43 protein-coding genes and 1 pseudogene (2 of these 44 running past the window's edge) are annotated in these 57,671 nt (G+C 68.7%); 21 read left to right on the forward strand and 23 right to left on the reverse strand.

The features are described from left to right. On the forward strand, positions 1 to 377 hold the 3' end of the coding sequence (locus OG210_RS32215) for a SpoIIE family protein phosphatase (RefSeq protein ID WP_371540046.1). Its footprint begins 1,720 nt before the window's first position; only the last 377 of its 2,097 coding nucleotides appear in the window; its start codon lies off the left edge, out of view; the stop codon is at positions 375 to 377. 60 nt (positions 378 to 437) lie between these two features. Here the strand turns inward: OG210_RS32215 and OG210_RS32220 are convergent, their stop codons facing one another. From OG210_RS32220 to OG210_RS32235, 4 genes are all read right to left on the reverse strand, one after another. Further along, complete coding sequence (locus tag OG210_RS32220) at positions 438 to 1,421, reverse strand: aliphatic sulfonate ABC transporter substrate-binding protein (RefSeq protein WP_371540048.1); 984 nt, start codon at positions 1,419 to 1,421, stop codon at positions 438 to 440. Between the two features lie 88 nt (positions 1,422 to 1,509). Continuing rightward, positions 1,510 to 2,289, reverse strand: a complete 780-nt coding sequence (locus OG210_RS32225) for an ABC transporter ATP-binding protein (RefSeq protein WP_328323091.1) — start codon at positions 2,287 to 2,289, stop codon at positions 1,510 to 1,512. Then, positions 2,286 to 3,098, reverse strand: a complete 813-nt coding sequence (locus OG210_RS32230) for an ABC transporter permease (RefSeq protein ID WP_328323089.1) — start codon at positions 3,096 to 3,098, stop codon at positions 2,286 to 2,288. The genes OG210_RS32225 and OG210_RS32230 overlap by 4 nt, the downstream gene beginning before the upstream one ends. A 19-nt stretch (positions 3,099 to 3,117) precedes the next feature. Beyond that, complete coding sequence (locus OG210_RS32235; protein WP_371540051.1) at positions 3,118 to 4,311, reverse strand: ROK family protein; 1,194 nt, start codon at positions 4,309 to 4,311, stop codon at positions 3,118 to 3,120. 405 nt (positions 4,312 to 4,716) lie between these two features. On the opposite strand from OG210_RS32235, the gene OG210_RS32240 reads away from it, so the two are divergent. Together OG210_RS32240 and OG210_RS32245 are read left to right on the forward strand one after the other, a co-directional pair. After that, complete coding sequence (locus OG210_RS32240) at positions 4,717 to 6,267, forward strand: sulfatase-like hydrolase/transferase (RefSeq protein ID WP_328335266.1); 1,551 nt, start codon at positions 4,717 to 4,719, stop codon at positions 6,265 to 6,267. Next, complete coding sequence (locus tag OG210_RS32245; RefSeq protein WP_328323085.1) at positions 6,267 to 7,619, forward strand: family 43 glycosylhydrolase; 1,353 nt, start codon at positions 6,267 to 6,269, stop codon at positions 7,617 to 7,619. Before OG210_RS32240 ends, OG210_RS32245 begins: the two co-directional genes overlap by 1 nt. Before the next feature lie 297 nt (positions 7,620 to 7,916). Here the strand turns inward: OG210_RS32245 and OG210_RS32250 are convergent, their stop codons facing one another. The 11 genes from OG210_RS32250 to OG210_RS32300 all read right to left on the reverse strand — a co-directional run bounded on the left by OG210_RS32250 (position 7,917) and on the right by OG210_RS32300 (position 21,267). Next, positions 7,917 to 8,534 (reverse strand): transglycosylase SLT domain-containing protein, encoded by a 618-nt coding sequence (locus tag OG210_RS32250; RefSeq protein WP_371540053.1) that lies wholly within the window; start codon positions 8,532 to 8,534, stop codon positions 7,917 to 7,919. 686 nt (positions 8,535 to 9,220) lie between these two features. Beyond that, positions 9,221 to 11,959 (reverse strand): bifunctional YncE family protein/alkaline phosphatase family protein, encoded by a 2,739-nt coding sequence (locus OG210_RS32255; RefSeq protein WP_328323082.1) that lies wholly within the window; start codon positions 11,957 to 11,959, stop codon positions 9,221 to 9,223. Beyond that, positions 11,960 to 13,321, reverse strand: coding sequence for an ABC transporter permease (locus tag OG210_RS32260; RefSeq protein WP_328323080.1), 1,362 nt, complete (start codon positions 13,319 to 13,321; stop codon positions 11,960 to 11,962). Then, positions 13,318 to 14,259 (reverse strand): ABC transporter ATP-binding protein, encoded by a 942-nt coding sequence (locus tag OG210_RS32265; protein WP_328323079.1) that lies wholly within the window; start codon positions 14,257 to 14,259, stop codon positions 13,318 to 13,320. Before OG210_RS32265 ends, OG210_RS32260 begins: the two co-directional genes overlap by 4 nt. 234 nt (positions 14,260 to 14,493) lie before the next feature. Then, complete coding sequence (locus OG210_RS32270; RefSeq protein WP_328323077.1) at positions 14,494 to 15,030, reverse strand: GNAT family N-acetyltransferase; 537 nt, start codon at positions 15,028 to 15,030, stop codon at positions 14,494 to 14,496. 125 nt (positions 15,031 to 15,155) lie between these two features. Continuing rightward, positions 15,156 to 15,674 (reverse strand): hypothetical protein, encoded by a 519-nt coding sequence (locus OG210_RS32275; RefSeq protein ID WP_371540057.1) that lies wholly within the window; start codon positions 15,672 to 15,674, stop codon positions 15,156 to 15,158. Positions 15,675 to 15,855: 181 nt separating this feature from the next. After that, positions 15,856 to 16,260 (reverse strand): pantetheine-phosphate adenylyltransferase, encoded by a 405-nt coding sequence (gene coaD, locus OG210_RS32280; protein WP_328323073.1) that lies wholly within the window; start codon positions 16,258 to 16,260, stop codon positions 15,856 to 15,858. Positions 16,261 to 16,325: 65 nt separating this feature from the next. Next, a complete protein-coding gene (locus OG210_RS32285) occupies positions 16,326 to 16,880 on the reverse strand; it encodes an isochorismatase family cysteine hydrolase (RefSeq protein WP_328335264.1) in 555 nt (184 codons plus the stop codon). A gap of 108 nt (positions 16,881 to 16,988) precedes the next feature. After that, positions 16,989 to 18,323 carry an MFS transporter gene (locus OG210_RS32290; protein ID WP_328335263.1) on the reverse strand — a complete coding sequence of 445 codons (1,335 nt, stop codon included), beginning with the start codon at positions 18,321 to 18,323 and terminating at the stop codon, positions 16,989 to 16,991. A gap of 67 nt (positions 18,324 to 18,390) precedes the next feature. Further along, positions 18,391 to 18,837 (reverse strand): MarR family winged helix-turn-helix transcriptional regulator, encoded by a 447-nt coding sequence (locus tag OG210_RS32295; protein ID WP_371540059.1) that lies wholly within the window; start codon positions 18,835 to 18,837, stop codon positions 18,391 to 18,393. Positions 18,838 to 18,921: 84 nt separating this feature from the next. Then, the gene (locus OG210_RS32300; RefSeq protein ID WP_328323069.1) at positions 18,922 to 21,267 is read right to left on the reverse strand and encodes a glycoside hydrolase family 95-like protein; all 2,346 of its coding nucleotides are present in this window, start codon (positions 21,265 to 21,267) and stop codon (positions 18,922 to 18,924) included. Positions 21,268 to 21,503: 236 nt separating this feature from the next. Here OG210_RS32300 and OG210_RS32305 point away from each other — a divergent pair, with 236 nt between their 5' ends. Next, on the forward strand, positions 21,504 to 22,847 hold the full coding sequence (locus tag OG210_RS32305) for a glycoside hydrolase family 27 protein (RefSeq protein WP_328323067.1): 1,344 nt from the start codon (positions 21,504 to 21,506) through the stop codon (positions 22,845 to 22,847). Positions 22,848 to 23,011: 164 nt separating this feature from the next. Here the strand turns inward: OG210_RS32305 and OG210_RS32310 are convergent, their stop codons facing one another. The 4 genes and pseudogenes from OG210_RS32310 to OG210_RS32325 form a co-directional block, all read right to left on the reverse strand. Continuing rightward, complete coding sequence (locus OG210_RS32310) at positions 23,012 to 24,019, reverse strand: LuxR C-terminal-related transcriptional regulator (protein WP_328323065.1); 1,008 nt, start codon at positions 24,017 to 24,019, stop codon at positions 23,012 to 23,014. 155 nt (positions 24,020 to 24,174) lie between these two features. Further along, entirely contained in the window at positions 24,175 to 25,218 is a 1,044-nt protein-coding gene (locus OG210_RS32315) for a beta-propeller fold lactonase family protein (protein ID WP_328323063.1), read from the reverse strand. 266 nt (positions 25,219 to 25,484) lie between these two features. Further along, positions 25,485 to 26,096 carry a flavodoxin family protein gene (locus tag OG210_RS32320; protein ID WP_371540062.1) on the reverse strand — a complete coding sequence of 204 codons (612 nt, stop codon included), beginning with the start codon at positions 26,094 to 26,096 and terminating at the stop codon, positions 25,485 to 25,487. Between the two features lie 58 nt (positions 26,097 to 26,154). Continuing rightward, positions 26,155 to 27,150 (reverse strand): annotated as a pseudogene (locus tag OG210_RS32325) (aldo/keto reductase); the annotation flags it as partial. A gap of 99 nt (positions 27,151 to 27,249) precedes the next feature. On the opposite strand from OG210_RS32325, the gene OG210_RS32330 reads away from it, so the two are divergent. Beyond that, positions 27,250 to 27,993 (forward strand): TetR/AcrR family transcriptional regulator, encoded by a 744-nt coding sequence (locus OG210_RS32330; protein WP_328323057.1) that lies wholly within the window; start codon positions 27,250 to 27,252, stop codon positions 27,991 to 27,993. A gap of 201 nt (positions 27,994 to 28,194) precedes the next feature. Here the strand turns inward: OG210_RS32330 and OG210_RS32335 are convergent, their stop codons facing one another. Beyond that, a complete protein-coding gene (locus OG210_RS32335) occupies positions 28,195 to 30,669 on the reverse strand; it encodes a PQQ-dependent sugar dehydrogenase (protein WP_371540064.1) in 2,475 nt (824 codons plus the stop codon). Positions 30,670 to 31,377: 708 nt separating this feature from the next. Here OG210_RS32335 and OG210_RS32340 point away from each other — a divergent pair. Beyond that, positions 31,378 to 32,367 carry a TIM barrel protein gene (locus OG210_RS32340; protein ID WP_371540067.1) on the forward strand — a complete coding sequence of 330 codons (990 nt, stop codon included), beginning with the start codon at positions 31,378 to 31,380 and terminating at the stop codon, positions 32,365 to 32,367. A 130-nt stretch (positions 32,368 to 32,497) separates the two neighbouring features. Next, positions 32,498 to 33,667 (forward strand): ROK family transcriptional regulator, encoded by a 1,170-nt coding sequence (locus OG210_RS32345; protein ID WP_328323051.1) that lies wholly within the window; start codon positions 32,498 to 32,500, stop codon positions 33,665 to 33,667. Positions 33,668 to 33,807: 140 nt separating this feature from the next. Here OG210_RS32345 and OG210_RS32350 read toward each other — a convergent pair whose 3' ends face one another. The 3 genes from OG210_RS32350 to OG210_RS32360 all read right to left on the reverse strand — a co-directional run bounded on the left by OG210_RS32350 (position 33,808) and on the right by OG210_RS32360 (position 39,706). Beyond that, positions 33,808 to 34,044: a LuxR C-terminal-related transcriptional regulator gene (locus OG210_RS32350; RefSeq protein ID WP_328323049.1), complete on the reverse strand. Its 237-nt coding sequence runs from the start codon at positions 34,042 to 34,044 to the stop codon at positions 33,808 to 33,810. 336 nt (positions 34,045 to 34,380) lie between these two features. Further along, positions 34,381 to 38,367, reverse strand: coding sequence for a ThuA domain-containing protein (locus OG210_RS32355; protein ID WP_371540069.1), 3,987 nt, complete (start codon positions 38,365 to 38,367; stop codon positions 34,381 to 34,383). 346 nt (positions 38,368 to 38,713) lie between these two features. Beyond that, positions 38,714 to 39,706, reverse strand: a complete 993-nt coding sequence (locus OG210_RS32360) for a multicopper oxidase domain-containing protein (RefSeq protein WP_371540072.1) — start codon at positions 39,704 to 39,706, stop codon at positions 38,714 to 38,716. 794 nt (positions 39,707 to 40,500) lie between these two features. Here OG210_RS32360 and OG210_RS32365 point away from each other — a divergent pair. The 14 genes from OG210_RS32365 to OG210_RS32430 form a co-directional block, all read left to right on the forward strand. Continuing rightward, positions 40,501 to 42,018, forward strand: coding sequence for an OmpL47-type beta-barrel domain-containing protein (locus OG210_RS32365; protein ID WP_371540074.1), 1,518 nt, complete (start codon positions 40,501 to 40,503; stop codon positions 42,016 to 42,018). Between the two features lie 399 nt (positions 42,019 to 42,417). After that, entirely contained in the window at positions 42,418 to 43,599 is a 1,182-nt protein-coding gene (locus OG210_RS32370) for an ROK family protein (RefSeq protein ID WP_328323046.1), read from the forward strand. Positions 43,600 to 43,687: 88 nt separating this feature from the next. After that, on the forward strand, positions 43,688 to 44,890 hold the full coding sequence (locus OG210_RS32375) for a Gfo/Idh/MocA family oxidoreductase (protein WP_328323045.1): 1,203 nt from the start codon (positions 43,688 to 43,690) through the stop codon (positions 44,888 to 44,890). A 903-nt stretch (positions 44,891 to 45,793) separates the two neighbouring features. Then, positions 45,794 to 47,305 (forward strand): sugar ABC transporter ATP-binding protein, encoded by a 1,512-nt coding sequence (locus OG210_RS32380; RefSeq protein ID WP_328323044.1) that lies wholly within the window; start codon positions 45,794 to 45,796, stop codon positions 47,303 to 47,305. Further along, the gene (locus OG210_RS32385) at positions 47,302 to 48,360 is read left to right on the forward strand and encodes an ABC transporter permease (protein WP_328323042.1); all 1,059 of its coding nucleotides are present in this window, start codon (positions 47,302 to 47,304) and stop codon (positions 48,358 to 48,360) included. Before OG210_RS32380 ends, OG210_RS32385 begins: the two co-directional genes overlap by 4 nt. Positions 48,361 to 48,481: 121 nt before the next feature. Further along, entirely contained in the window at positions 48,482 to 49,546 is a 1,065-nt protein-coding gene (locus OG210_RS32390; RefSeq protein ID WP_328323040.1) for a substrate-binding domain-containing protein, read from the forward strand. A 41-nt stretch (positions 49,547 to 49,587) separates the two neighbouring features. Beyond that, positions 49,588 to 50,391, forward strand: a complete 804-nt coding sequence (locus OG210_RS32395) for a ThuA domain-containing protein (protein WP_371540078.1) — start codon at positions 49,588 to 49,590, stop codon at positions 50,389 to 50,391. 201 nt (positions 50,392 to 50,592) lie between these two features. Continuing rightward, complete coding sequence (locus OG210_RS32400) at positions 50,593 to 51,759, forward strand: inositol-3-phosphate synthase (RefSeq protein WP_328323036.1); 1,167 nt, start codon at positions 50,593 to 50,595, stop codon at positions 51,757 to 51,759. 95 nt (positions 51,760 to 51,854) lie between these two features. After that, positions 51,855 to 52,781, forward strand: coding sequence for an SCO3242 family prenyltransferase (locus tag OG210_RS32405; RefSeq protein WP_328323034.1), 927 nt, complete (start codon positions 51,855 to 51,857; stop codon positions 52,779 to 52,781). Continuing rightward, complete coding sequence (locus OG210_RS32410) at positions 52,778 to 53,677, forward strand: sugar phosphate isomerase/epimerase family protein (RefSeq protein WP_328323031.1); 900 nt, start codon at positions 52,778 to 52,780, stop codon at positions 53,675 to 53,677. Before OG210_RS32405 ends, OG210_RS32410 begins: the two co-directional genes overlap by 4 nt. Next, entirely contained in the window at positions 53,674 to 54,366 is a 693-nt protein-coding gene (locus tag OG210_RS32415; protein ID WP_328323029.1) for an EboA domain-containing protein, read from the forward strand. Before OG210_RS32410 ends, OG210_RS32415 begins: the two co-directional genes overlap by 4 nt. Further along, complete coding sequence (locus tag OG210_RS32420) at positions 54,366 to 55,268, forward strand: TatD family hydrolase (protein ID WP_328323027.1); 903 nt, start codon at positions 54,366 to 54,368, stop codon at positions 55,266 to 55,268. The genes OG210_RS32415 and OG210_RS32420 overlap by 1 nt, the downstream gene beginning before the upstream one ends. A 2-nt stretch (positions 55,269 to 55,270) precedes the next feature. Further along, on the forward strand, positions 55,271 to 56,437 hold the full coding sequence (eboE, locus tag OG210_RS32425; protein ID WP_371540082.1) for a metabolite traffic protein EboE: 1,167 nt from the start codon (positions 55,271 to 55,273) through the stop codon (positions 56,435 to 56,437). Continuing rightward, positions 56,434 to 57,671, forward strand: partial view of an alkaline phosphatase family protein gene (locus OG210_RS32430; protein ID WP_328323023.1) — the 5' portion only. 160 nt of this gene lie beyond the right edge of the window; only the first 1,238 of its 1,398 coding nucleotides appear in the window; its start codon is at positions 56,434 to 56,436; the stop codon falls past the right edge of the window. Before eboE ends, OG210_RS32430 begins: the two co-directional genes overlap by 4 nt.

The following is a 57,671-nucleotide window of genomic DNA, read 5'->3' on the forward strand; positions in this document are numbered from 1 at the left end:
CGCACACCCACCAGTGCCACATAGCGAACGCCGGCCACCTCCCGCCTGCTCTCGTCCATCCCGGGCAACCGCCCGAACTGCTCGACCTGCCCACCGGCGCTCCCCTCGGTGTCGGCGGCATTCCCTTCGACACCACCACGTTCGACCTGGATCCCAGCGACCGGCTGCACCTTTATACCGACGGCCTCGTCGAAACCCGCCAACACTCCATCGACGAGCGCCTGGACACCCTGCTCCGCGCCCTCGACCAACCACGCTGGGCCCTTCAGGACACCTGCCGATGGCTCCTGCACGCCCTGCGGCATCCCGACGACCACGACGACGTAGCCCTCCTCATCGCCGAAGCCACGACATACTCCCCAGCGCACGCTGCCTGAACGCGGCGGTCCTGGGAGACGGGTGTGCCCCGCGCGGGGAGACCGATTCGTGGTCGAGGACTACTTGCCGTAGCTCTGCCCGTAGAGATCGCCCTCGTAGTAGTCACTGGGGTCCGGGTTGTCATCCAGCTGCTTGTTGCGGACGAAGAACTCGCCCAGCTTCTTCAGCCACTGGTTCACCTCGCCGCTCTTGGTCTTCGCGGCCAGGTCCGCGGTGGAGAGGGTCTCCACATGAGAGGCGTCGGACTTGGCCTGGGCTACGGTGACCTGGAGCATCCTGGCGGCGAGTGCGACGGACTCTTCCGGGTGTTGCTTGCGCCAGTCGTTGGCTTGCTGCAGCACCTTGATCACCTTGCTGTTCTTCGCCTCGGGCACCTTGGTACCGGCGACGAACGCGGTGGGGAAGGCGTCCCCGGTGTCCTTGGTACTCGCTATCTCTTCGAGGCCCGGAACCTTCTTCTTGATGGTGTCGATGGCGGGGTAGAAGAAGCCGGCGCCGTCGATCTTCCCCGAGGAGAAGGCGGAGACGATGGTGGACGGGTCCATGTTGACCTTGTCGATGTCCTTCGCGGTCATCCCGGCCTTCGCCAGGGCGATGTTGAGGACCATGTCGCCGGAGGTGCCCTCGGGTACGCCGACCCGCTTGCCCTTGAGGTCCTTCATGGACTTCAAGCCGGGCTGCCCGATGACCCGGTCCGCGTGCGTGAGGGTGTCGATGGCGATGACCTTGGCCTTGCCGGAGGCCGGCAGCCACATCGCGCCGGGACCGATGTATCCGTAGTCGAGGTCGCCGGCGCTGAGCGCCTGGACCTGCACGGGACCGTTGTTGAACGACTTCACGTGTGCGGTCAGGCCCGCCTTCTTCCACAGCCCCTGCTTGTCGGCGATCGCCAGCAGGCTGGCCCCGTTGTAGTCGCCGATGTAGCCGAACCGAACCGTGCTGTTGTCCTCGGAAGCGCTGTCGGAGCAGGCGCTGAGCGACAGCGAGAGCATGAACGCGAGGGGCAGTGCCGTGACGGCGTGCCTGATCGGCTTTCTGGGCATGCGGAAACTTCCTCTCGGGGCGGTGCGCGGGTCGATTCTGCGAAGTTCCTGCAACGAGGGCTCGGGGCGAGGGCCCTGGGATGACGAATCAGGCCGCCAGGGGCGGGGCTTCCTGGTGGTACACGGCAGTCCACACCCTGTTGCGGATGTGCAGGAACTCGGGCGAGAGCCGGATTTCCTCGGTACGGGGATAGGGCAGATCCACGTCGATGACGCGATGGATGCGGCCGGGCCTGGCGGCCATGACGACGACCCGGCTGGCGAGGTAGACGGCTTCGTCCACGTCATGGGTGATGAACAGCACGGTGCGCTTCTCCTGGCTCCAGGTTTCCAGCAGCTGGTCCTGCAGCTGCACCCGGGTCAGGGCGTCGAGCGCCCCGAACGGCTCGTCCATCAGCAGCACTTGGGGATCGACCGCGTAGGCACGGGCGATGGCGCAGCGCTGTTTCATTCCTCCGGAGAGGGTCTTGGGCAGGGCCTCGGCGAACTCGTTCAGACCGACGAGGCTGATGGCCTGCTCGGTGCGCCGGTGCCGCTCGGCGGCGGGCACCGAGGCGATCTTGAGCCCGAACTCCACGTTCTGCCGCACGGTCAGCCAGGGGAAGAGGGCGTACTGCTGGAAGATCACCCCCCGGTCGGGGCCGGGTCCTGACACTGGTGTGCCGTCGACCAGGACACTGCCCGAGTCGGGCTCCTGCAGCCCTGCGGCCATGCTCAACAGGGTGGACTTGCCGCAGCCGGACGGGCCCACGACCGTGACGAACTCCTGGTCCGCGATGTCCAGGCTCACTCCGCCGAGCGCGGTGAAGGACGCGCCCTTCAGCGGGAAGGTCTTCACCACGTCACGGAAGGTGATCTTGCTGTTCATCGTCGCTCCTGCCAGCCGGTGAGGCGTCGCTCGGCCAGCAGCAGCAGCCGGTCCATGACGAGCCCGAGTACGCCGATCGTGATCAGGGACACGAAGACCGCGTCCATGTCGAACCAGGTGGACGCCTTCTGCATCCGGTAGCCCAAACCCTCCTGAGCGCCGATGAGTTCGGCGGCGACCACGGTGGCCCAGGACGCGCCGAGGCCGATCCGCATGCCGACCAGGATGAACGGGGTGGAGGCAGGGACGACCACCTTGGCGAAGATGGTGCGGTCCGATGCGCCGAGCACCCGGGCCGCGTTGATGAGTGTCCTGTCGACGTCGATGACGCCCTGGAAGGAGGAGAGGACGCAGGACATGAACGAGGCCAGGAAGATCACGGCGATCTTCGGCACCTCGCCGATCCCCAGCAGTACGACCGCCAGCGGAATGAGCGCGAGCGGCGGGATGGTGCGGAAGAACTGGATGTACGGCTCGATCAGGGCGCGCGCGGTGGGGTACCAGCCCATGAGGAAGCCGATCGGGATGGCCACAGCCACGCCGAGGGCGTAGCCGAGGAAGACCCGGCGCAGGCTGGCGAACGTGTCGGATGCCAGAGTGCCGTCGGAGATCATGGTGCCGGCCTTCTCGGCCACCCCCGTCGGCGCGGGCAGGTTCTCGACCAGGCCCAGGGCGGCCACGACCGCCCAGACGGCGATGCCTGCCGCCACTGCGACGACGTTGAGGAGCAGGGTTCGGTGCCGGGAACGGCGCGGTCGCCGCTGCCGCCCTTCGGCGGCGGATTTCTCGACCGGAGCGATCACAGCCATGGGTTCCTCGCTGGTGGCTTCACGCGTTCTCCTCGGGGACGGGCTGCGGGTAGTGGGAGAGCAGGGGGGATTCATGAAGAACGAGGGCGATGCCGCCCAGCGCGCTGCCCGCGTCGCCGAGCGTCGCGCGCCGTACGTCCACGTGTGGGCGGGCCATCGGCATCAGGTGCTGCCGCAGGGCCCGTTCGACCGGTTCGAGCAGCGCGGGGCCGGCTTCCGCCAGCTCGCCGCCGACGACGATGACACCCGGGCCGACGGCATGGCAGACCGCGGCCAGCACCCAGCCGACGTCGTTGCCGACGCGCTCCAGCACCTCCAGGGCGGACGGTTCGCCGGCAGCGGCGGCGTCGAGGAACCCAGCGAGGCCATCGGCCAGGCCGCCGCCTTCGCGGTAGCGGTGCAGCACCGCGTCGAGCGAGGCACGGGTCTCCAGACAGCCGGTCCCGCCGCAGTCGCACGGTCTGCCGGCCGGGTCCACGGTGATGTGCCCGAGCTCACCGGACAGGCCGTGGCGGCCGCGGTGCAGCGCGCCGCCCACGACCAGTCCGCCACCGACGCCGTGTGACAACCGCAGATAGAGCACGTCGCTGCTGTCCGCCGCCGCACCCCACACCGCCTCGGCGAGCGCCGCGAGCCGGGTGTTGTTGTCCAGGAGCACAGGCACACCGAACTGCTTGCGCAGGAGGTCCGGCAGGCCGTCGATGCCCTGCGCACGGGCGTTTCCGCTGCCGGGGTCGGTGATCGGTCCGACTACGCCGACGCCGATCGCGCTGAGTGCGTCGAGCTGGACGGTGGCCGACGTGGCGAGAAGACGTCCGGCGATATCGATCCGCTCGGGCCAGGACAGGTCTGCGGCATGCGCCTCGCTCGCCGAACCGACGACCTCATGGGCGAAGTTGACGGCCGCGACGTGCACGGAGCGGCGCGCGAAGTCGATGCCGACCGCCTCGCCGGCTGCCGGATTGAGGCTGAGCTTCTCGACCGGCCGACCGCGCTTGCGTACCTCGACGTGGGGTGTGCCGGTGACCACGGAGCCATTGCCCACCAGCCCGGCGAGGATGTCGTGGAGCGTGGTGCGGGACAGCCCGCTGCGGTCGCCCAACTCGGCGCGGCTCAGTGGGCCGTGCCTGCGGAGCAGACCGAGAACCGCTTGCTCATGGCTGCGGCGGAGGCGCGTCAGCGGACCGTCGTGTTCGTGCATGCAGGACAGCATGTGAGTGCCGGGTATTTTCGTCAATAACTCGAAACAAATTGTTCATGTGAACGCTCCGTGTCAACAGCCCCTGCAGCGGGCCGGCTCCGGCCTGCCGAATGTACGGTGCAGTCGTACCCGGCACCCCGCCCGCCGGCCCTTCAGTAACGCGGAACGGTGGATGCGTACCTTGGCGGGGCGCCTCCGTACTATTTGCGTCCACCCTCTTGACTTAAATCATCGCCGGGCCGGAACATGCGTCGCACGGCACCGTCGAGCACGCACCGGAAGCCGCATCGGCCACCCCGAAGCGGCATCTGCCGAGGCGTCATGGCGGCGTGCCCGAAATGCCGACGTCCGATGCGTCCGTCCGTCCCGGCCGATTGCGAGGCCCACCGACCCGAAAGGCCCTCCGTGCGCCGCAACATGCTCTTCCTGATGACCGACCAACACCGGGTGGACACCCTGGGCGCGTACGGCAATCCGCACACGCACACCCCGAACCTCGACCGGCTCGCGGACGAGGGAACGCGGTTCGACAGCTTCTACACCCCTACCGCGATCTGCACCCCGGCGCGCGCCAGCCTGCTCACCGGGGCGGCTCCGTTCCGGCACAAGCTGCTGGCCAACTACGAACGCAACGTCGGCTATCTGGAGGATCTCTCCGACGGACAGTTCACCTTCTCCGAGCAACTGCGCTCCGAGGGCTACAACCTCGGCCTGCTCGGCAAGTGGCACGGCGGCGTACGGCGCACCGCCGCCGACTACGGCTTCGAGGGCCCTGACCTGGCCGGCTGGCACAACCCGGTGGACCACCCCGACTACCTCGCGTACCTGGCGGAGAACGGCCTGCCCCCGTACCGCATCACGGATCCGGTGCGGGGCACCACGCCCAACGGCAGCCCCGGGAACCTCCTTGCCGCCCGCCTCCACCAGCCGGTCGAAGCCACCTTCGAGTACTACCTCGCCACGCGCGCCATCGAGATGCTCCACCGCTTCGCCGCGCAGGAGGACCACGGTGACGGCGCGCCGTTCTTCCTGGCCACTCACTTCTTCGGCCCGCATCTGCCGTACATCCTCCCGGACGCGTACTACGACATGTACGACCCCGGGCTGGTCGAACTGCCCGCCTCCGTGAGTGAGACCTTCGCGGCGAAACCGACCGTCCAGCAGAACTACAGCAAGCTGTGGGCCTTCGACACCATGACGCTGGAGGAGTCGCGGAAGCTGATCGCCGTCTACTGGGGCTACGTCACACTCGTCGACGAGCAGATCGGACGCATCCTCGACGCCATGCGCGAACTGGGGCTCGACGACCGGACGGCGGTCTTCTTCACCGCCGACCACGGCGAGTTCACCGGCGCCCACCGGCTGCACGACAAGGGGCCGGCCATGTACGAGGACATCTACCGCATCCCCGGGCTGCTGAAGGTCCCGGGCGCCCCGCAGGGCCAGGTGCGCGAGGAGTTCGTCTCCCTCACCGACTGCACCGCCACCATCCTCGACCTGGCGGGCAGCGCGACGGAGCCGGCGGTGGACAGCCGCAGCCTGCTGCCCCTCGTCCGCGGTGAGCACCCACGGTGGGACGAGCACCATCTCGCCGAATTCCATGGTCACCACTTCCCGTACCCGCAGCGGATGTTGCGCACCAGAAGCCACAAGCTGGTGGTCAACCCCGAGTCACGCAACGAGCTGTACGACCTCGATGCCGATCCCGACGAGCTGCACAACCGCTACGACCACCCCGAACTGCGCAGCATACGTACGGAACTGATGCGGCGTCTGTACGACCTGCTCCGCGAGCGCGGCGACAATTTCTACCACTGGATGACGCCGATGTACGACGTGGAGACGGACTACGACACCACGCTCTCCGCCTTCGAATCCGACGGGCACGAAGCGCACTCCGGGCCGGACGGCCATGAACCGCACGCAGACAGCACGCCGCAGCCCTTGACGACGAAGGAGACAGCCTGATGAAGAGATCCGAGAACGGAATGCACATCGGCCGACGGTCCATGCTGGCCGGCATAGCCGGATCCATGGGAGTGGCCGCGCTGCCCACGGCCACTGCCGAGGCGCTGCCCACGGGTGCCGCCGAGGCGCTGCCCGCGCACACGCAGGCGCACCCGACGACTCACTCCCCGTCGAACTGGCCCGATCCCAAGCCGTACGGACTCGCGGATGCCCGTCAGGACTTGTGGCCGCGCGAGGACAACTCCTTTGTCCTTCCCCTCGAACTACGCCCCAGAGACAAGGAGTTGGGCCGCGTCTGGATGCGCGACACCTATGTCAACTGCTTCGTCGTCGACGGCCGCCCGCTCTACGTCGCCACCGGCACCACCCGGGTGCCCGGCCTCGCAGTGGCCGGCCCCTGGAACGACGGCATCTTCGTGTGGACGGCACGGTCCCTGCACGGCCCCTGGCGACTGGCCGACACCAGCGGCATCCGGCCCGGCGCCGAGCGCGGAAAGGTGTGGTCACCCGAGTTCGTCGGGGAGAACCGCCCCGGCCGCACGGTCGTCGCGCCGTGGCAGGAGTACTGGTACGACGACCAGTTCGGCAAGCGCGGTGAGGCGTGGGCGCCCGAACTGCACTACTTCCGCGGCAAGTGGTACATCGTCGCGTGCATGGGCGACCACTCCCAGAAGGTCGGCTCATTCCTGCTGGTGAGTGATGGCGGGGTCGCGGGCCCGTACCGCCTCGCCGAAGGCAACCTCGAAAAGCCCTTCGGTGACTCGTTCATCGGCGGACCCTCGTTCATCAAGCCCGGCGCGTACTACCACATCGACGGCGGCCTCTTCTCGGAAGGAGCCGACGCGTGGCTGGTGCTGCACAACAACCTCTACGCCAAGTTCCGCGACGACATGGAGGACATCGTCCCGACGACGGACCTCCCGGCCTTCCAGCAGAAGCCGTACACACCAGAGCCGTACCTTGAGGGCGCGTACGTCTTCAAGTACGCCCGCAAGTACTACCTGGTGCAGTCCGCGTGGGACCGTACCTCGATCGATGCCTACGGCAGCCCCCGCTACAGCTACGAGGGGGCGGGCACCGGCCGGACGCAGTACCAGTACGACGCGGTCGTCGCCGTCGCCGACCGATTCGAAGGACCGTACTCGGAGCGCTGGACCGCGGGCGTGGGCGCCGGACACAACAACTTCTTCACGGACCGCGACGGAGACCTGTGGGCGACCTTCTTCCGCAACCCGGCCGTCGGCTACTGGGCCGATCCGTCCCGCACAGGTGATGCCGCGGTGGCCGGCGTCGTACGCCTGGAGTGGACCGGCCCGGAGGGCAACCGTCTCTACGTACGGCGCCAGAGCTAGGACTTGGCCGGCCGGTCAGGTGCGGAGTCGGATCGAGTGCGCGCGGCATCGACGCCGTCGAGTACGAGGATGCGCACAACGACCGGCGGGCGAGGGGCCTTTCCCCGCGTCCACAGGGCACGGCGGCGGTCGGAGCCGGCGGCTACGAGCGTGTCGGGGCAGAAAGAGGCGAGGGCTGGGACGGGTTCACTCGTGAACCTGTTCCAGCCCTCGCCAGGACCTGAGTCCTGCTGCTCCCGGGGGAGTCAGCCGTCCCACGGACCCAGGTGGTCGTGGGGTTTGTGGTCAATTCCGCTATTAGTAGGCGGAGTTGACGTTGTCCATCGAGCCGTATCGGTCGGCGGCGTAGTTGGCCGCGGCGACGATGTTGGCGACGGGGTCGGTGAGGCTGTTCTTGGTGCCCTTGACGTGGTAGGTGTCGAAGGTGGGCTGGATGACCTGGAGGAGTCCCTTGGAGGGGATGCCGTTCTGGGCGTTGATGTCCCAGTTGTTCTGGGCGTGGGGGTTGCCGCTGGACTCGCGCATGATGTTGCGGTGCAGGCCTTCGTAGCTGCCGGGTATGTGCTTGGCCTTCATGATGGCGAGCGACTCGCGGATCCAGCCGTCGAGGTTGTTGCTGTACTTGCTGCTCTTGACGATCGCGGTGACGGCGTCGTCGTGCTTGCCCTTGGGGGTCTTCTTCGCCGCGGTGTGCTGGGCGGCCTTCGCGGCGTGCGCGGCCTTCTCGGCGTGGGCGGCCTGCTTGGCGACCTGGGTGGTGGTGACGGCGGCGGCGGACACGGCCGTGGGGGCGGGCTCGGCGGCGTGTGCGGAGTGGGGGACCAGGGTCAGTGCGATGGCGGCGGCGCCGGCGCCGGCGATGCCGGCGACGGAGGTCTTGCGGAAGGTGTGGGTGCGGCGGGTGGTGGCAGTCATGGTTGTACCTCTCCAGGTGGGGACGTCGCGTGGGGAGGCCGACTGGGGGGTCGGCGACACGGGTGAGGCGCTGGGGCCTTGGTGCGTGTCGTGGGGCCGGTGTCTGGATGGCGGGCGGTGTTGCTCTGCCCGGTCCGGCGCTCGGCTCCCCGGTATGTCCAACACCTTGCGAGAGGGGCCTGGCTGTTGGCAATTATGTGACCTACGACCCCAGATAGTGACAAAACGGACAGGGGTGGGGTGGGGCCCGTAACGAAGGGGGAAACCGTGTCGCGGGTCTACTAGGTGGCGTCCTGTGTGATGTGGGCCCTATGCCCGGGCTCACAAATCACCGGCCTCGGCGCCTCTGATTCCTACTCCGCGTCACAGTCCGTACACAGCGAAACTCGCCTATGTCGCCCGCCGGGCGGACGCGGCGGTGCCGGCGGGCCTGGTGGCCGCCCTGGTCCCCGGCGGGTGCCCGGATTTCGGGGCTGGAGCGGTTGCGCGGGCCGTCTGCGCGGATGACGGGCATGGTCTTCGCCTGGCCGCTGGAGCGGGTGGAGGAGATCGGTGTGTCCGGGCTGGGCTGGTCGAAGGCCCTGTGCTGGGGGCTACACAGGGCGGAAGGGGCCTCTCACCGGCAGTGACGCCGGCCAGAGGCCCCCTTGATGTGATCGGCTGAGACAGCTGTGTGATGGGCCGGGTCAGCCGTCGGACTCCGCCGACGGGATGTAGGCGCCGGGCACGTCGTTCGGTGCGTAGATCTTGCTGTCCCCGGGGTACGCCTTGTTCCAGTTGTGTGTCTGGTACCACGTGTAGCGGTTCATCTGTTCGGGGTTGGCGAAGTCCGGTATCGCGTTGGGACCGGTCAGGCGCTGCTTGGACTTCCAGCTGTCCCACTTCGCCGCGAGCGGCTTCTTGTCCGTCGGGACCTTCGACGACGGTACGGGCGCTGCTTTGGGGTTCTGTGACGCGGGTGTGTCCACGCCGCAGGAGGGCGCGGTTGCACCGTCGGTCAGCGAGGTCCGGTTGGGCAGTGCTGTGAACGGTTTGTCGTCGGGTTTGGCGGTGAATGCCCCGGACATGGGGGTGGCCGCGCTGTCGAGCTGGTTCATCGGGTGGATCCCGAGGATCTGCTCGATGGTGCGGATCATCGTGATCTGTGAGTAGTAGTGGTTGTCGACGGTGCTGTGCTGGGCCCAGGGGCTGATGATCTGGATCGGGGCACGGTGGCCGTCGACGTGGTCGAGGCCTGCCTGGGAGTCGTCCTCGACGACGAAGATCGCCGAGTCCTTCCAGTACGGGCTGTGTGAGATCTGGTCGACCATCTTGCCGACCGCGAGGTCGTTGTCGGCGACCTGGGCGGGCGCGCTCGCCGGGCCACCGGTGTGGTCATTGGAGAGCCAGAACATGTTCAGGGCGGCCGGACCGTTCTTCTTGAAGTCCTGCTGCCAGATCTGCTCCTTGTAGATGTCGGGGACACTGGTGTCGAACTTCGGGAAGCCGGGCACCGACACATCGTTCAGCGACGGGATCGCGGAACCGGTCTGTATGGGGTAGGCGGTCTTCTGCCCGGTGGTGTCCATGTTCTTGGCGTCGCAGTACAGGTTCTGCCAGGACGCGCCGGACGGCTTGCTCTCGAGTGTCTGGAACTCGCCGTAGTCCTTGACGGACTTGCCGGCCGCCTGCGCACCGGTCCAGATGAAGCCGGACTTCTGGTGGCCGAGAGCGTCGTCCTCGGTGTCGTAGCTGCGCAGGTACTCACCGGCGGAGGACTCGGTGTACTCCGGGTTGTCGGCCTGCATCAGCCAGTTGTGGCCCTCGGCGGAGTTCGTGCCGATGTCGTAGGTGTTGTCGTACAGCCCGAACTGCTGGGCCAGGGCGTGCTGGTTCGGCGTCACGTTCTCGCCGAACTGCGTCAGCGACGGATCGCCGTTGCCCTGCGGGATGTCACCGAAGACCTGGTCGTAGGTCCGGTTCTCCTTGACGATCAGGAACACGTGCTTGATCGTCGAGGGGTCGCCGATCCGTGCGGGCACCGGTACCGGCTTCTTGTGGCCCTTGCCCCTGGCTGTCTCGACCGAGTTCTTGGTCCAGCCGTTCTGCTTGAAGACCTTGGCCGTCTGGGACTTGATGGTCCTGTCGTCCGGCAGTGTGAACTGCGTCAGGCTCGATGTCGTGTCGTGGGTGCCGTGTCCGTTGGCGGCGGTGGGGCGGCGGGCGTCGATACCACGGGTGTTGGAGACGATGACGTTCTTGCCGACGGTGGTGATCTCCGAGGGGAAGTAGTCCGTCGGGAGCAGGCCGACGTACTTGGCCGGCTGCTGCGGGGAGGTGTAGCGGTAGACGGCGACCGCGTTGGCGCGGCCGAGAGTCACCAGCAGGCGGCCGTCGTCGGTGAGTGTCACCGCGTTGGGCTCGTAGCCGACCGACGCCTCCGGCCACGGCCGGGTGTCGATGGTCTGGACGACGTTGTTCTTCTTGGTGTCGATGACCGACACGTTGTTGTCGGCGGTGTTGGTGACGAACACCGTGCCGTTCTTCGCGTACACCGCGGTCGGGTGCAGGCCGACGTCGATGCTCGACGGGGCGGCCTGGGGGTTCGCCAGGTCGATGACGCTGACCGTGCCGGTGGTGGAGGCACCGGTCCTGGGGTTGGCCGGCACCTGGGTGCCGTAGGAGTTGATCGTGGTGTCGCCGGGCTTGGCCGGACGCCCGCCCTCGTTACTGACGTAGAGCTTGCCGCCGGCCTCGGCCATGCCGCGCGGGGCGTTACCCACGGACCAGCTCTGCTTGACGGCCCCGGTCGCCGCGTCGATGGCGACCACCCGGTTCTGGCCGTTGACCGCGCCGTACACGGTGGAGCCGTCGGCCGAGAACACGGCCGCGGCCGCCAGCGCGTGCTTGGGGCCCTCGGCCGGAATGGAGACGGTCACCGGGTCGGAGAGGGTGCCGTCCGTGTTGACGGTGTACTTGGTGTAGCCGTCGGTCTGGCCCAGCCACAGCTGCTTGCCGTCGGGTGAGTAGACCGGGCCCTCCTGGCCGACGCTGTTGCCCTGCCCGGGCTTGCCCTTGACGCGCTGTGTCACGTCGCCGGTCTTGAGGTCGACGATGACCAGCGCGATGTTGCCATCGGTGACGGTGGCCGCGAGATGCGCGCCGTCCGGGCTGACCGAGGACGACATGATCTTGCCGTCGTTGATGACGGTGCGGTGGCCGTACGGGGCAATGTACTGGTCGCTGGAGATGACCTGGCCGTTGGCGGTGGTCTGGCCGACCTGCTGGGTGTCGAACCCGTGCGTCTGGGCAACGGCGGTGCCCGTGACGGCGAGAGCGACGCCGATGCCCACCACCGTCACCAGAGAGGTCCGGCGGCCGACGCGTCTGCCGAAAACGCTGATCTGCTTCTTCTCGTTACCCCGGCGCTGCCGTGTGACCTGCATTTAGTTTCCCTTCGAGGTGGTGTCGAGGAGTTCGACGTTGCCGTCGAACTGCCACAGCGGGTTGGGTGCGTCCCCGGTCGGGGTCCGCACCAGGAAGTAGCCGTTCACTTCCTTCGGCCCGTCGCCGTCGGCCACGTACCGCCCGTCTGCGGTGACGTCGAGTTGGTAGATGGCCGTCCCGGTGGTCGTGACGCCGGGGAGGTGCCAGGAGACGACGCAGTGCCAGTCGTTGCCCGGCCCCTGGGCATTCCTGTCGACGCCGCCCTTGCTGCACGCCGTTGTGGCCTGCAACTGCGCCTCGGTGACGGCGGGACGGTGGAGCTGCTGGGTCTGTATGCGATAGAGGTGGGCGAATGCCGTGGCAACCGAGCGCTGTACCTTCTCCTGACTGATCCCGGAGCCCGTGGCCCCCGTCGTCCCGACGACGGCCCCGAACGTCACGGCTGTGAGGGAGAGCAGCGGCAGAACTCCAGCGGTGACCGCACGGCGTCCCGAGCCCTCGTCAGCCGGACTGGTGAAGTCCCGTCGCAGGAAGACCAGATACGCCAGACCTGTCGCGGTCATCGCCCACACCAGGCTGACCGCGATGCCGATCAGGATCGGGGCGAGCTGGGCGGAACTCGTGAACAAGCCGTTCCAGGCGATGAAGGCGTACCCGGGCAGGGCGAGCCGCATGGCGACGGGCAGCGGCAGCATCTGGGCGAGCTGCATCGCGAGCGCGACCAGTGCGGGCAGCAGCAGCCCCATCGGGGACCGTCCCAGCACGACGGACCCCAGCAGTCCGACACCAGCGAGGGCGAGTGTCGGGGCAAGTACGCACGCCCAGGCGAGCAGAACCTTGACGGCGGCGTCTCCCGACGTCAGCAAGTGGCCGTCGAGGCCGACCAGCGGCTGGTTGCCGACGGCCAGGACCCCACCGGCCGCGCTGGACACTGCCAGCCCGACGACGAGCAGGAGGATGACGGTGAGACTGGCCAGGGCCTTCGCCGCGAAGATCCGTCGAGGCGACCGCACCGCCACGAGCAGGTGACGCCACGTGCCGAGCCGGTCCTCACAGGCGAAGACGTCACCGGCGACCAGCGAGGTCAGCAGCGGCAGCGCCCAGGTGCCCGCGAAGCCGAGCACCACCAGCGGTCCCGCCCAGCCCGTTGCGTTCATCCAGCGCCCGAAGAGGGTGTCGACAGGCAGGGTGCTCTGCCGGCTCACCACCGCGACGAAAAGCGCCGGTACGACCCAGCAGACGAGTACCAGCAAGCGGATCCGCCATTGTGAGACCAGCTTGACCAGTTCGAAGCGGTAGCCGCGCACCACCGAGACGCGATGGACGGCTTGCGCGTGGCCGGTGGTCAGGGTCGCGGTCATCGTCTGGGCTCCTGCTGTTCGGTGAGGGCCAGGAACGCGGCCTCGAGCGGTGACATCACGGGGGCAAGCTCACGCAGCGCGATTCCCGCGTGCACGACCCGCACCACCAGCTCGTCGAGAGCGGATACCGGCGCGCGTACGACGAGCACCGCCGCCGCGTTCGGTGTCCCGGACTCCTCGACGACGCGGACCCCGTCCGTGCCGGCCGCCAGCCGGCGTGCAGCCTGCACGTCGGAGGTGAGCAGCCGGTAGTCGAGTTCACGGTCCTCGGCGGCCAGCTTGCTCAGCGGGCCGGAGAAGACTGCCTTTCCGGCAGCGACGATGGTGACCTCGGAGCACAGGGCCTCGAGGTCATCCATGCGGTGGCTCGAGAGCACGACGCTGGTTCCGTCTGCCGCCAGGCGGCGGAGAACACCGTGTACGTGATTCTTGCCGGCCGGGTCGAGACCGTTGGACGGCTCGTCGAGCACGAGCAGCCGGGGCTTGGTGAGCAGGGCGGCGGCGAGCCCGAGCCGCTGGCGCATGCCCAGGGAGAAGCCGCGGGCCCTGTCGTCGGCGACATCGGTCAGCCCGACTTGGTCGAGTACGTCATCGATCCCCGCCGTCCGCGCGTCGTGACCGCGGAGCGCGCCCAGCGCGGCAAGGTTCTGCCTGGCAGTCAGCGAGGGGTAGAGAGCAGGCCCGTCCACAAAACCGGCAACGCCCTCGGGAGCGGCGTGCGCCCGCCCGACCGGCACACCAAGGATCTCAAGACTGCCGCTGTCGGCGACCGCCAGGCCCAGCAACAGGCCCAGCAATGTCGTCTTGCCGGCGCCGTTGGGTCCTACCAGGCCGTGAATCTGACCCTGCCCCACATCCAGAACGATGTCGTCGAGTGCGATGACGTCGCCAAAACACTTGGTGATCCCGCGCGCCCGGATTGCGAGGAGTTCGTCCATGAGTTCCTTCTTCCAAAGCCTGAAAGGAACCTAAGAGGGGCACAAGAAGCGGACAGGGACAGCTCCTTGACGTTCAGGAAACAGCCGGCAACCGGACGTGGGCATGACGAGACGGCGGCAAGTCGGGTGCGCGGGAAGCAGCAGGCACCGGGCCGGCCTCTGGGCGGATGTTCGCTTGAGCCGGCGAGGCTGAGCGTTCTGGTTGGCCGGCAGGTGAGAGCGTCAGTATCCGGTTTACGGCCGGTCGACGCGGTAGAGGTAGTGGGTCCGGTCGTCGAGGGGGTTGTCCGGCTCCAGGTTTCCGACCCCGACCCGGTGCAGCCCTGCCCGCTCGAGCGCCCGCCACGAAGGGCGGTTGGCCGCCACCACCGGGACGAGAACGCACGGGGCGGCCGGGTACTCGGCCCAGGTTCGCACGATGACGGAGTCGATCACCGCCGTCCCGATGCCCTGGCCGGTCCGGCGGGCATCACCGATCAGGTAGTCGATGGTCATCGCGCCGTCAGGTACAGGGACGATGGCCGCCAGCTCGGCCAGGTACTCGGGGTAGTCGCGCAGGCGTGACCGTTGTACGAGACCGACCGGACGGCCTTCGAGGAATGCGAGGAGGTCCTCCGAGGGCTCCTCGCCCCGGGCGACGGGGCCGAAGTCGCGCGCCACCGCCTCCGCGGTGGTCTCGTGATTCCACCACCGCTTCACATGGGGCTGCTGGAGCCACCTCCGCAGCAGCGGGAAGTCCTGCTCCTCGACCTGACGCCATGTGATCTCCATGAGACCGCTCCCGGAATTCAACGATTCCTCGCAGGCTACGTGCTGCGCGGACCAGCCCGAAGGATCACGCCGGCCCAAGCGCTCAATCCGCCGAGTGGGGTGCTCGGTCACACCGGGCACGTTCGTCAGCTGTGTTCGGCGGCCATGGAGTCGAAGGTCTCCCGCATCATCCGATCGATGACTCCGGGCCGTCCGGTCAGGGAATCGAAGAGGTCGGCGAGCAGCCACAACACGAAGCCGTGCACCAGGGCCTCCTCCGGCGGGATCTGTCCGAACCGGTCGCGCCACTGCACGGTGTCCATGCCCATCGCAGCGGCCATGAGGACGCCGGTGACCATCGGCACCTGAGCCGGGTCGGCCAACTTGAAGGTGGGGAGTCTGCGGATCACAGCGGGGATCAGATCACTGAGCGGATCAAGCCGGTCCTGGCCGCCTGATTGTTCGGCGATCAGGTATCCGGTCAGCACGCCCACCAGGAAGACCGTGCCCCGTGACACCTCCTCACGCCCGTATGCGTCCACCGCGGCCTCGACCCGCTGCTGTGCCTCCTGGCGGTCCTCGGCGGAAGTCCGTTTCTCCAGGACCCGGTATGAGTCCCAGGCCGCACGGACCGCCTCATCCACGACTACGCCCTCACTGGTCATGGAACAACCGTAGGCGATACAACGCGCTGCCCGGGATCCTCGTCGCACGGGGCGCCTTCCGGCCAGTCGTAGACGGCTTCGGTGGTGGTGCAGCGCATCGGGAGATCAGGGCCATCCAGCGGGCACCTTGCCGGGTCTCAGCGGCAGCGTCGACGGCGTCTGCCCTGTCAGCTCATGGCGGTCAGCTCATGGCGGTGACGAGGGTGGAGGAGATGTGGGCCAGGGCGGGGTCGGCAGCGATGAAGAACGTTTCGACTCCGGCCAGTTCGTTGTTCATGCGGGCCATCGGCATTTCGTAGTCCAGGTCGTGAACGTCGCGGACTCCGCGGATGACGACGTCGATTCCGGCGCGGTGGCAGTAGTCGACCAGCAGTCCGCCTGTGTGGGAGTCGACCGTGACGTTGCTCAAGTCGGTTGCTGCCGCCCGGAGCCGGTCCAGCCGTTCCGTGATGGGGAAGCGGCCAGTTTTGTTCGAATTGGACATCACGCACACGACGACCTCGTCGAACAGGAGGGCGGCACGCCGGAGTACGTCCTGGTGCCCTTGAGTGACCGGGTCGAAGGATCCTGGGAAGAGGGCTCGCATGATCGGAAAGAGTAGCAAGCGGCCGCCCCCGGTAGTGAGGTGCCGGGTTGGCGTGGATGGGGTGCTCAGGCGGTGTCGAGGGTGCGCGCCCAGGCGTCGGTGGTGATGACATCGCATCGGTGGGTGAGAACTTCGGTGAGGAGGACGTCGTGCAGGCCCGGGTTGGGGTCGGCGCAGGCGTCGGACAGGACGGTGACCCGGTAGTCCAGGTCGACGGCCTGCAGGGTGGTGGACAGGACGATCCCGGCGGTGGAGATGCCGGCCAGGACGAGGTGGCCGATGTCCTGGGCGGCAAGGATCTGGTGGAGGTTGTTGCCGGCGAAGGCGCTGATCCGGTTCTTGTGGAGGACGATCTCGCCGTCGGCGGGGGCAACGTCCGGGTGGAGGGCGGCCCCCGGGTCGCCGGCCGTGAAGAGGTGTGGGGGGAGCGAGCCGAAGATCTTGTTGCGGGGGTGAGCGTCGATGTGGCCGTCGCGCAGCTGCAGGCTGACGTGGATGACCGGGATGGCGGCGGCGCGCGCCGACTTGAGCGCGAACGCGGCCCGGGACAGGAAGGGCCCGGGCATCTGGGACAGGTGAGCCTGCTGGAAGTCCATGAGCACAAGCGCGGTACGGGACATGGTTATGCCCTTCATTCTGGGTCGGTGGGTCGGTGGGCCGGTGGTTCTTGTGAGGTCGGCTGGGAGTGAGGGGTGGGAGCCGGAGGGGGGCGGGGAAGCTCCGCGGAACTAGGGGGCGGGCGGGGCCACGCGGCCGAGCGTGCGGTCGGCGACGGTTGTCAGGAGGTAGAGCACACCGGCGCCGAGCATGATCCACGCGAGGTGGTGCATGCCCGCGGTGTCGGCGCCGTGTCCGAATGACGCGCCGGTCGCCGAGGAGGCGACCATCGAACCGACGTAGGCGAAGGTGCGCAGCAGCCCGGCGGAGGAGGCTGTGCGCTCGGGATCGGCCTGGAAGTAGACGGAGTTCTGCAGGGCCAGGGTGTTCAGTCCCTGCGGCAGGCCGAAGATCAGGGCGACCAGCACCAGCGTCCAGACGGGGCTGTCCCCGGCGAGGGTCAGCATCACCAGACAAGCGGCGATCTGACCGGCCGCGCCGAGCAGCAGCTTTCCGCGCACACTCCTGCGCCGCCCGGAGATGACCGAGACGCCGATCGCCGTCAGGAACATGGGGATCTGTACCAGCCCGGCATGGAAGGCGGACAGCCCGTAGCCCTCCTGGGTCCACTGGGTGAAGCCGTAGAGGAAGGCGTACGCGACGACGTAGGCGACCAGGGCGCGTCCGTAGGTGGCGAGGAGCGGTGTGTTGCCGCCCAGGACCCGCACGTCGATGAACGCCGTGGTGGCACGCAGCTCCCGCAGGACGAAGGCGGCTCCCGCGAGCGCGACGATCACCAGCAGGTACCAGTTCTGCAGGCGCAGGTTCATCAGGAACAGCAGCAGAGAGATGAGCATGGCGGCGAACAGACCCATGCCCGGGAGGTCGAGCTGAGCGGTCAGGCGCCCGCGCTGCCGCGGCTCGGCGGGTGCGGCGGGCTTCGGCAGCCGCCACAGGCCCAGCAGCACAGCCGTGGCGGCCACCGGCACATTGAGCGCGAACGTGGCGCGCCAGCCGCCCGTCCCGATCAGCAGACCGCCCAGCAGCGGACCGATGACGGAAATGGTCTGGTTCGCCACCGCCAAGGCGGTCAGTACACCGGCGGGACTGTCCTGCCCGGTGCGCTTGGCCTCGCTGCGCAGCAGTGCCATCGCGGAGGGGTAGCCGGCGCAGGTGCCGAATCCGAGCAGGACCCGCGACGCGATCAGCACGCCCAGGTTCGGTGCCAGGGCGCCGATGACGCCGGCGACACCGACGAGGCTCGTGGCCAGGAGGAACAGCCTGCGCGGCCCGAAGAGGTCGACGAGGCGGCCCACGACGGGCTGCCCGAGCGCCGTGGCCAGGTAGAGGGCGGAGACCAGCCATGCGGTCTGCGTGGCCGGGGCGCCCAGGGCCCGGCCGATGGGGACGAGTGCGACGGCGATGATGGTGGAGTTGATCGGATTGAGGATCGAGCCCAGCATCATCGGCGGCAGCAGCCGCCGGTCGAATCCCGGCCTGGGGGCCGTCGTGCCTATCCGGTCCGTCCGGGCGTCAGTCACGGGTCAGGCGTTCCAGTACGGCCATGGCGGTGATCACCGTCCGGCGTTCTTCCTCTGTGCACCTGTCCTGAAACCGGGTGGCGAGCCACTCCCCGCGAGCCTGCCGTCCCTGCTCCACCCGGCCGTGGCCCATGTCGGTCAGTTTGACCAGCTGGCGCCGGCCGTCGTCCGGGTCCGGGGTCCGCGCCAACAGGCCCATCGCCACAAGCGCGTTGACGGTCTCCGTCATCGACTGGTGCCGCACCCCTTCGGCTGAAGCGAGGTCGCTGACCGAGACGCCCTCCTTGTCGGACAGGCGGGCCATCGCCGATGCCTGGCCGAAGGTGAGGTCCTCGTCCTGGGAGGCATTCAGGATCCGGCGCCGCAGACGACCGATGGTCGCGCGGACCTCCTGCGACGCCTGAACTGCGGACGTGGACAGGTTCGCGTTCTCGCTCATATTCCACAGGCTAGCCTGTGGAATATGAGGTGTCCAGGTTTACCTGTACATATCCGTGGCCCGGGCGCCCGGCTGGGCCTGGCGTCAGGTGGGGAGCCCCCAGCGTGGCGCCGGTGCGTTCGGGGTGACGGGGGCGAGATGTACGGAGGGGCGGCTGCCGCGTGGGTGGATCCAGGCCTCGTGGCCGCGGGGCAGGTCGATGCGGAGGGTGCCGTTGCCGAGATCGGTCCAGTGGAGCGCCCGGCCGGCGCCGTCGCGTACCTCCAGTGACCCCGCGATGTCGGTGCGCAGGACACATGGCGCTCCGGCCTCGCTGTACAGCCGCACCCACCGGGTGCGCCCGCCGGCCCGGGCCGCGCTGAGCAGGAACGCGCCCTGGGTACGGAAGTCGTGGACGGTGACGTCCTTCCAGTCCGAGGGGATGGCGGGGAAGACCCTGATGACGCCGCCCCAGCTCTGGCAGATCATGTCGTGCAGGGACTGCGCGGCCGACAGCGGGGTCTCGATGACCGGACCTGACTCCTTGTACAGCGTGTTGGGCTGGACGTAGAGCCTGAGGAGGTCCGAGAGGTACCCGGCGGCGGTGTCGCCGTCCAGCATCTGGGCCGCGAAGGAGGCGGCGCCCGTGTAGCTGTAGCCCTGGAGCGCGCCCGTGAAGCTGATCCAGTGGTCCAGGGAGGTCTTGATGAGGCCGCGGTTCTCCGGCTGCTCCCAGTTGACCAGGTACAGCGGGTACACCGACAGCATGTGCGAGTAGTGCCGGTGCGACATCGCGAACGGCTGCCCGGCCCCGATCATGAATCCGTTGGTGTCGGTGGGGGCGGGTGTGAGGCGGAGCAGTACGTCGCGCCAGCGGGGCGTGAGTCGGTCGTCGATGCCGAGGATCCGGGCCGAGTCGAGCAGGGTGGTGCATCCCCAGCGGATGAGTGCCAGGTCGTAGTTGGTGTCGGGGGTGTCGACGCCGTACTCGGGCGAGAAGGTCTTCGGCAGGTGCAGCTTGCCGTCGCTGCCTGGTTCGAGGAAGTGCAGGTAGTAGTTGATCGATTTCCGCAGCAGCGGGAAGACGACGTCGCGCAGGATCGACTCGTCCATGGTGTGGCGGTAGGAGAGCCACACGTTGTGCAGTGCCCACGTCAGGTTCCCGACTTCGGGGGTGGGCGGGTCCTGGCCGGGGATGCCGCCGCCGGTGCCGCCGGGGCCCGCGTCCAGACCGTGGTTGAGCGTGGTGTCGTTGGAGCGGGCGATGACCAGGGAGTCCGACCGGTAGGCGGGGGCGGTCTGCGCCTTGACGTTGTCCTGGAAGGCGCTCAACGAGCGGGTGAGGCCGTCGAGTTCGAGGTGGTTGGAGCCATGGATGAGCCAGTACTCCAGCTGCACGTTGAGGTTCCACCAGGACGCGGGCCAGGGCGTGGGCTCCAGCCAGGGGCCGGTGGTGGCCATCACGGGGGCGTCCTTGCGGGCCGCCGCGGCGACCTTGTACAGCTGTATCCAGTAGAAGCTCTGCAGCCGGGCGTCGGGGACGGACAGGAAGCTCTTGCGGTAGTAGGTGTGCCACCACGTCCTGTGGCCGGTCACGAGTTCCGTCAGGGGTTGCGTGGCGGCTTTGCGTACGGTGCGCAGTGCCACCCCGGTGGCTTCCGAGGTGGGGAAGGAGTGGGCGACACTCACGTACAGGGTGCGGGCCGCGCCGCGTTCGACCTCCCGCCACGCGGTCACGTGCTGCCCTCCGGACAGGAGGGGCTGCACCGCCGCTTCGACCGTGCCGTATGTGCTCACGGTGGCGGGCGGGTTGGCGGTGTAACCCTCGGGCAGCGGTTTGAAGGCGGCGCGCGGACTGATGGCCTGGGCGGGGTGGAACGTCCAGCGGTGGTCGCGTTCGCCCTCGGTGGGAATGATCTCGACGGCCAGGACGGAGCGCTCGGCGTGGACGACCGCCCGCAGGTGAAGGCTGCCCGCGGCGGTGGTCACGGTTCCGGTGAGCTCGCTGTTCCACAGGTCGAAACGCCAGTCCACGGCGGTGACGGTTCCGACGGGCTCCAGGGTGAAGTACCCGATCGGCAGCCGCGCCAGCCCGAAGATGGAGCCGAACTCGGGCCGGTGGTCCTGTACTTCGCTGTGCTGGACGTTGAAGCGGATCGCGTTGGCGTCCGGTTCGGCGTAGATGCCGGATCCGAGGAAGCCGTTGCCGAGGAACGGTCCTTCCTCCCAGGTGGCCGGCATCGTCTGCCAGACCATGTCGGAGTCGGCGAGGATGTCGGTCCAGGGGCGGTCGCCGAAGGCCGGGACGGCGGGTGGCTCGGGGCTGGGCGGGGGTGCGCCTTCCTGCCTGGGCTGTGCCGCGGCCGTTCCCGCCACTGCGGTACCGAGGGCCGCCCCCGCCAGGGCGCCGCCCATCAGAGTGCGCCGGGATACATCTCCACCACCGTGCATCGCGCCTCCTGGACCTACGACAGCGTTCACATACATGTTCATACATTCGACCTCTTGACAGCCGGGACGCTAGACCGCCCGCTCCCGAGTGTCAACGAATCGCGCATGGCCGACATTGGTTTCAGCAGTCATCGGAGCACTTCATTGACGGGTGGGCCGGGTGGGTGTAGACCACATGTCATGTCCACGTACTTGAACGGCCGTCAGTGACCGGACCGGATTACCGAGGAGTACGCATGCGCCTGGCCAAGATGCCCCTGATTCCCGTACTGGCGCTGATCCTCAGCGGCGCCGCCACAGCAGCGGCGGCACCGCCGGGACAGCCGGGGAGCCACACCGCGACCACTCACCCCGTCACCCGCACGGCGTCCACGCCGCCCATGGGCTGGAGCAGCTGGAGCTTCCTGCGCAGCAAGCCCACCGAGCAGAACATCGAGGCCCAGGGCCAGGCCATGCACGACAGTGGCCTGGAGGCGCACGGCTACCAGTACGTCAACATCGACGCGGGCTGGAGCGACCACCTCGACGCGTACGGACGCGACGCCTGGAACCCGTCGAGCTTTCCCGGCGGTATCCCCGCGGTGGCCCGGCACCTGCACAGCCGCGGGCTGAAGCTCGGCATCTACCTCACTCCCGGAATCCCGAAGGCCGCCGTCGACGCCAACCTGCCGATCCAGGGCACCCGTTACCATCTGGCCGACATCGCGGACACCACACAGCCCGGCAACACGCATGACGACTCCTGGCGCATCGACTTCAGCAAACCGGGCGCGCAGGAGTACGTGCAGGGCTACGCCGATCTGTTCGCGTCCTGGGGTGTGGACTACATCAAGATGGACTTCGTCGGACCGGGCGGCGGTCTCGTACCAGCCGACGACCGTCCCGACATCCAGGCGTGGCACCGGGCGCTGCAGCACACGGGCCGGCCGGTGAACCTGGAGTTGTCCAACTCGCTGAGCCTCGCCGACGCCGATGTGTGGAAGGCCAACAGCAACGGATGGCGGATCGACGGCGACATCGAGTGCTACCACTGCACCACCGTGGGCCTGACCGACTGGGCGCACATACTCAAACGCTTCACCGACGTACCCAAGTGGGCTCCCTACGGCAGCCGCGGCGGATGGAACGACCTCGACTCACTGGAGATCGGCAACGGGGCCAACGACGGCCTCACCCCCGACGAGCGCCGGACCACCATGACGCTGTGGGCCATCTCGGCCGCACCGCTGCTCCTGGGCACCGATCTGACCGCCATGGACCCCGACGACCTCAAGACGCTCACCAACGACGAAGTCATCGCGGTCGACCGTGCCGGGCGTCCCGCCCGTCCGGTGTCCGGGTCCGGCCTGCAACAGGTCTGGTCCAGCGAGAACGCCGACGGCAGCTACACCGTCGCGCTCTTCAACCTCGCCGACACGGCCGCAAAGACGACCGTCGAATGGAGCGACCTCGGAACCGACGGGCGGAACGGGAAGGTCCGCGACCTCTGGGCGCACCGGAACCTGGGCACTCACCGGGCTTCCTTCTCCGCCACCCTGCCCGCGCACGGATCACGCCTCCTGCACGTATCCGTGCGCTGACGCTGTCCCGATAGCCTGGCTGTTCTCACGAGCCGGGCCGTCGGGCAGTACTGGTCGGGCCGGCGGCCCGAGGGTCGGGGGCCCGAGGGTCGGGGGCTGCTCCTGCGGGCGCGGGGTCAGGAGTGGGCAGCGGCATGTGGCCGCAGTCCCAAGTCCCGCGTGGATCACAGCCAGCCGCGGCGGGCTGCTTGTGCACCCGCTTGGAACCGGCTGGTCACGGCGAGGCGGCCCAGCAGCATCGATATCCGCCGGCGCAGGCTGCGTTCGCTGATGTGGAGTTGACGGGCTATCGCCTCGTCCTTGAGGCCTGCCGCGAGCAGGGTCAGCAGCGCTTCGTCGCGGGCCGGAGCCTCGGTGGCAGCGGCGCCGCCGGGCAGGGCACTGTTCCCGGTCCCCAGTGGTGTGGCTCGCTCCCACAGTTCCTCGAACAGGGCCACGAGTGCCTCTGTCAGGGCTGATTGCCGTACGAGTACCGCGCTGTCCATCATCCGGTCGGCGTGTGTGGACAGTGGGAGCAGCGCCCGCCGCCGGTCCGCGATCACGAGCTTCACCGGCACGCTCGGCAGCACCCTGATCCGTTCGCCCAGGTCCGCCAGCCGGCGCGCCTGGCGGTAGCCGCCGTCCACTGCCAGTACTTCGGCGGCGTGTACGGCACGGCATTTCACGCCCCGTTCCAGCAGTCGCTCCATCGGGGCCAGGCTGTCGTCCGCTGGGTCCAGGAATGGCGGGCCGACCAGTGTCAGCAGTTCCGATTCCGTGCCGGCCAGCAGGTCCTGTACCCGGGCGTACTGCGCCGTGCCGCCTCGCACTACTTCGGTCAACCGCGCTGGGTCGTCGCGCAGTTGGGCCTCGCGGTATTCGGCGGACAATTCGTCCACCGACTGCCGTATACGGTCCAGTTCCGAGCGGCGGCGGCGCAGCAGTGCGCCGAGCGCGACCTGGGGATCCGCCGGCAGCCACACCCCGTCACCGCAACGGCCGGCGGCCGCGCCGTCCGTGTCGGGTCCCTCCGCGATCAGCCCGAGTCTGGCGAGCGCGCGCAGCGCGGCCCGCACCTCGTCCTCGGCCAGCCCGGTCTGCGCCGCGCACTGTTGCACCGTGCCTCTGCCGAGCCGTACCAGGGCCCTGTACACCCGTTCCGCGGCCTCGCTCAACCCCACCGCTTCCCACATCCCCGAAGAATATCGGCCGCGGCCGGTCCCGACACCGATCCGGCAGCGGCCAGTGGACCCCGGCAGCGGCCTGCCCCCATCCACCTGGCCGCCCCCGGGGCGCGCCGCCCGGGTCGTCCCCGGGTTTCCCCGGGGCCGCTCCGTCCGGTTGCGTCTCAGCGTGTGGTCAGGGCCAGCGCGGTGGGTCCGGGCAGGCCGGTACCGTCCAGCGTTCCGGTGGCCTTTCCGTGTCTCAGATCGACTACGGCGATACCTCCCTGGTTGTTCTGTGCCTCGAACAGCTGCTTGCCGTCCGGCGTCGCGGCCACCTCGCCGAACCCGTCCGGCACCGTGATCCGACGGGCCGTCATGTTGCGGGTGTCCACCACCGAGACGCTGCTCCCGGCCGTATCGGCCACGTAGAGCTTCCGCCCGTCCTGCGACAACTGCGCCTGGTACGGCTGCCCGCCGACGTTGACCTGTTCTGGTTTGGCTGCCGGGTTGTCCACTTGGTAGGCCGAGACGGTGCCGCCGTAGTAGTCGGTGGAGTAGAGCGTCTTGCCGTCCGGGCTGAGCAGTACCCGGCGCGGCGCCTTGCCGCCGGTGTAGGAGGCGGTGACCTTGTAGGACGACAGGTCCATCCGGTCGATCCGGTCGCGGGAGTAGATGCCCAGATACGCGCTCTTCCCGTCGCGGCTGATCGCCACGCCCTCAGCCGGCGCGCCCAGGGAGAGCGTCGTGACGACTTTCCCGGCCGTCAGATCCACCACGGACAGCGACTCCGAGACCATGCTCGTGACGTACGCCGTCGTCCCGTCGGGGGAGAGCGCGACGTAGTCCGCGTCCACACCCAGCGGTATCTCCTTGATCAGCTTCCGGCCGGCCAGGTCCACCACCGACAGCGTTCCGCTGTAGTGGTTCGCCAGATAGGCGGTGTGCTGGTCCTTGGACAGCGCGATCGACCACGTCTCGGCCTCCTTGCCGATACCGAAGCGCGCCACCTCCTTGCCGGTGAGGGGATCGACGCCGACCAGCTGGGTGTTGTCGTCCGCGCTGATGCTGTTCGGTGTGCTCCACAGCACCGTGTGCCCGCCACTGTGCTGGTGCTCCTGGGGCGCGGACAGGGAGTGCTGCGCGTCCGCGGCACTCGCGCTCAGCGGTGCCGCACATACCAACGCCGCCGCCAGCGCGACGGCGGCCAGGGTGCTTCGAGGTGCCATGAGGTCCTCCAACGGTGGGATGGAAAGGGGGCGGACGGGACCGGTGCACCGTCGCTGCGCCGCACGCTAGACCGCCTTCTGACACCCTGTCGACAACTTCGCACCGCCCGACCTGGCCGCAACCGGACCTCGTCCGAATCCGGCCAACCCGCTGCTCCTGACCGCCTCCGGCCCGCCTGTCCACTCTCGATTGCCTGATCAGTTACGCGGCTGCAGCTGCGGCTGCAGCTGCAGCCGCAGCCGCAGTCTGCCCCCCTGGAACGACCTCAGCCGGTTGTGGTGGCGGGGATGCCGGTGAGGCCGGGGGTGTCTGCGAACCGGCTGGTGTGGGTGGCTACTCGCAGGCCGAGGTGGCGGGCGGTGGACAGGTCGGCGCCGTGGACGGCTTCGGGGCCCTGGTCGTTCCAGGTCTGGGCGCCGGCGCCGAGGTAGAACCCGAGTCGGTTGTGGTCGTGTTCGCTGGCGGTGGTGGTGTTCCAGCCGGGCAGCAGTCCGAGGCTGATCCAGTGCATGCCGTGTTGGGCGGCGAGCATCGAGAAGTACTGCAGGGTGTGCAGTTTGTCGCCGCTCATGGAGCCGGAGTTGGTGAATCCGGCGGCGGTTTTGTCTTGCCAGGCGCGGGTCATCCATCGGGCGGAAGTGGCTTCGGCGAAGGTGTGGAAGGCGCCGGAGGCGCTGCCCATGTAGGTCGGGCTGCCGAAGATGATCGCGTCGCACAGGTCGAGGGTGCGCCAGTCGTCGTCGGTGATGGCGGCGACGTCGATCATTTCGACGACTGTGCCGGGTACTGATGCGGCTCCCTGGGCGACGGCGTTGGCCAGTTCGCGGGTGTGGCCGTAGCCGGAGGTGTAGGCGATGCCGACGGTGATGCTGGACATGGTTGTTGTTCCGTTCCTGGTGTCTGTGGTGGGTCGTGGGTGTGGTCGGTCGGTCAGGTTCGCGGGCGTTGGATGTCTCGGTCATGTCGGGGTACCGGTCGCCGGTGACCTGGGCGGCGAGGGGTTGGAGTTGGGCGAGTTCGCCGGCGGTGAGGGTGAGTTCGAGTGCGGCGAGGTTTTCTTGCAGGCGGTTCGGGTGCCGGGTGCCGGGGATCGGTACGACGGTGAGGTTGTGGGCGGCGCGTTGCTGGTGCAGCCAGGCCAGCGCGACCTGTGCGGGGGTGGCGCCGCGGGCGGCGGCGATCGTGGTGATGGGGTGCAGAAGTGCTGTGTTGCGTTGTGCGTTGTCGCCGGTGAAGCGGGGGAATCGGGCGCGGACGTCGCCGGCGGTGAACTCGCTTGGCAGGGCGCCGGTGAGGAAGCCGCGGCCGAGAGGAGAGTAGGCGACCACACCGACGCCGAGTTCGGCGGCGGCGGGTACGAGGCTGCGTTCGATGTCGCGGGTGAACAGTGACCACTCCGATTGCACTGTGCTGATCGGGTGGTGGGCATGGGCTTCGCGCAGTTCGTCGCCGGTGACCTCGGACAAGCCGAGGTGGCGGACCTTGCCGGCCTGGACGAGGTCGGCCATCGTTCCGATGGAGTCGGCCAGCGCCACTGCCGGGTCACGGCGGTGCAGGTAGTAGAGGTCGATGACCTCGATGCGCAGCCGCGTCAGGCTGGCGTCGACGGCGCGGCGGATGTAGGCGGGGTCGTTGCTGATCGACATCGACCCGTCATTGGCGCGGACGTTGCCGAATTTGGTGGCGATGACGACGTCGTCCCGGTGGGCGCGGACGAACGGTGCGAGGAAGCGCTCGTTGTCGCCCTGGCCATACATGTCGGCGGTGTCGAACAGGGTGACACCGGCGGACAGTGCGGCGTCGAGGGTCCGGCGGGCCGAGTTGTCATCGGTGTCGCCGTAGAACTCGCTCATCCCCATGCAGCCCAGCCCTTGCGCGCCGACGATGGGGCCGCCGGAGCCGAGCCGGACGGCTGAAATGGATGGGGGCATGAGATCTCCTGGCGATCGATAGCTGTGGTGACGTCGTCAACATTAAAACCGTATCGCTGTCAGCGTCAATGTCAACGGAAACTTGTTACCATCGACACCATGCGCAGCGACCCTGGCTCGCCCGAGACGGGCACGGAACGACGCGACCACCAGCAGGCGATCCTGAAGGCGGCAGCCGAGCTGCTGACCGAACACGGCCCAGCCGGCATCTCGACCCGGGCGGTCGCGACCGCCGCCGGAGTGCAGACGCCAGCCCTGTACCGCTTGTTCGGAGACAAGGACGGCCTGCTCGACGCTCTCGGCAGCTACGTATTCGAGAGCTACCTCGCCGAAAAGCGAGCACTGGAACCGAGCGAGGACGCAATCGAGGACATCCGGCGCGGCTGGAACATCCACGTCGAGTTCGGACTGCGCAACCCCGCGTCCTACGCCCTGATGTACGGCAACCTGCGCCCAGGCCGCCGCCCGGCCGCCGCCCAGGAGAACGGCGAGATCCTGCGCCGTCTACTCGAACGGGCCCGCGAGCAGGGCCGGCTCCGCGTCCCGGTCGAGACAGCAGCTCGGACCATTGAGGCGTCGACAACCGGCGCCGTGCTACTGCTACTGGCACAGCCCGAGGGCGAGCGCGACCCGGCCCCCCTCACCGGGCTGCGTGACACCGTCATCGACTCGATCGTCAGTACCGAACCGGCAGCCGACGCCCGAGCGAGAATCACCGACCGGGCTCAGGCGCTGCTGGCTGCTGTCGGTGACGGCCGCGGCACCGATCCCGTCGTAGACGCCGGTTTCAGAGCCACCGAAGCAGCACTGCTACGTGACTGGCTGAGCACCCTGAGCCGATGACAACCCGATCAGTCTCCCGAAGAAGGAAGTCGACACGCTGCCCATCTCGAAGACCTCGACGCCTCTGACGCCAGGTGAGCCTCCCGGCCTTGGCGACGAAGATCACCACCCTGCAGTCAGCACAAGGGGGTTCGGGGTACGGCGATCGCCCCGCCGGGCCGTCGTGAACGGCTCGGCGGGGCGGGGGAGAGGTGCTGCGCGTCAGCTCATCGTGAAGGAGTCCAGGCTGAACAGGTCGCCGCTGCCGCCCTTGAAGACGAAGTACAGCTTGTGCGTCCCGTCCGGGTCGGTCACCGGTGCGCTGACCGTTGTGTAGGCGCCGGAGGTGTCGCCGACCGTCGCCGTGCCGGCCAGCGGGCCGTCGGGGGCGTCGGTGTGGACCTCGATGGTGCCGCCGGTACCGCTTGAGGCAGCCCGGAAGTCGATCTTGTTCACACCCTGGAGGTCGTACGGGTCGAACTCGATCCAGTCACCGTTGTTGACCGACGTGACCGCCTCGTTGCCCTGGGCGTTGGCGTCGGTGGCCGTCTGCACGCCGGACTGCGTGCGGTAGAACTCCGCCTGCCGGCCCTTGGGCTGCAGGACGATCTGCGTTGTGCCGGTGAGGTCCGGCACCCCGGCGCTCGGGGAGGAGTCGGTGTAGCTGGCGGAGAGGATGGCGTAGAAGTTGTCGGCGTCGGTGTGGCCCGCCGTGGTCATGGTGAACGTACCGCTGCACCCTGTCGCCTGCGAGAGGTTGTGGGAGTGCATGTCATGACCGAGCGAGTAGTTGACCTGGACCTTGGAGCAGTCCACCGGGGTGCCGTCCGGGTCGGTGGCGTCGATCTTCCACGCGACATTGTCCCCGTCCTTGAACGTCAGCCCGTTGGGCGGCTGGGAGAACGACAGCACCGGCGCGGAGTTACCCACGGTGACCAGGGTGGCGGCGACACCGGTCCTGCCGCTCGGGTCGCTGACCGTGAGCTTGGCGTGGTACTGGCCGTTCGTGGTGTAGGTGAACGACGGGGTGGCATCCGTGGAGTCGGTCTTGCCGTCGTTGTCGAAGTCCCACGCGTAGGTGAGCTTGTCGTTCTCGGGGTCGGTCGAGCCCGTGCCGTCGAACTTGACCGTCAGCGGGTTCTTGCCCGATTGGGTGTCCGTCTTGATCGCAGCGGTCGGAGCCTTGTTGCCCGGCGAGTACTCGATCTTGTAGAGCCCGGCGTCCAGGGAGCCGCCGAACCACGCGCTGCCGTAGTCGAGCACGTACAGCGATCCGTCCGGCCCGAACTCGGTGTCGATGGGCTCGACCAGGTGGGCCCAGTCGTTGCCGTCGGTCAAGGTGTCGATCGACTGGATCTTTCCGCTGCTGTCGGACGTGATCGGCTTGATCCAGTGGGCGCCGAACTCGTAGGCGAAGAACTTCCCGTCGTAGCTCTTGGGGAACTTGACCTGGGAGTTCAGCGTCGAGTCGTAGTTGTACACGGGTCCGGCCATCGGCGCGCCCTGCCCGCCGAGCTGGGGGAACAGCGAGTTGCCCGCGTAGTGGTTCCAGATCCAGGCCGGCTGGGCCGGCGGCAGGTCCTTCAGGCCGGTGTTCAGGGGAGCGTCATTCACCGGGTGGGCACAGTCGAACGGCTTACCGGACGTCCCGGTGGCGAAGTCGTACTGGATGTACGGTGTGTTGTTGCCGATGCAGTACGGCCATCCGAAGTTGCCGGCCTTGGTGATCCGGTTGTACTCGATGGTGTTCTCCGGCCCGCGCTTCGGGTCCGCACTACCGGCGTCCGGGCCGTAGTCGGCCAGGTAGACGACGCCTGTCTTCTGGTCGACGTGGAACCGGAAGGGGTTGCGGAAGCCCATCGCGTAGACCTCTGGACGGGTCTTGGGAGTGCCCTTCGGGAACAGGTTGCCGTTCGGGGTCGTGTAGGTGCCGTCGTTGTGCACCTTGATCCGCAGAAGCTTGCCCCGCAGGTCGTTGGTGTTGGCCGTGGAACGCTCGTTGTCGAAGACAGGGTTACGTTCCGGACGCCGGTCGATGGGGGCGTAGCCGTCGGATTCGAACGGGTTGGAGTCGTCACCGGTACTCAGCAGCAGGTTGCCGTCACCGTCGAAGTGCATGTCGCCCGCGACGTGGCAGCACTGCCCGCGGTCGGTGTCGACGCGCATGATCTTCTGCTCGCTCGACAGGTCCAGCTTGCCGTCGGTGAAGGTGAACCGGGACAGCTGGTTGTAGCCCTTGTAGGGCGCGAAGTCGGCGGCCGTTCCGCTCTCCGGGGCGTCGGTCATGGGAGTGTCGAGCCGCGGTGCGTAGTACACGTAGACCTGGTGGTTCTTGGCGAAGTGCGGGTCGATCGCGATGGTCTGCAACCCGTCCTCGTCATGGGTGTAGACCGTCAGCTTCGCCGCCACGTCGGTGAGTCCGTCGAGGGTCGTCCGGTAGAGCGTGCCGTCCCGGGAGCTGTGCAGCGCGCTGCCGTCGGGCAGCACCGCCAGTCCCATGGGCTCGCCCACCTGGTCCGGTCCCTTGGCGAGGGTGACCTGCTGGAAGTCGGACGACGCAGCGGCGGTCGCGGTCGCGGCCGTTCCTTGCGGTGCCTCGGTCCGCGCCTGCGCGGACGGCGATCCGGCCACCGCCATCCCCACGCTGAGCGCTGCGCTCAACGTCGCGATGAGTAGTCGGCTCAGTGGTGTACGCACGTGCTGCCTACCTCTCTTGGGGCGCTGCGACGGGACTTCGCTCGCACCGTCGTGTCGCGCGGAGTGCCGGGCCCGGGCCGGTGTGCCCGGGACGGCGTGGGCCGGTTCGCCGGTGGAGGGGACAGATCGTCCTGGTGTGCACGCCGCCGGCAACTGACGTCGGGCGTGGTCGGCCTGCGGACGCGGTGGCGGGTGTGGCCGTGCGCGTCCGGAGTCGGACGTGACGAGAGGGCTCGGAGGGGTTCGCGGCCCCCTGGTGAAGCGTCATGAGAGTGGGCTTCATGACGATGGACTGTCAAGGAGGTACTGCCGGGTAGCTGCATTTCGTGGCCTGAAGTGGCCATATCTTTTGCTCATCTGGTGAAAAGTACTGGCGTTCGTGGTCAACTATCGTCGGTTTCAGGCGTTCATCGTCCTGCAGGGTTCGCTGAGGCCGACTTGTTGCCGTCGTGCGGTCCGCGGGGGAGCCGGCCGCCTTTCGCTCGCCGAGGCGACTCCCGTCGCTCCGCAGTCAGTTCGCACACCGCACACCGCACACCGCACACCGCACACCGCACACTGCAGACCCGCACACCGCACATCCATTCAGGCATCCCGGCCGACGAACGCCCCGCGTGACGCTCCGCCCGAGACCGGGCGGATGCGCCCGCCCTGTCGGCCCACGCCGCGGCCTGCCGCGGCTCTGTGCTCCACAACGAAGGAGTGATGATGCGTCAGTTCACACCTGACTTCGACCGTAGAGGCTTCCTGCGTGCGGCAGCCGCCGGCACCGTGGCCATCGGCGCGGCGTCCGTCGCGGGCGCGCTCCCCGCAGCCGCCCAGACGCCCGCCCCGAAGGCCGGGCCCCACGGCGCCAGTCTGACCATCCCCAAGGACGCCATCGGCATCCAGCTCTACAGCGTCCGCGACAAGGTCAACGACCTCGGCTTCCGTGTCGTCTTCGAGGAACTGTCGCGGATGGGCTACAAGGAGGTCGAGTTCGCGGGCTATACCCAGAACACCTCCATTCTCGGCCGGCAGATCACCCTCCAGGAGATCCGCACCCTTCTCGACGACAACGGCCTGCGAGCCATCGGCAGCCACATCGGCATCGACGCCTTCCGAAGCAACCTGCAGCAGGAACTCGACAACGCCAAGATCCTGGGTATGCCGAACATCGGGACTCCGAACGCGCCATCGGACACTCCCACGGTCGCCGGCTACCAGGCTGCCGCGGAGGACTTCAACCGCTGGGGCGAGGCCGCCTCGGCGCGTGGACTCAAGCTCTACCAGCACAACCACTGGGCCGAGTGGGCCTTCGCCCAGGACCAGCCGGAGGTGCGTCTGTACGACGTCTTCCTGGAGAACACCGACGCCGCCCACGTCTTCCTGGAGATGGACGTCTACTGGGCGTTCGTCGGCCAGTTCCGCTACCCGGGCTTCGACCCCGCCGCGTACGTGCGCAAGCACCCCTACCGGTACACGCTGTTCCACATGAAGGACGGCAAGTCCGACCCCAACGCCGCCGACGGATACGACATGACCGAGTTCGGCGCCGGTGACATGCGCTACCAGCGGTTCATCCACGCGATCGGTCCCTTCGGCAACCACCACGGCATCTGGGAGCAGGACTCCGCCCCCGGCACCCAGCCCGACCCGCCCGGCTCGCTGGGCGCCGCGCAGCATAGTTACACCGCGCTCGCACACCTGCTTGCCTGACAAGCAGTCACCACCCCGTTCCGCGTTCACCGGCTCGCGCCGGTACGAGCGACGGAACGGGGTGGACGCTTCCCGTGCCGCTGCCGTCGTGGGCCGGCGAGCAGCGCCTTTCACCAGGAGGTGAGCGAGAGTGAGCATCCAGTACAGCCTGCTCACTACGTTGCGAGACCACGGACCGCAGTCCCGCGCCCAGTTGGCCGGCCGGCTCGAGGTGTCGCGTCCGCGCCTGCTGGCCGAGCTCGACCACCTGATGGAGGTGGGGAGAGTCGTGGAGGCGGAGCCCGCCGGCCCCCGCCGCGGACGCCGCTCCACGCTCGTGAAACTGGACCCCGGCCTGCGCTTCGCGGCGATCGACCTCGACGCCCGCTCGATCGGTGTGGAAGTCACGGACGGCTGCCTGCGGGCGGTGGCGTCGTACAGCGAGCACTGCGACATCCGCACCGGTCCGGTGAACGTGCTGGGACGGGCGACGCAGATCCTGGAGAAGATGCGCGCTCAGGGCCACTTCACGCAGCTGGACGCCATCGGGATAGGTCTGCCCGGCCCGGTGAGTTTCCGCGAGGGCATCCCCGTCTCCCCGCCCATCATGCCGGGGTGGGACCGCCATCCGGTCCGCGATGTGCTCTCCGGCCGGCACGGCTGCCCCGTCGCCGTCGACAACGACGTCAATGTGATGACTCTGGGCGAGCAGCACAGCGGCGTCGCCCGGACCGTGGACAACCTGATCTTCGTCAAGATCGGCAGCGGCGTCGGCTGCGGAGTGCAGATCGCCGGCCGCATCTACCGTGGCGCCGAGGGCTGCGCCGGCGACATCGGCCACATCCAGGTCGACACGGACGGCCCGGTCTGCTCCTGCGGGAACGTGGGCTGCCTGGAGGCCCTCTTCAGTCAGGAGGCGCTCACGCGTCATGCCGAGTCCGCCGCGGACAACGGCGGGTCGCACCTGCTGATGGAGGTGCTGGAGGCGAAGGGCTCCCTCACCTCCCGCGATGTCGCCGACGGCGCTGCGGCCGGTGACGCTGTCTGTATCGGCATCGTCCGGGCCGGCGGGCGGCGGGTCGGGCAAGTGCTGGCCGGGCTGGTCAGCTTCATGAACCCGTCCCTGATCGTCATCGGCGGCGACCTCGCCGATCTCGGGCACATCCTGCTCGCGGAGCTCCGCAGTGTCGTCTACCAGCGGTCGCTGCCGCTGGCCACCGGCGACCTGCCGATCGTGCTGTCCGAGCTGGGCGCCCGCGCCGGGGTCGTCGGCGCCGCGGTGCTGGCCAGTGAGCTGGCCTACGGCAGCCCCATGAGCTGATCCCGGCAGCACCCTTCGGTGCCGCGGACGCGCCCTCCACCGCGCCCGGCCGGACCTTCGCGCCCTGCCGCGCCCATCGAGGGACGCGGCAGGGCGCTCACGGATGTGGTGCCTGGACTTCAAGAGCCCTCGGAGGACGGTCAGATCAGTCTTCGCCGGGCGGCCCAGGCGACGGCCTCGATGACGCTGCTGACGCCTATCTTGTCGCACACACCTCGGCAACGCCTCCGCACTGTGCGGGGGCAGACGTTGAGCCGCCGGGCGACGGACTCGACCGGGAGACCGGTGGCCAGCAGCGACAGCAGGCGCACCTCGTTTCTGTGCAGACCCGCGTTGTTGGGGGGCCGCTGGTCTGTCTCGTAGCTGAGCGTGGACACTTCCGTCCTCCTTTGCCAAGTGCGGCCGGCAGGGAACGCGGGGGAGGCCCGCAACGAGAGGAGGCCAGAACCCGTGATCGACCGCGGAGCCTGTCAAATCGCTATCACGATTCAAGTAGCTTGGGTAACTGTTCGAATGCACGGGGTCAAGGGCAGCTTCGCTGCATGGTCCGGGTTTGATGCGCTCTACACGAAAACGTCTACTGCCTTGAACCGTTCAATCCGGTGGTGGAGGACGATTCGGCAGGTCCCGTCGTGGCCGAGCGGGTGCACGCCGGCTCGCGCGGAGTCGGGCCCGGGGACACTCGCCCCGAGCCCGGCGCCGATCACTCCCTGCTACAGGTTCCGCACCCGAATGTTGCGGAACTCGATCAGGTCGTTGTCACTGTGGTTCTGCAGACCCACGTAGCCGCTGAAGAACTGACGCAGGTCCGTGGGCGGATCGCCCTCACGCGACGACGATTTGCCGGGCGTGTTGTCGAACTCGTTGATCACTACGCCGTTGCGGATGATCGTGTAGTGCTGCCCGACGACCCGGATCTCGTAGTCGTTCCACTGTTCCTTGGGAGTGACCTTCGCATGGTCCAGGTCGCTCGGATCGAAGTTGTAGACCGATCCGGTCTTCTGGGGCTCACCGGTGGCGCCGTCGTAGATCTGGATCTCGTTTCCGCAGTAGATGGCCACCCACTCCGGGGCGGTGCGAGCCGCTCCCGTCGTGCTGCAGCCTTCCGGCCGCTTGTCCAGCGGCGTCCGCGGATCGGGGAACCTCACGAAGACACCGCTGTTGGCCTGGTGGCCTTCCGGAGCGACATCCCGGAACTGCAGCCGGATCGAGTAGTCCTTGAACTCCTGCTTGCTGTACCACAGCATGCCCATGCCGCCTGAGCTGTGAAGGGTGCCGTCCGGCAGGAGCGAGAACTGTCCTGCGCCCGCTTGGCTCCACCCGGCCAGACTCGACGCGGATCCGTCGAAGATGGATGTGTAGCCGGATGTCTTGCCGATGGGCGACTTGGCGCCTTCCTTGCTGATCGTCGCCGCCTCGTGGTTGTCGAGGACACCGTCCTTGCGGAACTGGTCCACCAGACCGTTGAGGTAGCTGACGAACGCGCCGTGGTTCGGCCAGGCGCTCTCGTCGTCGATCAGGTCGTTGACCGTGCAGCCGCCGCCGGCCTTGTGGTTGGCCACACCGGTGTCTGTGTCGAGCAGCCAGACGTTGGCGCGGCCGTCGGGCGCCGTGCAGCCTGCCGTCCCGTCGATCTTGCCGGTGGACTGCTCGCCGTTGGCGTAGGTCACCTTCAGGGTGGCGTGGTAGGTGCCGTAGGAGGCGTAGGTGTGCGTGGGGTTGGCCTCGTGCGACGGCTGGCTTCCGTCACCGAAGTCCCACTCCCAGGAGACGCCGCCCGCCTTCGCGGCCGAGAACTGGATCGTCCGCGGCTTGCTCTGGGCGACCGGGCGGCCGGAGGCGTCGCTCGGGTTCGGCGTGGCCGGACCACCGTGGTAGGCGACGCGGACCAGCTTCTGGTTCGGGTCCAGGCTGAAGAAGCCGCCGGCGTAGTCGAGCATGTAGAGCGCGCCGTCCGGGCCGAACTTGGCGTCCATCCAGCTCTGGATCTTGTTGTCCCCGATGCCGCCGGGGAGGATCCGGCGCAGGTCCTCGCCGAATTCCGGCTGGGACTGGGCCTTGACGTCGTCCGGGGTGACGGTGACCGCGGCACGATTGCCGGCGTTGGACTCGTCACCGATGAACCACTTGTTGTCCCAGTACGCGGGCCAGGCGACACCGCTGTTGGTGTCGACCTCCGAGCGGTGGTAGGTCGGGCCGTCCATGATGGCCTGGCCGCCGCCCTTGAGGTACGGCTCGGTGTACTTCTCGTCGCTCTGCGCGTAGGTGGGCAGTCCGCTGCCGTCACTGCGCTGCGGGTAGACCACACCGCCGCCCTGCGGTGAGTACCAGATCATGTTGCTGCGGATCGGCGGGAGGTCGACCAGCCCGGTGTTGCGGGGCGAGGTGTTCTTCGGGTGGTCGCAGTCGTACCAGCCGGTGAGCACACTCGCGTCGGTGTTGCTGCGGTCACGGTAGGGCTGCTTGTTGCCCATGCAGTACGGCCAGCCCTGGTTGCCCGCGGAGGTGATGATGCTCGCGGTCTCGTACTTGGCCGGGCCGAGCTCCGGGTCCGGCGTCGGCGCGTCGGGGCCGACCCAGGCCGCGGTCAGCCAGTTGTTGGTCTTGTCCCAGGAGATCCGTGCGATGTTGCGGACGCCCATGACGTAGATCTCCGGACGGGTCTTGCCGCCCCCTTCCTCCTTGCCGGTGAACAGATTGCCCTTGGGGATCGTGTACGTGCCGTCGGCCTCGGGGTGGATCCGCAGGATCTTGCCGTTGAGGTCGTTGGTGTTGCCGGCCGTGCGGCGGGCGTCCTGGAAGGACAGGCCCTGGTAGTCCTTGGTCCAGTTGTTCCCGGAGTAGCCGGCACCGGCGCCCTGCGAGGAGTTGTCGTCACCGACGCCGACATAGAGGTTGCCATCGTTGTCGAAGGTCATGCCACCGCCCGTATGGCAGCAGCTGTGGATCTGAGCGGTCCAGTGCAGCAGGTCCTTGCGGGTGCCCTTGTCGATGGACTGGCTCTTGAGGTCGTAGGTCAGCCGGGAGACGGTGCGCTGACCCGTCTGCTTGTCCCGGTCGACCGACTCGTGCGGCATCCAGTAGATGTACATCCAGCCGTTCTGCTCGAACTTGGGGTCGAGCGTGATACCGACGAGGCCCTCCTCGTTCTTGACCAGCTCGTCGCCGCTGCCGCGGTTGCCCATCACATCGAGTGTGGTGAGCAGTTTGACCTGCTTGGTCTTGGGGTCCCACTGGTGGATCGTGCCGCAGCCCAGGCCCACGTCGGGGTCGTTCCAGTCGGAGACCGGACCGCTCGGGCAGGCCGCCTTGCCGATGTAGAAGGTCTTGCCGTCGGGCGCCACCGTCAGTCCGTGCGGTTCGCCGATCTGGTCGAGCTTGCCGGCCTGGTTCTTGCCCGTGAGCCGTTCGACCGAGTAGTTCGACGCGATGGTCGCCTGGCAGTCGCCGCGGACCATGCCGGTCGTCCACTCGATGGCGCCGAGCAGATGACTCTGGAACTTGGTGTCCGAGGTGTAGCTGTCCTCGGTGCGGCCCATGCCGGTGTAGAACGACCGGCCGCCGTCGTAGTCCCGGCACCAGGAGACGGGGTGGAAGGCGCCGTTGCCCGCCGGCCCGGGGTCGTAGGAGTTCTCCTCGACCTGGGCGACCGTCTGGACGTTGCCGTCGGGGTTCGGGTCCCAGTTCATCCACTGGTCGGACCGGGTCCACTTCAGCGGCAGGCCCTTGTTCGCCGGGTGCTGGCGGTCAGTGAGATCCACGACCGCCTGCTGCACCTTGGCCTCCGGCGCAGGCGCCGGGTCGGCGCCGAACAGCCGTAGCTCGGCCAACTGAGTAAGGGGCTCACCCGAGTTGGCCGTGATGTTCAGTCGGTAGTACTGATAGGCGGTGGTGTTGGAGAACTTGTACTGCTTGGACTGGGCGCGGTCCGGGAAGCTCTGGCCGGTCTGGGTGTCCAGCGTCTTCCAGGTGTTCCCGTCCTGCGAGCCCTGAAGGGTCCAGTCCTTGGGGTCACGGCCCGCAGAGTCGTTGGCCGACGTCAGCGCGTACTGGGCCACCGCGACGGGGTGGTCCATCTTCCCCGTGACCCAGGCCGTGGGCTGGTGAGCCAGCCACTTGGTGGTGTTGCTGCCGTCGAACAGATTGGCCTTCGTCTCGTTCGGCGGATTGTCGTCGCTCGCCGTGACCTCCGTCACCTTCTCGGAAGCGGGCAGGCCGGAGGCCGGCCGGGTGCCGATCAGGCCGGTGAACCAGGTGGATGAGGCATCCGCGCGCGCGGCGTCATGAACGCCGACGAAGCCGCCGCCGCCCTTGATGTAGGCCTGGAACGCGGATTCCTCGTCGGAGGTGAGGGATACACCTTCGGCCGACAGGAAGACCACGCCGCGGTAGCGGGCCAGGCTGTCGGTGGTGATGACGCCCGGATCATCCGACTCGTCCACCGAGAAGCCGTTCTTCTGCCCCAGTTTCTTGATCGCCGACGTGGCGGAGACGACCGGGTCGTCCTGCTTGTCGGCTGGTCCGTGGAAGACGAGGACCTTCACCGGGGCTTCGGCGGCGGCACTCCGGGCCTCGATGTTCGCGGTCTGCGGCTGCGCTTGTGCCTGTATGGCGGGCAGTGCCAGTCCCAGTGCCAGCGCCGAGCTGGACAGCAGGACGACCGCGCGCCGCCAGGGGCGCGCATGACGGAAGGTTCGCACGGGACTCGACGGCGGTGCTCCGCTCCGTCGTGACAGCGCGAACCGATCTCTTCGGCCCATATGTGCTCCTTGACTCGATCCGACAACGGAAGAGTGATCAGGGGTGGAGCAGGGCTGCCGCACGGGCCCCGGCCGGCGTACGCCGAGTGAGGCGGGTCCGACCGGCCATCAGGACGTCCCGAGATGACCGGGATTCCGGTGCCGGTGAGGGCGCGGTCGTCCCCGGGTCCTCACGGCCCGGGGACGACCGGCGGCAGGGTGGTACACGCCCGTGAGACCGTCCGGTCAGGTGTGACGGGCAGGCCTTCCAGGGTGCGGGTGACGGGACGGATGACGCCGACTCGGCTCACATGCCGGGCATGCCGTGCATGTCATGCGAGCCGGACATGCCGCCGGGAACCGTGCCGTCGGCCTCGGTCACCATGAAGACCCCGGACATCCCCATGTCCGAGTGGCTCTGGACATGGCAGTGGTACATCCAGTGGCCCGCGCCGACCCGTTCGCCGGCGATCACCTGGAACCCGAAGGAGTCCGCGGGGCCGGTGGTCTTGGTGTCGATGACCCGGCTGACGTCCTGCGGGCCCTCCAGTATCCCGGTGCGGTTGTCCACCCAGCGGTGGCCGTGCACATGGAAGGTGTGGAAGAAGTCCCCGTGGGTGATCACGATGAACTCCACCCGCTCACCGCGGACGGCCTTGAGGGTGGGGGTGTCGGGAGCGACTCTGTTGTTGACCGTCATGTCGTTGAATACGACCGTGAACTGCTTGTCCGGCAGGACATCGCCCTTGCGCCGCACCACCACGGGGCCGTACAGGCCCTTTCGGATACCGCCGGTGCCGTGCTCGGTGCCCACATTGTGGTCGTGGTAGTGCCAGTAGCCGGCGCTTCCGGCCTCCCACGTACCGTCGTGGCGTTTGCCCGGAGCGTGGGTGCGCCAGACATAGGTGCGCCGCTCGCCCGGCTGGATGACGCTGTCGTTCATCTTGGTGCCGTCGCTGGCGACGTCGTAGTCCAGGCCGTGCACGTGCAGGCTGGCGGCGACGTCGAGGTTGTTGACCACCTCGATGTTCATGGTGTCGCCCTCGGTCAGCTCGATGAGCGGGCCCGGAACCGTCGCCTGGCCGGGGTTGAGGCCGTAGCCCATCTCCCCGTTCGGCAGGTTCTCCATATACAGCGTCAGGTTGCGGACCTCGCCGCCCTTGTCCTTCGCGGTCGGCTTGTCCATGGGTGCGGCGGCGGTGCTGCCGAGCACGGCGGGGACGACGGCCGCCGCCACGGTTCCGGTGGCGAACGATCTTCGGGAGAAGAGGCGTCGCGTGCCTGTGCCTGAGTCGGTCATCGCTCTCCAATCCTCGACAGGCCTGGGGGTGCCTGAACGCCTTGTGTGATCGTGAGGTGTGCCGCCCCGGGCAACACAGCATCCGTACGCGGCGGTTTGCGGTGGTGCGCCGGGTGTTCGGCCCCGCGGGGCCGCATAGCAGGTCGGTGGATCGGGCTCGGGTCCGGGCCGCCCGGACGGCCGATGTGCCGGCCTGCCGAGACCGGCTCGCTCGGGAGACGGACTGCGCCTGGGAACGGCCTCACGGTAACGGGGCTTCTGCAGTTTTTCCAGACTCAGGTCAAAGTTGGCCGGGTTGTGGTCATAGACCTTGGCGAGCCATCAAAAGAACGCTAGCTTCCCATCGTTGCTGTAAATCCGGGAGGGTGGGTGAACCACGCGCGGGGCCCGCGGCGCTACCGCCCCGGCACAGAGCGGAGCACACACCGCTTGTTCGTGTGTGACCGCGACCGTTCGCCGTCGTCCCACTCGGGTGATCACTGCCAGCGCCCTGCCCGCACCGCCCCGTTGAGTTCAGGGCGCCGGTCAGGCTGACGGACTGTGTGCCACCGCCGCTCCGGACCGAGTTCCGCAGCGGCGCCCGGCCGGACGGGCCCCGACGCGGTCGTCCCGGCGGCTGGTCGTCCACCCGGCGGTACCGCGAACCAACCTCTGCGCGGTACCGCAACAAGCGATTCGCGAAAGGTGCAGCGGTGTTCAGAAGACTGCTCCATGCCCAGACGGATCCGCCTCCCTCCAGATCCGCGCGACGTAGCCGCTTCGGCAGGCACCCCTTGCTGGTGGTGTTGGGGGCCATGCTGATCACGGCCTTCTCGTTGGCCGCGCCGGCCGCCTACGCGGCGTTCGGCCGCGCCGACGTCACGGCCCAGGTGCTCACCTGGACGGCCGGCGACGGATACACGGGATATGTGTCCGCCCCCACCACCGCGGTGGCCGGGCCGGCGACGATCGTGTTCGAGAACAGCGCGGCGACCGGCAACACGACAGGGATGCCGCACACGTTGACGTTCGACACCTCCAACTCCGACTACAACACCGACGTCAGCCTCAACATCCAGGCGGGCCCGTCGGACTCCAGCGGAGGCAAGCACACGGCCGAGGTCACCCTGACCCCCGGCGTCTACCGCTACTACTGCGCGATGCCGGGTCACATCATGTCGGGCGAACTGACCGTCACCGCAGGCTCCGGGGGCGGCGACACGACTGCGCCGGATACGTCGGTGTCGGTGTCGGGTACGAAGGACGCGTCCGGGAGTTACGTGGACAGTGCGACGGTGACGGTGTCCGCTTCGGATGCGGAGTCCGGTGTGGACAAGATCGAGTATGCGGTTGATGGTGGGGCTTACGCGGCGTACGCGGCTCCGGTGCAGGTGAGTAGTGCGGGTGAGCATGTGGTGGCGTACCGGGCGACGGACAAGGCCGGTAACACCTCGGTGGTGAAGTCGGTGTCGTTCACGGTGGTGGCGTCTTCGCCTGCGGATACGACTGCGCCGGATACGTCGGTGTCGGTGTCGGGTACGAAGGACGCGTCCGGGAGTTACGTGGACAGTGCGACGGTGACGGTGTCCGCTTCGGATGCGGAGTCCGGTGTGGACAAGATCGAGTATGCGGTTGATGGTGGGGCTTACGCGGCGTACGCGGCTCCGGTGCAGGTGAGTAGTGCGGGTGAGCATGTGGTGGCGTACCGGGCGACGGACAAGGCCGGTAACACCTCGGTGGTGAAGTCGGTGTCGTTCACGGTGGTGGCGTCTTCGCCTGCGGATACGACTGCGCCGGATACGTCGGTGTCGGTGTCGGGTACGAAGGACGCGTCCGGCAACTACGTCTCCAGCGCGACCGTGACGGTGTCCGCCTCGGACTCCGGTTCGGGTGTCGACAAGGTCGAGTACTCGCTCGACGGCGGCCCCTATTTGCCGTACACCGCGCCGGTGGCGGTGGACCGGGCGGGGAGCCACACCTTCCTGTACCGGGCCACCGACAAGGCCGGCAATACGTCCACGGCCAAGTCGCTGTCCCTCACCGTCGTCGACAGCAAGCCGCCCACCAACTGCCCGGAGACGGACGATCGTGCCACGGTGTTCGTCGGCTCGGTCAACACGGGCATCCCGAACCGCGTCACGACAAACGGCTGCACCATAAACGAGCTGATCGAGGATCACCTGCCGTGGAGCAGTCACGGCGGGTTCGTCTCGCACGTCGAGCACATCGTGGCGGCTCTCCGGCACGAGGGTGTTGTCGACCAACGGGAGGCGGGTCAGATCAAGAAGGCCGCCGGCCGTTCCGACGTCGGCAAGCCGCACACCCACGCGTGAAGCGGTGAGTTGACCACGGGGGCGACCGTTCCCGCCTGATCCGTGAGGGCCCGGCAGGTCTCAACGAGCTTCTGCCGCTGCCTGCACGGACGACTCGACAGCACAACAGCAGGCCCGGGGGTTGGAGTCGGCCGACTTCAACCCCCGGGCCTGGTCCGCTTTCCGCAGCCGCTGCCAGGACCTGTCCGGTGGGCAGGGTGCAGACCAGAAGCCCGGCACGCGCGCCGGTGGCGGCTGCTTCAAATCGGCTTTGTCCATTGGGAGATGAAAGAACAACGGACTTCCGCACAAGTTCTTTCGTGTTCGGCACCACGGTGCTACGGTCCTTTTGAAAGTCACCCCCGAAGTGCCGGGTGTGCGCACGGCTTCGTCGACGACGGGAGGGGCGGCGTGAGGCGTATGACGGCCCGACCGGCCAATGTCCACCAAGCCAGGCTGCTCCGCCTGCTGCGCGACCTCGGTCCGCAGTCCCGGGTCGCTCTGGGAGACCAGGTCGAACTGTCGCGTTCCAAGCTCGCCGTCGAGATCGAACGGCTGCTGGAGACGGGCCTCGTCGTCCAGGACGGCCTCGCCGCATCGCGTGGCGGCCGCCGCTCGCACAACATCCGGATAGCCCCCTCGCTGCGCTTCCTCGGTGTGGACATCGGTGCCACATCCGTGGACGCCGCGGTCACCAACGCGGAGCTGGAGGTGCTCGGCCACCTGTCCGAGCCGCTGGACGTCCGTGAGGGCCCGGTCGCCGTGTTCGAGCGGGTGCTCGCCCTGGCCGCCAAGCTGCGTACGGCCGGGCTGGCGGAACACTTCGACGGCGCCGGGATCGGCGTGCCGGGACCCGTCCGGTTCCCCGAGGGGGTCCCCGTAGCACCGCCGATCATGCCGGGCTGGGACGGCTTCCCCGTCCGCGAGGCGCTGAGCCAGGAGCTCGGCTGCCCGGTACTCGTCGACAACGACGTGAACCTGATGGCGCTGGGGGAGCAGCAGGCCGGTGTGGCCCGCTCCGTACGTGACTTCCTGTGCGTCAAGGTCGGCACCGGCATCGGCTGCGGCATTGTGGTCGGCGGCGAGGTCCACCGGGGTGTCACCGGAAGTGCTGGCGATATCGGCCACATCCAGGTGGACCCGGAAGGGCCGCCGTGCGCCTGCGGCAACACCGGTTGCCTGGAGGCGTACTTCGGTGGCATCGCCCTGGTGCGTGACGCGACGGTGCTGGCCGAAGCGGGCCGCTCCGTGGAATTGGCCGGGCGGCTCCAGGCGGCCGGGCGGCTGACCCCTGAGGACGTGTCGGCAGCCGCCGGCGCCGGGGACGTCGCGGCCCTCGAACTCATCCGCCTGGGCGGAAGCCGTACCGGTCAGGTCATCGCGGGCCTGGTCAGCTTCTTCAACCCCGGCATGGTGGTCATCGGGGGAGGGCTCACCGGGCTGGGGCACAACCTCCTGGCGAGCATCCGTACCCAGGTCTACCGGCAGTCCCTGCCGCTGGCGACCGGCAACCTGCCGATCGTCCTCGGCGAGCTCGGCCAGGTCGCAGGCGTCGTCGGTGCCACCCGGCTGATCAGCGACCACCTCTTCTCACCGGCCTGACGCGCCAGCGCGGCCGGAATCCGTTCCCGCGGACGGACGCGTTCCCGTGTCCGTTCCTCGCGCCCGCACGCATCCTTCAGGAGCGCCTATGGACACTCAGAACGGCTCGCCCGAGATCGGGGTGGGCATGGTCGGATACGCCTTCATGGGCCGCGCGCATTCACATGCCTGGCGTACCGTCGCCTGTGCCTTCGACCTTCCCATGCGCCCGATCATGGCCGCCCTCGCCGGACGCGAGAAAGCAGCGTTGGAAGAGGCTGCCCGGCGTCAGGTCTGGGCCGCTACCGAGACCGATTGGCGGGCCTTGATCGCCCGCCCCGACGTTCAGCTGGTGGACATCTGCACCCCCGGCTCCAGTCATGCCGAGATCGCGATTGCGGCGCTGGAGGCCGGCAAGCACGTGCTGTGCGAGAAGCCGCTCGCCAACTCTGTCGAGGAGGCGGAGGCGATGGCTGCCGCCGCCGCTGCCGCCTCGCGTCGCGGCGTACGTTCCATGGTCGGGTTCAGCTACCGCCGCACACCGGCACTCGCCCTCGCCCGCCGGCTGGTCGCCGAGGGCCGCCTCGGCAAGCTGTGGCACGTCCGCGCACAGTATCTGCAGGACTGGATCGTGGATCCGGAGTTCCCTCTGGTGTGGCGGCTGCAGCGCGAGCACGCCGGCTCCGGCGCGCTGGGCGACCTCGGCGCACACATCGTCGACCTCGCGCAGTACCTCGTCGGAGAGCCACTGACGGGGGTGTCCGCCGTGACCGAGACGTTCGTCCGTGAACGTCCGCTGCCCACGGTGTCCTCGGGGCTCTCGGCCGTCGTCGACGGGGCGGCGCCTCGCGGCCCGGTCACGGTGGACGACGCCGCGCTGTTCATCGGCCGGTTTCCCGGCGGCGCCGTCGCATCCTTCGAGGCCACGCGGGTCGCCGCCGGACGGAAGAATGCCCTGCGCATCGAGATCAACGGCGACCGCGGCAGCATCGCCTTCGATCTGGAACGCCTCAACGAACTGGAATTCCACGACCACGCCGAGGTGTCCACGACGGCGGGCTTCCGGCGGATCCTGGTCACCGAACCTGACCATCCCTATCTCGAGGGGTGGTGGCCGGCAGGTCACGGACTCGGCTACGACCACACCTTCGTGCACCAGGTGCGGGATCTGATGCAGGCGATCATCGATGACAGGGACCCCGAGCCGTCTTTCGCTGACGGGCTGCAGGTGCAGCGGGTGCTGGCCGCGGTGGAACACAGCGCCGTGAGCGGCAGCGTGTGGACGCCCGTTGGCTCAGAGAAGGCCGCATAAAGGAGGGCCCTCCGCTGCCGTCCGGGGCCGACACCCCCCTGGCGGTCGTTCCCTGACCGTGCTTCGCGAAGCCCGCCGCTCCACCGCCCTGTTGGCACTCACCGCTGCGTGGCGGGTACGGCTCAGCCGGACGCCCGCAACCGATGCCCACGCTCATCGGACACAAACAGGAGGATTTCAAGGGAACTCCAGACGGAAATCTGAACGCCGAACAACTTCTATTCCCCGGCAGAAAAGGCCGGAGCCGACTCGCTGATCTCTGCCCCTGCATGGCAGTCGCCGTTGAATTCCCCGGGGCATGTTCGAGCATGTGCTCCGGTAATACCCGCCTGCCTCGGTGCGGGGCTCCATGCCCTTCGCCTGAGAAGTTCGGCAAGTCGTCGGGCGCACGGCCCGCCGACTTGCCGAATCAGAGCTGCCCAGGCCAGAGGCGCGCGGGCACACGGTCCGGCATCCCGCCGCACCGGCGGACGAACACGAAGTCCCCGACATTCCAGCCGCGCGGCGACACCGATTGCCCAAAAGTGTTACACCAGTTGCCGCTTCCGGCCACGAAGGAAACAAGCGGTTCGCGAGCCCTTTTCAAACAACGCTGTGAGAACTACCTTCCTCTCAGCTCCCAAGAGCGACAGGAAGCGACCCGTTCCGGAATACCTGCACGCATGCACGGACCGATCGGAAACACCCGACCGCAACCACAGCAGTTGCCCACAGGGAAACCGCGACAGATCCACAACCGGCCCCCGCCGGACCCTGGGTCCCCGCCCCACGACACGTGGAACCCCTCAGGAGCCTCCTCACCGAGGCCCGCCCACGAGGAACCAACTGATCAGTGAGATGGACAAGCCGACGAACCGCCATGGTCTTCGAAGGGCCGGCGGACATCGTTTCAGAGGGAGACCCATGAGTGCCCCGCTGCTCGAGATGCAAGGCGTCGTCAAGGAGTTCCCCGGCGTCCGCGCCCTCGACGGCGTCGACCTCGACGTGGTCGCCGGAGAAGTGCACTGCCTGCTGGGCCAGAACGGCGCCGGCAAGTCCACACTCATCAAGGTTCTCGCCGGCGCCCACCAGCCCGACGAGGGGCACATCGCCTGGGAGCGCGAACCGGTGACGCTCCCGACCCCGACGGCGGCGATGCGCCATGGGATCGCCACCATCTACCAGGAACTCGACCTGGCCGACGGCCTGTCGGTGGCGGAGAACATCTACCTGGGGCACGAGCAGTCCCGGTTGGGGTTCGCCCAGCGCTCGCGGATGCACGACGCCGCCCGGCAACTGATGCGCAGGCTCGGGCATCCGGAGGTTCCCGTCACGCGCGAGGTCGGTGAGCTGTCCTCGGCCGGCAAGCAGCTCGTGTCCATGGCACGTGCCCTCTCGCACGACGCGAGACTCATCATCATGGACGAGCCCTCCGCGGTGCTGGCCCACGACGAGGTGGACAACCTCTTCCGCATCATCGGCGACCTCACCGCCGCGGGCGTCGCGGTCGTCTACATCTCGCACCGTATGGAGGAGATCCGTCGGATCGGTGACCGCGTCACCGTCCTCAAGGACGGCCGCACGGTCGCCCGAGGGCTACCCGCGCGCACCACCCCGACCTCCGAGCTGGTCTCGCTGATGACCGGTCGCACCGTCGAGTACGTCTTCCCGCCGAGGCCGGAAACCCCTGCCCCGGAGAAGCGGCCGGTGCTGCTGGAAGTCGAGAACATCAGCCGCCCGGGGGAGTTCCTGGACGTCTCCCTCACCGTCCGGGCCGGCGAGATCGTCGGGCTGGCGGGGCTCGTGGGCTCCGGCCGCTCGGAGATCCTCGAAACCGTCTACGGAGCCCGGCGTCCGTCCTCCGGACGTATCAGCGTGGCCGGATCGGTACTACGGCCCGGTAACATCAGCGCCGCCGTCCGGGCGGGCCTCGGGCTCGCCCCGGAGGAACGCAAGAGCCAGGCGCTGTTCATGCACTCCTCCATCGCCCACAACGTGTCGATGTCCTCGCTGCGGCGGTTCTCCCGCGCCGGGTTCCTCGACGCCCGCACCGAGCTGACCGCCACGACGGAAGCGGTCCGCCAGCTCGACCTGCGGCCCCCCGATGCGAGCCGACCGGTGCGCACCCTCTCCGGTGGCAACCAGCAGAAAGCCGTCGTCGCGCGCTGGCTGCTCACCGACTGCCGGCTCCTGTTGCTGGACGAGCCCACCCGCGGCGTCGACGTCGGGGCACGGGCGGAGCTCTACCAGCTCATCCGGCGGCTCGCCGATTCAGGAGTCGGCGTGCTCCTCGTCTCCAGCGAGGTGCCCGAGGTTCTCGGCCTCGCCGACCGCGTCCTCGTCATGCGCGAAGGGCGCGTGGTCCGTGAGGCCGCCGCCCTGGACCTCGACGAATCGACAGTGCTCGACCTCGTCATGGAAGGGAGCTCCGCGTGACCCAGCAGACCAGTCCCCCGGGCGGGAGCGGTCCGCTGCCCGCCACCGGCAAGGAAGCACCAGCCGGATCCGTCCGGCAGACCTCGCCTCCGGGCAGGGGCAGCAGACCCGCCTTCCTCGGGCACATGGGCCGAGTGCGCAACCTCGGCCTGTTCATCGTCCTCGTCCTGCTGTGCATCATCGGTGCGCTGAGCTCGGACAACTTCGCCACCAGGCAGAACGCCCTGGTCATCCTCACCAGCGCGGCCGTGATCGGCGTCATCACGATCGGTCAGACCTTCGTCATCATCGGTGGCGGCATCGACCTGTCCGTCGGTGCGATCGTGGCGCTCGCGTCCGTGTGGTGCACCACCGTTTCCACCCAGTCCTACGGGCTCGGCGGCATGGTCTTCTGCGCGCTCGCCGTGGGCGGGATCGTCGGCCTCATCAACGGTCTCATCATCGCCTACGGCAGCATCGTGGCGTTCATCACCACGATCGCCATGATGGCCAGTGCCCGCGGACTCGCCGAGCGGATCTCCGACCGGCAGTCCCAGGTGGTCACCGTCGATTCGTTCAACTCCATTGCCTCCATCCGGTTCCTCGGTATCCCGCTGCTGGTCTACATCCTGGCGGTGGCCGTGCTCATCGGCTGGGTGCTGCTCAACCGCACCACGTTCGGCCGCCGTACGTTCGCCATCGGCGGCAACCAGGAGGCCGCGCGCCTCGCCGGTCTCAACGTGCGCCGCCACACGGTGATGCTGTACGTCCTGTCGGGCCTGTGCTGCGGCGTCGCCGCGATCATGCTGACGGCGCGGACCACATCCGGGGCCAGCAACCTCGGCGACCTGTACGAGCTGGACTCGATCGCCGCGGTGATCATCGGTGGAACGCTGCTGACCGGCGGCCGAGGCTCGCTCGTCGGCTCGATCCTCGGCGTCCTCGTGTTCACCACGATCACCAACATCTTCGTACTGAACAACCTCACGACCGATATCCAGCAGATCGCCAAGGGCCTGATCATCGTCGCCGCCGTGCTGATCCAGCGACGCGGCCGCAGGACCGTCACCCCCTAGCTGCGGCGCGGGCGGCGGCCACAGCCCCCGCTGCCACCGCTCGCCCCGCCGCGCGGCATGTCCGCATCGACAAAGGCAAGCACGACCCAGGCAGGACCCCGTGACTGGAAGGACCAGCGAGATGGACAAGCCCGGATTCGGCGTGCTGGACCGCAGAAAACTGCTCCTCAGCGGCGCGGTGCTCGGCGGCGGAGCCCTGGTGGCCGGCTGCACCAGCAACAAGAGCGCCGCCTCCACCGACGACGTCAAGGCGGCGACCAAGGCCGGCACCGATAACGACAAGCCGGGCAAGCAGGTGACGATCGGGTTCTCGGCCCCGGCCGCCGACCACGGCTGGATGGCGGCCATCACCAAGAACGCCATGGCGCAGGCGAAGCAGTACTCCGACGTGCACTTTGAGGCGGTCGAAGGCACCAACGACGTCAACGCGCAGATCAGCCAAGTGCAGACGCTGATCGGCAAGAAGGTGGATGTCCTGGTGATCCTGCCCTTCGACGGCAAGGCGCTGACGTCCGTGGCCCAGCAGGCGATGGACGCGGGCATCCCCGTCATCAACGTCGACCGCGTCTTCGACACGCCGCTGGCGTACCGGACGTGGATCGGCGGCGACAACTTCGGCATGGGTCTCAACGCCGGTCTCTACATCGGCAAGACCCTCAAGGCCAAGGGTGTCTCCTCCCCCGTGATCGGCGAGATCGCCGGTATCGACAACCTCGAACTCACCAAGCAGCGCAGCGCCGGGTTCAAGAAGGGGCTGGCCAAGTACGGCTTCCGTGTGGGGATCCGGCAGGCCGCCAACTTCACCGCGGACTCCGGCCAGCAGGTGATGAGCAACGTGCTGCAGGCCCGCTCGCACCTCGACGCGGTGTGGAACCACGACGACGACCAGGGCATCGGTGTCGAGGCGGCCATCAAGCAGGCCGGCCGCCACGACTTCTTCATGGTCGGCGGCGCCGGCTCCATGCACGCCATGCAGGAGATCAAGGCGGACAGCTCCGTGCTCAAGGCCACGGTTGTCTACCCGTCGAACATGTCCGCATCGGCGATCAAGCTCGCTCGGCTCGTCGCCCAGAAGAAGGGCGTGAGCGACCTGGTCGGGCAGGATCTGCCCTCGTCGTTGACCCTGTTCTCCGCGATCGTGACCAAGGAGAACGTGGACCAGTACCTTCCCGGCGCCTTCAGCTGATCCAGCACCCCCGTCCCCGGAAATCAGGTCACGAAAGGTTGATGATGTCCCGTAGAGGAATTGTCGCGCTGCTGTCGGCAGCCGCTCTGGCCCTGCCGGTCGCGGTCACCAGCGCCACCACCGCACACGCCAACGGCCCGGCGTTCACCGTGCTGGTGTTCTCCAAGACCACCGGCTACCGGCACGATTCCATCCCCGACGGCGTCGCGGCGATCGAGAAGCTCGGCCGGGAGAACCACTTCGCGGTGGACACCACCGAGGACGCCACCCGGTTCAACGATGCCGACCTGGCGAAGTACCAGTCGGTCGTCTTCGTCTCCACCACCGGTGACCCGCTGGACCAGCAGTCCGAGAAGGACGCCTTCCAGCGCTACATCGAGAAGGGCGGCGGCTACGTCGGGATCCACGCCGCCGCCGACTCCGGATACACCTGGGGCTGGTACGGCGGCCTGGTCGGCGCCTACTTCCAGGACCACCCCTCGATCCAGCAGGCGACCGTGAACGTCGCGGGCCGGGGCACCCCCGCCACCAAGGACCTGCCGAACCGCTGGACCCGCACCGACGAGTGGTACAACTACCGTTCCAACCCCCGCTCCGAGGTGCGTGTCCTTGCCACCTTGGACGAGCGGACGTACGACCCGGTCGGGTACTCCGGCGGCTCCATGGGCGCGGACCACCCCATCGCGTGGTGTCACCCGTACGACGGCGGCCGGTCCTTCTACACCGGCATGGGCCACACCAAGGAGAGTTACACCGACCCGCTGTTCCTGTCACACATCCTCGGCGGCATCAGGATGACGGCCGGTGCGGCGAAGTTCAACTGCGACCCGGAAGACACCGACTGACCGGCGGTGCCGACGCGATCGACGTCGACGCCGGGCCTGGGTCGCCGGCACGTCTTCTTGCAAGTGGCCCCCGACGGCCGGGTCCTGGCCCCGGGCGGCGAACCGGAGGGGAGCGTGGCAGGTGTGACGGGGGACAGCGACATCGACAGCGAGGAACGAGGGTTCCGGGCGCGATCGCGCCCGGCCGACGGAGGTGACGAGATGTCAGATCAGCGCAGTCGTACGGGTATTTGGTTGGCGGGCGCACGGGGATCGGTGGCCACCACGGTCATCGCGGGCACGGCCGCTCTGCGGGCGGGGCTGGCCGGGCCGACAGGATGCGTCACCGAGCAGCCGGGATTCCCCGATGCCGGTCTGCCGGCCCTGTCCGACCTGGTATTCGGGGGGCACGACGTGGCCTGCACGCCGCTGCCCAAGCGGGCCGAGCAACTGGTCGCGGCGGGGGTGCTGCCCCACGGGCTGCCCGCTCTCGTCCACGACGAACTGGCCGCCGCCGACGCCGAGATACGCCCCGCTCCTGTCCCGGACCGTGACAGGAGTCAGGCGGATGTCGTCGAGGCGATGCGGGCTGACATCGTTGCCTTCCGCGAGCGGCACGACCTCGCACGGGTGGTCGTCGTCAACGTGTCCTCGACCGAACCGGTCCTCACGGCACACCCGGCGCACCACTCGGCCGGGGCCCTGAGTGCCGCGCTCGCCGCCGGTGAGAGCGTGCTGCCGGCCAGCTCCCAGTACGCCCTGGCGGCGATCATGAGCGGGTGCGGCCACGTCGACTTCACCCCGTCGGCCGGCATGCGTATTCCGGCGCTCGAGGAACTGGCGGAGAGCGCCGGGATGCCGTACGCCGGAAACGACGGCAAGACGGGGGAGACCCTGCTCAAGGCCACCCTCGGTCCGGTGTTCGCCGCCCGGGGCCTGCGGGTGCGGGCGTGGTCCGGCACCAACCTGCTCGGCGGCGGTGACGGGGAGACGCTCGCCGATCCGGCCGCGATGGCCAGCAAAGCGGTCTCCAAGCAGCGGGTGCTCGCGGAGACGCTGGGGCACCCGGTCGAGGGCGAGGTCCACATCGACAACGTGCCCTCTCTCGGCGACTGGAAGACCGCCTGGGACCATGTGGTGTTCGAGGGTTTCCTGGGCGTGCGGATGAACCTGCAGTTCACCTGGGCCGGTTGTGACTCGGCACTGGCCGCGCCCCTGGTGCTCGCTCTCGCCCGGCTGACGGCCCGCGCTCATGAGCGGGGAATCTCCGGACCCCTGGGCGAGCTCGCCTTCTTCTTCAAGGACCCCGTCCACAGCGATGATCACGCTGTGATGAGCCAGTACGCGACGCTGCAGGCGTTCGCCGCCCGGCTCGGGGGCCGTCAGTGAGCCGCCCCTCCGTGTCCCGGCTCGGCCGGCGACGCGGGGACACGGGGGCGAGCAACGGCCCCACCGCGACACCACGTCCCGGACCCAGGGCGGTTGTGTCCCTTCCGGCCGCGACGCCACTGCTGGGCGGACGCCTGCGGGACCTGGCCGAACTGGTGCGTGCCCCGGCCGCGTTCACCGTGCCGGGGGACGTCCTGGCCGGAGCGGCCGCCGCGCACCGTGTGCCGGACCTGCCCGTGGCTGGTCTGGCAGCCTCCTCGGTCTGCCTGTACTGGGCGGGGATGGCACTCAACGACTGGGCCGACCGCGACCTGGACGCGGTCGAACGCCCCGAGCGGCCGATCCCCTCGGGCCGTGTTGCCGCACCTGTCGCCCTGGGCACCGCGGCGGCCCTGACCGTGGCCGCGCTCGGTCTGGCCGCCGCCGACGGCCGTCGTGCGCTGACGGTCGCCGTCCCTCTCGCGGCGACCGTGTGGGGCTACGACCTGTGGGCCAAGTCCCGTCCGTGCGGCCCCGCCGTGATGGCAGCCGCCCGGGGACTCGACGTCCTGCTCGGTGCCGGCGCGGACCGGATCGGGCCCGCTCTCCCGGCGGCCGCCACCGTCGCCGGGCACACCTTCGCGGTGACCGTGCTCAGCCGCGCCGAGGTCACGGGCGCGCAGCGGTGGCTGCCCGCGGTGACACTCGCCGCTACAGGCGCCGTCACGGCCGCCACGGCGCTGCGCGCCGGCGCGGCCCGGCAGGGTACGGCCCGGCTGGGCATGGACCGGAAGGGCACGGCCCGGCTGGCCGTCGCGGGCGCCCTCACCGCATACGGTGCGTCGGTCGGCTGTGCCCAGGTGCAGGCCGTCGCCGATCCGTCGCCGGGAAGGGTCCGCAGGGCCGTAGGCGCGGGCATCCTCGGCCTGATCCCGCTGCAGGCCGCGCTCACCGCGGGCGCGGGCGCGGCCCGCTCCGCACTTCCGCTCGCCGCGGCCTTTCCGCTGGCCCGCGCCCTGTCCAGGCGGGTGTCCCCGACATGACCGAAACGCGCCATCGCGGCGACACGAGCGCCGAGCCTGTCCTGCGCTACGGGTTCGGCACCAACGGCTTCTCCAACCACCGCTTGGAGGACGCGCTCGCCGTCATCGCCGGACTCGGCTACGACGGCGTGGCACTCACCCTCGACCACCACCACCTCGATCCCTTCGCGCCCCGCCTGGCCGCGCGGACGGCGGCCCTCGCTCGGCGGTTGGAGTCTCTGGGGCTCAGCGTGGTGATCGAGACCGGAGCCCGTTACCTGCTCGATCCCTGGCACAAGCACGAGCCGACCCTGCTCGCGGCTGAGGGGCGGGAGCACAGGCTGGACTTCCTGCGCCGGGCGGTGGCAGTCGGCGCGGATCTGGGTGCTCAGGCCGTTTCTTTCTGGTCCGGTATCAAGCCGGCCGGGCTCGACTCGCGGGTGGCCTGGGACCGGCTGGCCGCCGGATGTGCCGAGATCGTCGAGGTGGCGGAGAGAGCGGGCGTCCCGCTCGGTTTCGAACCCGAACCGGGGATGCTCGTGGAGAGTATCGACGAGTACACCAGGCTGGCCGCGGTACTCGGCGACCCCGCATCCTTCGGTCTGACCCTCGACATCGGCCACTGCCGTTGCCTGGAGCCGTACCCGGTACCCGAGTGCGTGCGCCGGGCCGGGCAGCGGCTGGTGAACGTGCAGATCGATGACGCGTGCCGGGGCACTCACGAGCACTTGGAGTTCGGCACCGGCGAGATCGACTTCCCGCCTGTGCTCAGCGCCCTCGACGAGGTCGGCTACCGCGGGCTGGTCGCCGTCGAACTGCCCCGGCACAGCCACGACGCCCCGGGAGTGGCCCGCCGCTCCCTGGACTTCCTGCGGTCGTGCGACCCTGCCGTCCGCCGTGAGGAGGAGATGGCATGACACCCGACCACCTCAGAACCGCCTTGACCGACCGGATGACCGAGGAGGGCTGCACGTGGCTCGCCGGCGCGTGTGCCTCGGTAACCGCCGATGCCCACGTCGTCCACGGTCTGTTCCCGCTGGTCGGACGCCGGTGCGGGCGCGGCTGGCTGGATCCCGGCGATCCGCAGAGCTGGACGGTGGACGACGCGGCCCGCTCCCTGCTGCTGGCCGCGGTGTCGCTGACTGGTACCGGGTTGTTGGAGATGGTGGGGGAGTTGTACCGGACCGGTGACGCGGCTGAACGGCGCGGCGTGCTGCGCGCCCTGCCGCTGCTGCCGGTCGGCGAGGGCGCGCTGCCCTTGGTGCGTGACGCCCTGCGGACCAATGACACACGGCTGATCGCGGCCGCCCTCGGTGACTACGCGACCGACCACCTGGACGCGGAGACCTACCGCCATAGTGTCCTCAAGTGCGTCTTCACCGGCATCCCGCTGGCCGCGCTGCCGGGCCTGCCCGGCCGAGCCGACATCCAACTGGCACGCATGATGGCCGCGTACGCCCATGAGCGGACGGCCGCGGGGCGTGACGTGCCCACCGACATCCGGCCGATCCTCGCTCGCTTTCCGGATGTGCCGGTTCCCGGCCCCGGAGACCTTCAGGGTGTTCCTGCCGCGACGACCGACCGTCCCAGCGCCGGGGAGGCGTGATGCGTATTTTCGACCCGCACATTCACATGACCTCGCGAACCACCGATGACTACGAGGCGATGCACGCGGCCGGTGTCCGTGCTCTGGTGGAGCCGGCGTTCTGGGTCGGTCAGCCGCGTACTTCCGTGGGTAGTTTCCTGGACTACTTCGACTCCCTGATCGGCTGGGAGCCGTTCCGCGCTGCCCGGTTCGGTATCCGTCACCACTGCACCATCGCTCTCAATCCCAAGGAGGCCAATGACCCGCGCTGTGCGGAGGTGCTCCAGTACCTGCCGCGCTATCTGGCCAAGGACGGCGTGGTTGCCGTTGGTGAGATCGGTTACGACTCGATGACGCGCGAGGAGGACGAGGCGTTCGCTGCCCAGTTGGAGCTCGCGGTCATCCACGGTCTTCCGGCGCTGGTCCACACCCCGCACCGCGACAAGGCGGCGGGTGTCGAGCGCACCCTGGCTGTGGTCAAGGAATCGGGCATCGTCCCGGAGCGTGTTGTCGTCGATCATCTCAACGAGGTGACGGTGCGCCAAGTCGCCGACTCGGGCTGCTGGATGGGGTTCTCCATCTATCCCGATACGAAGATGGACGAGCGGCGCATGGTCGCTGTGCTGCGCGAGTTCGGCTCCGAGAGGATCCTCGTCAACTCGGCTGCGGACTGGGGCCGGAGCGACCCCCTGAAGACCCGGCTGACGGGGGAGGCCATGCTCGCTACCGGGTTCTCCGTCGACGATGTGGACCAGGTGCTGTGGCGCAACCCTGTCGCTTTCTACGGCCAGAGCGGCAAGCTGGAGCTGGAGGGCTCGGGCGCGCCCGGTTCGGACGCCACCTCCGATGGCACCTTCGAGGGGAACTTCGAGGGCACTTTCGAGGGGAACTCTGTGCTGCGCGGTGCTCGGACGGGGGCGTAGCGGTGCGTCTGATCCATCCCGACGGCACTGTCGTCCACCTTGCGTACTGCACCAACGTCCACCCCGCTGAGGATCTCGACGGAGTGCTCGCCCAGCTGGCCCGGTATGCCGAGCCGGTACGTGAGCGGCTGGATGTGCCTGTCCTGGGCCTGGGCCTGTGGCTGGCCCGTGATGCCGCAGCGGCCCTCGCCGCGGACGACGGCGCTGTCGGCAGGCTCCGCCGGGAGCTGACCGCCCGTGGCCTGGAGGTCGTCACCCTCAACGGCTTCCCCTACCGCGGCTTCCACGACCCTGTCGTCAAGCATGCCGTGTACCGGCCGGACTGGACCACGTCCGACCGGTTGCACTACACCCTGGACCTTGCCCGCGTGCTCGCGGTCCTGCTTCCCGAGGATGCCGTGTACGGCAGTGTGTCCACTGTGCCGCTGGCCTGGCGGACCCCGTGGACGGCCGCCCAGGCGGACGACGCCGCCCGCACGCTCGACACGCTGGCCGACGGCCTGGCCGCCCTCACCGCCGGGACCGGGCGCACGATCAAGGTCGGACTGGAACCCGAGCCGGGCTGCGTCGTCGAAACCACCGCACAGGCCGCCTCGCACCTCGCCCGCGTGGACACCAGCCGTATCGGCGTCTGCCTGGACGCCTGCCATCTGGCCGTCGGCTTCGAGGAGCCGGCCGCCGCACTTGCCCGCCTGGACGCGGTGGGACTGGAGGTGGTCAAGACGCAGGCGTCGTGTGCCCTGCAGGCCCGCGATCCGTCCGATCCGGCGACGCGTCAGGCACTGGCCGCCTTCGCCGAGCCGCGCTTCCTGCACCAGGTCCGTGAGCGCGGCGCCCCGCCCCGGGCCGTGGACGATCTGGACGCCGCCCTCGCCGGCGCTCTGCCCGGTCGTGATCCCTGGCGAGTCCACTTCCACGCGCCCCTGCACGCCGACCCGGAGCCCCCGCTGACCACGACGCGCCCCGAGCTGGAGGTCACTCTCGCCGCTCTGTTCGGCACGGACACCGCCCGTACCGCCCACGTGGAGACCGAGACCTACACCTGGGGTGTGCTCCCCGAGGAGCGCCGACCGCAGGGCCCCACGGCGCTCGCCGACGGCATCGCCGCCGAACTGGCCTTCACCCGCGACCACTTGATCTCTCTCGGCCTGAAGGAGGTCACCTCGTGAGCCCCGTGCCTCTGCTCGTTCTCGACGTGGTCGGACTCACCCCCCGGCTGCTCGCCCACATGCCCCGGCTGCGCGCCCTGGGCGAGGCGGGTTTCACCTCACGCCTGGACACCGCGTTCCCCGCCGTCACCTGCACCGTGCAGTCCACCCTGCTCACCGGACAGCCCGCCGGCGGCCACGGCATCGTGGGTAACGGCTGGTACTTCCGCGAGCTCGGCGAGGTGCTGCTGTGGCGGCAGCACAACGCGCTCGTGGGAGGAGACAAGCTGTGGGACGCGGCACGGCGCGCCCACCCCGGCTACCGGGTAGCGAACATCTGCTGGTGGTACGCCATGGGCGCCGACGTCGACCTCACCGTCACCCCGAGGCCGGTCTACTACTCGGACGGCCGCAAGGAGCCCGACTGCTACACCTGCCCCCCGCAGCTGCACGACGAACTCACCGCCAAACTCGGCACCTTCCCGCTGTTCACCTACTGGGGTCCGACCGCCTCCATCGCGTCCTCCCGCTGGATCGTCGACGCCGCCCGGCACATCCTCGCCACCGAGGCCCCCGACCTCAGCCTCGTCTACGTGCCCCACCTCGACTACGACCTCCAGCGCTACGGCCCCGACGACCCCCGCGCCGCCGCGGCGGCGGCCGACGTCGACCGGATCCTCGCCCCACTGCTCGACGACGCCGCCGCGCGCTCGGTCACCGTGGTCGCCCTCTCCGAGTACGGCATCACCAATGTCTCCCGGGCGGTGGACATCAACCGGGTACTGCGCCGGGCCGGGCTGCTGGACGTCTATACCCAGGACGGCATGGAATACCTCGACCCGTGGACGTCGGCCGCGTTCGCAGTCGCCGATCACCAGGTCGCCCACGTCTACATCGCCGACCCGGCCGACACTGAGCGCGTGCGCGAACTGCTCGCGGGCACCGAGGGTGTGGCCGAAGTGCTGACCGAGGAGGGCAAGAAGGCGTACGGCATCGACCACCCGCGCGCGGGGGATCTTGTCGCTGTCGCCGAACCCGACTCGTGGTTCACGTACTACTACTGGCTCGACGACGACCGGGCGCCGGACTTCGCCCGGCTGGTCGAGATCCACCGCAAGCCGGGTTATGACCCCGCCGAGCTCTTCATGGACCCGAAGGACCCCAAGGTCAAACTGCGGGCCGCTGCGGCGCTCGCTCGCAAGAAGCTCGGCCTGCGCTACCGCATGAGCGTCGTCCCTCTCGACCCGTCCCCGGT

This window comes from Streptomyces sp. NBC_00466 (assembly GCF_041433995.1).
In the GTDB taxonomy this organism is placed as follows: domain Bacteria; phylum Actinomycetota; class Actinomycetes; order Streptomycetales; family Streptomycetaceae; genus Streptomyces.

Coding starts and splice junctions, on each gene's coding strand:
- OG210_RS32220 (WP_371540048.1), bottom strand. CDS start 1,421: ATGCCCAGAAAGCCGATCAGGCACGCCGTCACGGCACTGCCCCTCGCG.
- OG210_RS32225 (WP_328323091.1), bottom strand. CDS start 2,289: ATGAACAGCAAGATCACCTTCCGTGACGTGGTGAAGACCTTCCCGCTG.
- OG210_RS32230 (WP_328323089.1), bottom strand. CDS start 3,098: ATGGCTGTGATCGCTCCGGTCGAGAAATCCGCCGCCGAAGGGCGGCAG.
- OG210_RS32235 (WP_371540051.1), bottom strand. CDS start 4,311: ATGCTGTCCTGCATGCACGAACACGACGGTCCGCTGACGCGCCTCCGC.
- OG210_RS32240 (WP_328335266.1), top strand. CDS start 4,717: ATGCTCTTCCTGATGACCGACCAACACCGGGTGGACACCCTGGGCGCG.
- OG210_RS32245 (WP_328323085.1), top strand. CDS start 6,267: ATGAAGAGATCCGAGAACGGAATGCACATCGGCCGACGGTCCATGCTG.
- OG210_RS32250 (WP_371540053.1), bottom strand. CDS start 8,534: ATGACTGCCACCACCCGCCGCACCCACACCTTCCGCAAGACCTCCGTC.
- OG210_RS32255 (WP_328323082.1), bottom strand. CDS start 11,959: ATGCAGGTCACACGGCAGCGCCGGGGTAACGAGAAGAAGCAGATCAGC.
- OG210_RS32260 (WP_328323080.1), bottom strand. CDS start 13,321: ATGACCGCGACCCTGACCACCGGCCACGCGCAAGCCGTCCATCGCGTC.
- OG210_RS32265 (WP_328323079.1), bottom strand. CDS start 14,259: ATGGACGAACTCCTCGCAATCCGGGCGCGCGGGATCACCAAGTGTTTT.
- OG210_RS32270 (WP_328323077.1), bottom strand. CDS start 15,030: ATGGAGATCACATGGCGTCAGGTCGAGGAGCAGGACTTCCCGCTGCTG.
- OG210_RS32275 (WP_371540057.1), bottom strand. CDS start 15,674: ATGACCAGTGAGGGCGTAGTCGTGGATGAGGCGGTCCGTGCGGCCTGG.
- coaD (WP_328323073.1), bottom strand. CDS start 16,260: ATGCGAGCCCTCTTCCCAGGATCCTTCGACCCGGTCACTCAAGGGCAC.
- OG210_RS32285 (WP_328335264.1), bottom strand. CDS start 16,880: ATGTCCCGTACCGCGCTTGTGCTCATGGACTTCCAGCAGGCTCACCTG.
- OG210_RS32290 (WP_328335263.1), bottom strand. CDS start 18,323: ATGATGCTGGGCTCGATCCTCAATCCGATCAACTCCACCATCATCGCC.
- OG210_RS32295 (WP_371540059.1), bottom strand. CDS start 18,837: ATGAGCGAGAACGCGAACCTGTCCACGTCCGCAGTTCAGGCGTCGCAG.
- OG210_RS32300 (WP_328323069.1), bottom strand. CDS start 21,267: ATGCACGGTGGTGGAGATGTATCCCGGCGCACTCTGATGGGCGGCGCC.
- OG210_RS32305 (WP_328323067.1), top strand. CDS start 21,504: ATGCGCCTGGCCAAGATGCCCCTGATTCCCGTACTGGCGCTGATCCTC.
- OG210_RS32310 (WP_328323065.1), bottom strand. CDS start 24,019: ATGTGGGAAGCGGTGGGGTTGAGCGAGGCCGCGGAACGGGTGTACAGG.
- OG210_RS32315 (WP_328323063.1), bottom strand. CDS start 25,218: ATGGCACCTCGAAGCACCCTGGCCGCCGTCGCGCTGGCGGCGGCGTTG.
- OG210_RS32320 (WP_371540062.1), bottom strand. CDS start 26,096: ATGTCCAGCATCACCGTCGGCATCGCCTACACCTCCGGCTACGGCCAC.
- OG210_RS32330 (WP_328323057.1), top strand. CDS start 27,250: ATGCGCAGCGACCCTGGCTCGCCCGAGACGGGCACGGAACGACGCGAC.
- OG210_RS32340 (WP_371540067.1), top strand. CDS start 31,378: ATGCGTCAGTTCACACCTGACTTCGACCGTAGAGGCTTCCTGCGTGCG.
- OG210_RS32360 (WP_371540072.1), bottom strand. CDS start 39,706: ATGACCGACTCAGGCACAGGCACGCGACGCCTCTTCTCCCGAAGATCG.
- OG210_RS32365 (WP_371540074.1), top strand. CDS start 40,501: ATGCTGATCACGGCCTTCTCGTTGGCCGCGCCGGCCGCCTACGCGGCG.
- OG210_RS32370 (WP_328323046.1), top strand. CDS start 42,418: ATGACGGCCCGACCGGCCAATGTCCACCAAGCCAGGCTGCTCCGCCTG.
- OG210_RS32375 (WP_328323045.1), top strand. CDS start 43,688: ATGGACACTCAGAACGGCTCGCCCGAGATCGGGGTGGGCATGGTCGGA.
- OG210_RS32380 (WP_328323044.1), top strand. CDS start 45,794: ATGAGTGCCCCGCTGCTCGAGATGCAAGGCGTCGTCAAGGAGTTCCCC.
- OG210_RS32390 (WP_328323040.1), top strand. CDS start 48,482: ATGGACAAGCCCGGATTCGGCGTGCTGGACCGCAGAAAACTGCTCCTC.
- OG210_RS32395 (WP_371540078.1), top strand. CDS start 49,588: ATGATGTCCCGTAGAGGAATTGTCGCGCTGCTGTCGGCAGCCGCTCTG.
- OG210_RS32400 (WP_328323036.1), top strand. CDS start 50,593: ATGTCAGATCAGCGCAGTCGTACGGGTATTTGGTTGGCGGGCGCACGG.
- OG210_RS32410 (WP_328323031.1), top strand. CDS start 52,778: ATGACCGAAACGCGCCATCGCGGCGACACGAGCGCCGAGCCTGTCCTG.
- OG210_RS32415 (WP_328323029.1), top strand. CDS start 53,674: ATGACACCCGACCACCTCAGAACCGCCTTGACCGACCGGATGACCGAG.
- OG210_RS32420 (WP_328323027.1), top strand. CDS start 54,366: ATGCGTATTTTCGACCCGCACATTCACATGACCTCGCGAACCACCGAT.